The 57,671-nt window shown below is 70.4% G+C and carries 43 protein-coding genes, 3 rRNA genes and 1 pseudogene (2 of these 47 running past the window's edge); 18 read left to right on the top strand and 29 right to left on the bottom strand.

Translation table 11 applies throughout. The features are described 5' to 3' along the window. A protein-coding gene (locus tag VTA80_RS20345) for a glycosyltransferase (RefSeq protein ID WP_407342879.1) crosses the window boundary here: on the bottom strand, positions 1 to 39 show its 5' end (the start). Its footprint begins 2,142 nt before the window's first position; the window shows 39 of its 2,181 coding nt (coding positions 1–39); the start codon lies at positions 37 to 39; its stop codon lies beyond the left edge, outside the window. Positions 40 to 190: 151 nt separating this feature from the next. Continuing rightward, positions 191 to 1,981: an NAD(P)-binding domain-containing protein gene (locus VTA80_RS20340; RefSeq protein ID WP_407342878.1), complete on the bottom strand. Its 1,791-nt coding sequence runs from the start codon at positions 1,979 to 1,981 to the stop codon at positions 191 to 193. A 187-nt stretch (positions 1,982 to 2,168) separates the two neighbouring features. Here VTA80_RS20340 and VTA80_RS20335 point away from each other — a divergent pair, with 187 nt between their 5' ends. Then, positions 2,169 to 3,467 carry a GAF domain-containing protein gene (locus tag VTA80_RS20335; RefSeq protein ID WP_407345827.1) on the top strand — a complete coding sequence of 433 codons (1,299 nt, stop codon included), beginning with the start codon at positions 2,169 to 2,171 and terminating at the stop codon, positions 3,465 to 3,467. A gap of 492 nt (positions 3,468 to 3,959) precedes the next feature. Here the strand turns inward: VTA80_RS20335 and VTA80_RS20330 are convergent. The 10 genes and pseudogenes from VTA80_RS20330 to VTA80_RS20285 form a co-directional block, all read right to left on the bottom strand. Then, positions 3,960 to 4,934: pseudogene (locus tag VTA80_RS20330) on the bottom strand (DUF222 domain-containing protein); the annotation flags it as partial. 269 nt (positions 4,935 to 5,203) lie between these two features. Beyond that, complete coding sequence (locus VTA80_RS20325) at positions 5,204 to 8,617, bottom strand: GH36-type glycosyl hydrolase domain-containing protein (RefSeq protein ID WP_407342877.1); 3,414 nt, start codon at positions 8,615 to 8,617, stop codon at positions 5,204 to 5,206. Positions 8,618 to 8,705: 88 nt separating this feature from the next. Further along, positions 8,706 to 9,011, bottom strand: coding sequence for a hypothetical protein (locus tag VTA80_RS20320; protein WP_407342876.1), 306 nt, complete (start codon positions 9,009 to 9,011; stop codon positions 8,706 to 8,708). A 109-nt stretch (positions 9,012 to 9,120) separates the two neighbouring features. Then, positions 9,121 to 10,800, bottom strand: a complete 1,680-nt coding sequence (locus VTA80_RS20315; protein ID WP_407342875.1) for a phospholipase D family protein — start codon at positions 10,798 to 10,800, stop codon at positions 9,121 to 9,123. A 63-nt stretch (positions 10,801 to 10,863) separates the two neighbouring features. After that, positions 10,864 to 11,727 carry an HAD family hydrolase gene (locus VTA80_RS20310; RefSeq protein ID WP_407342874.1) on the bottom strand — a complete coding sequence of 288 codons (864 nt, stop codon included), beginning with the start codon at positions 11,725 to 11,727 and terminating at the stop codon, positions 10,864 to 10,866. Positions 11,728 to 12,178: 451 nt separating this feature from the next. Continuing rightward, positions 12,179 to 12,295 (bottom strand): 5S ribosomal RNA (rrf, locus tag VTA80_RS20305). Positions 12,296 to 12,376: 81 nt separating this feature from the next. Then, a 23S ribosomal RNA gene (locus tag VTA80_RS20300) occupies positions 12,377 to 15,482 on the bottom strand. 433 nt (positions 15,483 to 15,915) lie between these two features. Beyond that, positions 15,916 to 17,443: ribosomal RNA gene (locus VTA80_RS20295) — 16S ribosomal RNA — on the bottom strand. Together the 16S, 23S and 5S rRNA genes form the textbook arrangement of a ribosomal RNA operon. 582 nt (positions 17,444 to 18,025) lie before the next feature. Next, positions 18,026 to 20,167, bottom strand: a complete 2,142-nt coding sequence (locus VTA80_RS20290) for a glycosyltransferase family 39 protein (RefSeq protein WP_407342873.1) — start codon at positions 20,165 to 20,167, stop codon at positions 18,026 to 18,028. Further along, positions 20,164 to 21,513, bottom strand: a complete 1,350-nt coding sequence (locus tag VTA80_RS20285) for a glycosyltransferase (RefSeq protein WP_407342872.1) — start codon at positions 21,511 to 21,513, stop codon at positions 20,164 to 20,166. Before VTA80_RS20285 ends, VTA80_RS20290 begins: the two co-directional genes overlap by 4 nt. Before the next feature lie 141 nt (positions 21,514 to 21,654). Between VTA80_RS20285 and VTA80_RS20280 the strand changes: the two genes are divergently transcribed. From VTA80_RS20280 to VTA80_RS20230, 11 genes are all read left to right on the top strand, one after another. After that, the gene (locus tag VTA80_RS20280; RefSeq protein ID WP_407342871.1) at positions 21,655 to 21,888 is read left to right on the top strand and encodes a hypothetical protein; all 234 of its coding nucleotides are present in this window, start codon (positions 21,655 to 21,657) and stop codon (positions 21,886 to 21,888) included. 107 nt (positions 21,889 to 21,995) lie between these two features. Next, positions 21,996 to 22,901, top strand: a complete 906-nt coding sequence (locus tag VTA80_RS20275; protein WP_407342870.1) for an IclR family transcriptional regulator — start codon at positions 21,996 to 21,998, stop codon at positions 22,899 to 22,901. Between the two features lie 138 nt (positions 22,902 to 23,039). Beyond that, positions 23,040 to 24,365 (top strand): cytochrome P450, encoded by a 1,326-nt coding sequence (locus VTA80_RS20270; protein ID WP_407342869.1) that lies wholly within the window; start codon positions 23,040 to 23,042, stop codon positions 24,363 to 24,365. Position 24,366: 1 nt separating this feature from the next. Next, positions 24,367 to 25,428 (top strand): PEP/pyruvate-binding domain-containing protein, encoded by a 1,062-nt coding sequence (locus tag VTA80_RS20265; protein ID WP_407342868.1) that lies wholly within the window; start codon positions 24,367 to 24,369, stop codon positions 25,426 to 25,428. A 53-nt stretch (positions 25,429 to 25,481) separates the two neighbouring features. Beyond that, positions 25,482 to 27,311, top strand: coding sequence for a PEP-utilizing enzyme (locus tag VTA80_RS20260; RefSeq protein ID WP_407342867.1), 1,830 nt, complete (start codon positions 25,482 to 25,484; stop codon positions 27,309 to 27,311). A gap of 23 nt (positions 27,312 to 27,334) precedes the next feature. Beyond that, positions 27,335 to 28,096, top strand: a complete 762-nt coding sequence (locus VTA80_RS20255) for an HD domain-containing protein (RefSeq protein ID WP_407342866.1) — start codon at positions 27,335 to 27,337, stop codon at positions 28,094 to 28,096. Continuing rightward, positions 28,093 to 28,851, top strand: a complete 759-nt coding sequence (locus VTA80_RS20250; RefSeq protein ID WP_407342865.1) for an SDR family NAD(P)-dependent oxidoreductase — start codon at positions 28,093 to 28,095, stop codon at positions 28,849 to 28,851. Before VTA80_RS20255 ends, VTA80_RS20250 begins: the two co-directional genes overlap by 4 nt. Next, entirely contained in the window at positions 28,848 to 29,246 is a 399-nt protein-coding gene (locus VTA80_RS20245; protein ID WP_407342864.1) for a 2Fe-2S iron-sulfur cluster-binding protein, read from the top strand. The genes VTA80_RS20250 and VTA80_RS20245 overlap by 4 nt, the downstream gene beginning before the upstream one ends. 10 nt (positions 29,247 to 29,256) lie before the next feature. Next, positions 29,257 to 29,427: a hypothetical protein gene (locus tag VTA80_RS20240; protein ID WP_407342863.1), complete on the top strand. Its 171-nt coding sequence runs from the start codon at positions 29,257 to 29,259 to the stop codon at positions 29,425 to 29,427. Then, on the top strand, positions 29,424 to 30,089 hold the full coding sequence (locus tag VTA80_RS20235; RefSeq protein ID WP_407342862.1) for an HD domain-containing protein: 666 nt from the start codon (positions 29,424 to 29,426) through the stop codon (positions 30,087 to 30,089). Before VTA80_RS20240 ends, VTA80_RS20235 begins: the two co-directional genes overlap by 4 nt. Positions 30,090 to 30,106: 17 nt before the next feature. Beyond that, entirely contained in the window at positions 30,107 to 31,603 is a 1,497-nt protein-coding gene (locus tag VTA80_RS20230; RefSeq protein WP_407342861.1) for an aldehyde dehydrogenase, read from the top strand. Between the two features lie 30 nt (positions 31,604 to 31,633). On the opposite strand, the gene VTA80_RS20225 is transcribed toward VTA80_RS20230, so the two are convergent. Genes VTA80_RS20225 through VTA80_RS20215 form a run of 3 tightly spaced genes read right to left on the bottom strand, consistent with a single transcriptional unit; the run spans position 31,634 to position 35,049 of the window. After that, a complete protein-coding gene (locus VTA80_RS20225; protein ID WP_407342860.1) occupies positions 31,634 to 33,502 on the bottom strand; it encodes a putative bifunctional diguanylate cyclase/phosphodiesterase in 1,869 nt (622 codons plus the stop codon). 15 nt (positions 33,503 to 33,517) lie between these two features. After that, complete coding sequence (locus VTA80_RS20220) at positions 33,518 to 34,534, bottom strand: DMT family transporter (RefSeq protein WP_407342859.1); 1,017 nt, start codon at positions 34,532 to 34,534, stop codon at positions 33,518 to 33,520. Further along, on the bottom strand, positions 34,531 to 35,049 hold the full coding sequence (locus VTA80_RS20215; protein WP_407342858.1) for a hypothetical protein: 519 nt from the start codon (positions 35,047 to 35,049) through the stop codon (positions 34,531 to 34,533). Before VTA80_RS20215 ends, VTA80_RS20220 begins: the two co-directional genes overlap by 4 nt. A 262-nt stretch (positions 35,050 to 35,311) precedes the next feature. Between VTA80_RS20215 and VTA80_RS20210 the strand changes: the two genes are divergently transcribed. Then, positions 35,312 to 36,283 carry a diacylglycerol/lipid kinase family protein gene (locus VTA80_RS20210; RefSeq protein WP_407342857.1) on the top strand — a complete coding sequence of 324 codons (972 nt, stop codon included), beginning with the start codon at positions 35,312 to 35,314 and terminating at the stop codon, positions 36,281 to 36,283. Between the two features lie 29 nt (positions 36,284 to 36,312). Here VTA80_RS20210 and VTA80_RS20205 read toward each other — a convergent pair whose 3' ends face one another. From VTA80_RS20205 to VTA80_RS20185, 5 genes are all read right to left on the bottom strand, one after another. Continuing rightward, positions 36,313 to 36,903 (bottom strand): carboxymuconolactone decarboxylase family protein, encoded by a 591-nt coding sequence (locus VTA80_RS20205; protein ID WP_407342856.1) that lies wholly within the window; start codon positions 36,901 to 36,903, stop codon positions 36,313 to 36,315. 67 nt (positions 36,904 to 36,970) lie between these two features. Then, positions 36,971 to 38,482 carry an FGGY-family carbohydrate kinase gene (locus tag VTA80_RS20200; protein ID WP_407342855.1) on the bottom strand — a complete coding sequence of 504 codons (1,512 nt, stop codon included), beginning with the start codon at positions 38,480 to 38,482 and terminating at the stop codon, positions 36,971 to 36,973. Further along, complete coding sequence (locus VTA80_RS20195; protein WP_407342854.1) at positions 38,479 to 39,528, bottom strand: zinc-binding dehydrogenase; 1,050 nt, start codon at positions 39,526 to 39,528, stop codon at positions 38,479 to 38,481. Before VTA80_RS20195 ends, VTA80_RS20200 begins: the two co-directional genes overlap by 4 nt. Positions 39,529 to 39,600: 72 nt before the next feature. Then, positions 39,601 to 40,164 (bottom strand): hypothetical protein, encoded by a 564-nt coding sequence (locus tag VTA80_RS20190; protein WP_407342853.1) that lies wholly within the window; start codon positions 40,162 to 40,164, stop codon positions 39,601 to 39,603. Positions 40,165 to 40,255: 91 nt separating this feature from the next. Continuing rightward, positions 40,256 to 40,528: a DUF2277 domain-containing protein gene (locus VTA80_RS20185; RefSeq protein ID WP_407342852.1), complete on the bottom strand. Its 273-nt coding sequence runs from the start codon at positions 40,526 to 40,528 to the stop codon at positions 40,256 to 40,258. Between the two features lie 79 nt (positions 40,529 to 40,607). On the opposite strand from VTA80_RS20185, the gene VTA80_RS20180 reads away from it, so the two are divergent. Continuing rightward, entirely contained in the window at positions 40,608 to 41,276 is a 669-nt protein-coding gene (locus VTA80_RS20180) for a nitroreductase family protein (RefSeq protein WP_407342851.1), read from the top strand. 61 nt (positions 41,277 to 41,337) lie between these two features. Then, positions 41,338 to 43,449, top strand: coding sequence for a hypothetical protein (locus VTA80_RS20175; RefSeq protein ID WP_407342850.1), 2,112 nt, complete (start codon positions 41,338 to 41,340; stop codon positions 43,447 to 43,449). 41 nt (positions 43,450 to 43,490) lie between these two features. On the opposite strand, the gene VTA80_RS20170 is transcribed toward VTA80_RS20175, so the two are convergent. From VTA80_RS20170 to VTA80_RS20135, 8 genes are all read right to left on the bottom strand, one after another. Beyond that, entirely contained in the window at positions 43,491 to 44,390 is a 900-nt protein-coding gene (locus VTA80_RS20170) for a shikimate dehydrogenase (RefSeq protein ID WP_407342849.1), read from the bottom strand. Continuing rightward, positions 44,387 to 45,604, bottom strand: coding sequence for an endolytic transglycosylase MltG (gene mltG, locus VTA80_RS20165; protein WP_407342848.1), 1,218 nt, complete (start codon positions 45,602 to 45,604; stop codon positions 44,387 to 44,389). Before mltG ends, VTA80_RS20170 begins: the two co-directional genes overlap by 4 nt. Before the next feature lie 2 nt (positions 45,605 to 45,606). After that, positions 45,607 to 46,167: a Holliday junction resolvase RuvX gene (gene ruvX, locus VTA80_RS20160; RefSeq protein WP_407342847.1), complete on the bottom strand. Its 561-nt coding sequence runs from the start codon at positions 46,165 to 46,167 to the stop codon at positions 45,607 to 45,609. A 28-nt stretch (positions 46,168 to 46,195) separates the two neighbouring features. After that, positions 46,196 to 48,874 carry an alanine--tRNA ligase gene (alaS, locus tag VTA80_RS20155; protein WP_407342846.1) on the bottom strand — a complete coding sequence of 893 codons (2,679 nt, stop codon included), beginning with the start codon at positions 48,872 to 48,874 and terminating at the stop codon, positions 46,196 to 46,198. A 67-nt stretch (positions 48,875 to 48,941) separates the two neighbouring features. Further along, a complete protein-coding gene (locus tag VTA80_RS20150) occupies positions 48,942 to 49,385 on the bottom strand; it encodes a hypothetical protein (protein WP_407342845.1) in 444 nt (147 codons plus the stop codon). Then, complete coding sequence (locus tag VTA80_RS20145) at positions 49,382 to 49,750, bottom strand: DUF948 domain-containing protein (protein ID WP_407342844.1); 369 nt, start codon at positions 49,748 to 49,750, stop codon at positions 49,382 to 49,384. Before VTA80_RS20145 ends, VTA80_RS20150 begins: the two co-directional genes overlap by 4 nt. A gap of 131 nt (positions 49,751 to 49,881) precedes the next feature. Next, on the bottom strand, positions 49,882 to 50,508 hold the full coding sequence (gene rpsD, locus VTA80_RS20140; RefSeq protein ID WP_407342843.1) for a 30S ribosomal protein S4: 627 nt from the start codon (positions 50,506 to 50,508) through the stop codon (positions 49,882 to 49,884). A gap of 227 nt (positions 50,509 to 50,735) precedes the next feature. Beyond that, positions 50,736 to 52,160 carry a replication-associated recombination protein A gene (locus VTA80_RS20135; protein ID WP_407342842.1) on the bottom strand — a complete coding sequence of 475 codons (1,425 nt, stop codon included), beginning with the start codon at positions 52,158 to 52,160 and terminating at the stop codon, positions 50,736 to 50,738. A 91-nt stretch (positions 52,161 to 52,251) separates the two neighbouring features. Here VTA80_RS20135 and VTA80_RS20130 point away from each other — a divergent pair, with 91 nt between their 5' ends. From VTA80_RS20130 to VTA80_RS20120, 3 genes are all read left to right on the top strand, one after another. Next, positions 52,252 to 54,489 (top strand): MMPL family transporter, encoded by a 2,238-nt coding sequence (locus tag VTA80_RS20130; RefSeq protein WP_407342841.1) that lies wholly within the window; start codon positions 52,252 to 52,254, stop codon positions 54,487 to 54,489. Between the two features lie 90 nt (positions 54,490 to 54,579). After that, the gene (locus VTA80_RS20125; protein ID WP_407342840.1) at positions 54,580 to 55,767 is read left to right on the top strand and encodes an LLM class flavin-dependent oxidoreductase; all 1,188 of its coding nucleotides are present in this window, start codon (positions 54,580 to 54,582) and stop codon (positions 55,765 to 55,767) included. 56 nt (positions 55,768 to 55,823) lie between these two features. Further along, positions 55,824 to 56,477: an FMN reductase gene (locus VTA80_RS20120; protein WP_407342839.1), complete on the top strand. Its 654-nt coding sequence runs from the start codon at positions 55,824 to 55,826 to the stop codon at positions 56,475 to 56,477. A gap of 174 nt (positions 56,478 to 56,651) precedes the next feature. Here the strand turns inward: VTA80_RS20120 and aspS are convergent, their stop codons facing one another. Next, positions 56,652 to 57,671 carry the 3' portion of an aspartate--tRNA ligase gene (gene aspS, locus VTA80_RS20115; protein WP_407342838.1) on the bottom strand. It continues 780 nt past the right edge of the window, so 1,020 of the gene's 1,800 nt are visible here — the last part of the coding sequence; its start codon lies beyond the right edge, outside the window; the stop codon is at positions 56,652 to 56,654.

The following is a 57,671-nucleotide window of genomic DNA, read 5'->3' as shown; positions in this document are numbered from 1 at the left end:
GGCCTGCCGCACCGCGTCGAGCGCGCGCTGTGTTCCCACGGTGTGTCTCCCTCGGTTGCGGACGCCGCCGGTTCTGCGGTCCCGCTTCGTCAAGCCGTCCACCGATCGTTTCATTCCGCGCGGGCCCCCGCAGGAGGGGGCCGTCGCCCGCCGGGCCCGGTTCGAGCGACCCGGGCCCGGCGGCTGACGACTAGTGCGTGAAGTACGACGGCTGGAGCTCGTACACCGGCGTGTCCAGTCCCTCCATCCGCGCCTTGAGCTGCAGGGCCAGGTAGGCGGAGTAGTGCCGGCTCTGGTGGAGGTTGCCTCCGTGGATCCAGAGCTGGGGCACGTTGGTCGGCTTCCACATGTTGCGGAGCTCGCCCTCCCACGGTCCGGGGTCCTTGGGCGTGTCCGACCCGTAGCCCCAGCACTTGCCGACGGCGTCGGCCACCTCGGGCGAGATCAGGTCGGCCAACCAGTTGTTCATCGAGCCGTACCCGGTCGCGTACACGATCAGCTCCGCGGGCAGTTCGGTGCCGTCGTCGAGCACGACCGCGTCGCCCGTGATCTTGGCGATCTGGCCCGACGCGAGCGATACCCGGCCGTCGATGAGCAGCTGCGAGGCACCCACGTCGATGTAGTAGCCGGAGCCGCGCCGCAGGTACTTCACGAACAGCCCGGACCCGTCAACCCCGAAGTCGAGGTCGAACCCGGCGGCCGCGAGCTGCGCGTAGAACTCCGCATCCCGCTCGGCCATCTCCTGGTAGACCGGGATCTGCGCCGCCGGGAGGATCCGGTAGGGCAACGACGCGAAGAGCAGGTCCGCCTTGGCGGTGGTGACCCCTGCCGCCAGAGCCCTTTCGGAGTAGAGCCCGCCCAGGGCCAGGTCCATGAGCGAGTCGCTGCGCGCGATGTGCGTCGACGAGCGCTGGACCATCGTGACGTCGGCCCCGTGCTCCCACAGGTCCGCGCAGATGTCGTGCGCAGAGTTGTTCGACCCGATCACGACGGCGCGCTTGCCCGTCCAGTCCCCACCCCCCGCGTGCTTGGACGAGTGGTGCTGCTCCCCCAGGAACGTCTCGGCGCCCTCGAAGGCCGGCACGTTCGGGTAGCCCGAGACCCCCAGCGCAAACACGAGCTGCTTCGGGCGCAGCGTCACCTTCTCGCCCTCGCGCACGACGTCGACCACCCACTCGCCGCTGGCCTCGTCGAACTCCGCGTGGGTGCACTCGGTGCTCGTCCAGTAGTTGAGCTCCATGATCCGGGTGTAGTGCTCGAGCCAGTCGCCGATCTTGTCCTTCGCGGCGAACACCGGCCAGTCGTCCGGGAAGTCGAGGTACGGGAGGTGGTCGTACCAGACCGGGTCGTGCAGGTGCAGCGACGTGTAGCGGTTGCGCCAGGAGTCTCCCGGCCGCGGGTTCTTCTCGACCACGATCGTGGGCACTCCGAGCCGACGCAGCCGGGAGGCGAGTCCGATGCCGCCCTGTCCCCCGCCGACGATCACGCAGTACGGCTGCTCGTCGTATCCGAGCGCCGCCTCGCGGGCAGTCTTGGCTTCGAGCCAAGACTGCCGCCCCTTGGTGATCTCGTGCGAGACGCCCTGGTCGCGGCGGACCCCGGACCTCTCCTCGAAGCCCTTGAGCTCGCGCATCGTCGTCAGCAGCGTCCAGCACAGCCCGTTGCGCAGCCGCAGGTGCGCGTAGCCACGCGCCTGGGCGGTCTCGAAGGTCACCCAGGCCTCGGCCTCGTCGGCCGTGCCCGTCGCGTCCTCGGCAAGCGCCCACTTCTCGGGCCGGACGCCGTCCAGCGTCGCGGTGAGCATCCGGTGGATCTCGTCCTTGCCCTCGCACGTCTTGAGGTTCCAGGTGAACGCGACGAAGTCGCGCCAGAAGCATTCCTCATCGAAGAGCGCGACGGCGCCGTCGACGTCCCCGCCCTGCAGCCGCTCGTCAAGCGCGGTCAACCACGCCTGCACGATGTCGTTGGGTGTACCCGGCATGTCCACTCCTTCGTGTCCACGAGAATTCGCTGAGCCGGTCAGCGGCCGACGGCGGTGATCTCACCGCGGGCCGAGATGTGACCTGCGTCACCAGTACACGGCCCAGGCAGTTGCAGCAGCGTTACACCTCGGGGATCGGTCGCGGCCCCTACTGTGAGCACACACCGGACGTGCAAGGAGGCACCCGATGGCCCACGACGACCGACGGTTCTCCGCCCCGACCGAGTACTCGCGGTGGCTGCGCCGGGCCCATGAGCTGACCATCAGCGGGCAGCCCCAGCAGGCGATCGCCCCTGGGCTGATCGACTCCTGGCAGAGATCGCTCGCCGCCGGGGTCAATCCCGACGCGCACAGCCCGAGGCACGTGCACGAGGTCGCCGAGACCGTGGCGCTGCGACGGGACCACCGGCTCGGCGCCGTGATCCCGGCGCTCACCGCGCTGCTCGCGGACGAGACCACCTCGGGCGAGCACCTGCTGGTGGTCGCCGGTGCGACGGGCGAGGTCCTGTGGCGGGCCGGAAGCCGCGCCGTGCTGCGCGAGGCAGAGCGCCTGGAGTTCGTCGAGGGAGCTGACTGGTCCGAGTCGGGGGTCGGGACCAACGCCATCAGCGAGGTCGTCGTCAACGGCCGCCCAGCCCAGCTCTTCTCCGGCGAGCACCTCGTGCGGACCCACCATGCCTGGGCGTGCACCGCCGCCCCCATCCGTGACCCGCGGTCTGGCCGCGTCCTGGGCGTGCTGGACATCTCCGGACCGCTGCACACCCTGACCCCGGACAGCCTTCGGCTGATCACGTGCGGGGTCCGTCTCGCGGAGGAGCTGCTTCGCACGCACGACGGCGCCCGGACCGGCCCGGGGAGACGGACGGACCGGGAGCACGCCAACCATGCGGACCAGGGGTCCCGACCGCTGTCGCTGCGCCTGCTGGGCGAGGAGCCAGTTGCGGTCCTGCCCGACGGCGGTCGGATCGGGCTGACGCTGCGCCGCGCGGAGATCCTCGCGCTGCTGGACTCGCGGGACGGTGGCTGGAGCGCAGACGAGCTGGCGTACGAGCTGCACGGGGAGACGGGCAATCCCGCGACGATCCGAGTCGAGATGCATCGCATCCGGGCCGCGATCGGCGACGTCCTCAGTGCCCAGCCGTACCGGTTGGTGGACGAGGTGCGTGGCACGTCCGACGCGGCCCGGGTCCACCGGCTGCTGCGGGCCGGGCGCCTGCGCGACGCGTTCAGCCTGTACTCGGCGCCGTTGTTGGCGCGTTCCGCCACCCTCGCGATCGCGCTGCTGCGCGAGGAGCTCAACTCGGCTGTCGGGGCCGCGGTGCGCACCAGCGGGCAGGCCGACCTGATCCGACGCTGGTGCGCGACCGACATGGGCGCCGCCGACGGTGCGGCGGTTCTCGCCCTTGGCCACCTTGTCGGTCCGCGTGATCCAGGGTTCCTCGCAGCACGGTCGCGCGCGGGGCGAATCGGTCGAGCTCTCAGCTGACCTCCGGCGTCCGCTCGATATCCGCTCCGCTTTCGTTCTGGCCCCGTGCCGCCTCCAGCCCGCTTCCGCGTCAACTCCGCGCCGCCTCCAGCCTGCTTCCGCTCCCGCCACACGGCGGCGCACCTGAGGCGAGATGGAGGCGTCCTGATCAGAACGGCGGCTGCCGATCCCAGTCCTCGACGGGTTCGGATTCGGGAGGTTCGGGGTCCCAGTCCAGGGGTGGTTCGTGGCCGGGGGTGGTTCGGGTTGGTGGGTGTAGGTGTGCCCGGTCGGGGTGGTCCAGATGAAGGTGCCCGGATCGTCGGGTCGGGTGGTCAGGCGCCAGTGGGCGTGGGTTTTGATCAGGTGGTCGCGTTTGCACAGGTTGCCGAGGTTGTCGGCGGACGTGGCTCCGCCGGTGCCGTCGGGGTGGAACGGTTCGCGGTGGTCCAGCTCGCACCGGTGGGCGGGGATCGAGCAGATCGGGGACAGGCACTGCCGGTCGCGGGCGCGCACGATCCGGGCGAGGTCGGCCGGTGGGTGGTAGCGGGTCCGACCGACGTCCAGGACGGTGCCGGTGACCGGGTCGGTCACCAGCCGCCGCCACGTCCCGGCGGTGGCGAGCCGGCGGGCGGTCTGCGCGGTGATGGGCCCGTACCCGGCCAGCTCCCCGGGGTTGTCGTCCAGGCCGAGCAGGGTCGCCAGGGACACGGTCACGTCGACCCGCACCCCCGCGTCTGGCGTGCCCACGTCCGCCGTGGCCGGGTGGCCGAGCAGGGCGGTGGTGAACGCGTCGGCGCGCAGCTGGTCGGGGGTGCGAGGGTCGCCGGTGGTCTTGGTGGTGCGGGCGGCGGCGCTCAGGGCGGTGTCGATCTGGGTGGCGACCGCGCCGGGCAGGACGGCCCAGATGCCGGCCATGCCGTCGGGTAGGACCTTGGGGTGGCACACCCGGCGGCCCTGGACCGCGCGGATGGTGCGTTGTTCGGCGTCGGTGGGGTCCACCACGATCAACGCTTTGGCCAGGTCGCGGCGTAGCTGGGCGTGGGTGCGCCGGCCCGCGCCGGGCAGCACCCGGGCCTGCACGTCCACCGCGACCTGCACCGCGACGTCACCCAGGACGGCGGCGAAGATCTTCGCTTTGCCCCAGTCGATGTGACCGGCCTCCAACGCGACCCCGGTCAGGGTCAGCGGGCCGGCCAGCAGTCGGGCGGTGTCCACCAGGTTCCGTCCGGCCTGCCGGGAGGTCCCCAGGGCGGCGGCGACCTCTTCCCCGGCCACGTTCGGCTGAGAGACCTTCACGGGCCAGTACGGGTTCATCGACTCCCGCCGGGACAGCACCTCGATCGCGGCCAGCTGGTCGGCGCGGGCGGTGGACGCGTCGCGTTCCAGCCGGGCGATCAGCTCCACCAGGTGAAAGTCGTCCAACCGCTGAGCGGCGACCTGCGCGTAGTCCCGCGGATCGACCGGCTCACCCAGCGCGGCGTCCATCGCCGCCCACAGGGCTGCGATGTCCGCCGACGGCTCGACCCACGGCGCGGGTGCATCCCACGGAGTGGGTTCGCCGCCGCGCGCGAGCGTCTGCGCGGAGGGGTCCGGGGCGCACACAGGCCGCTGACCTGCCGCGATGCCCTGAGATCCACGTCGTTCGAACATGTGTATGACTCTAGAACGAGCCACCCACACGCACCCCCGACGCACGAAAACCGCCGTCAACACAACACGGCACCGCCCCGCCCGACGCGCGGGCGAGCAGGATGTCAGGCCGTGGTGACCTGCAGCGCGCCGCCGCCCGCGTCCAGCGCCGCGCGTACCGCGGCGAGATCGACCGACACCCCGTGCCGCCGGTACGGGTTCGCGAGCGCTGTGGTCGTCAGCGGTACCCCGTCGAGCAGGACCGAGACCGGCCCGCAGCCCGACGGACCCACGGTGTACGTGAGGTGCAGCGCTCGGCCGTCCAGCGGCACGGTCGCGGTGAGCCCGTCGAGGCTCGAGGGCAGAACCGGGTCGAGCTCGAGCGTCTCACCGCGACGACGCACCCCGAGCAGGGTCTCGACGACCAGCCGAAGGAACAGACCCGGACCGGACGAGTACACGCGCCAGCCGCCCTCCAGGGCGACCTCGCCGGTCCCGATCCGGTCGTAGTGCGCGGCGGCGTCGTACCGGTCGGTGAAGGCGGCGTCCGACGACGAGTAGTAGCACGTCGACTGCCGCGCCGCGGCCGTGGCGACGCGCCCGCCGATCCCGATCGGGTTGGCCAGCATGAGCGCCGGCAACAGCTTCTCCGCGTCGCCGTGCCTGGCGAGCGCCTCCGCGTACCGCAGGTGCGCGTGGGTGTACATGATGCCGATCTCGCGACCGAAGAACGTGCTCGCCTCGGCGCGCTTGAACACCTCCATCGGGCCACCCTGATAGCGCGCCGGGGCGTCGAACAACCGCGCCCCGTCCGGACCCAGCAGGTGCTGCTCGATCGCGTCGAGGTGGGTCCGGGCAGACTCCGGGCTGAGCAGGTCGCCCGTGATCGCGTTGATCATCGGCAGCACCGAGTAGCGCAGCCCGGTTCGCTCGTCGGAGGGGTGCACCAGGTGCTCGACGGTCCCGTCGTCATGGAACAGCCCGTACCCGCACAGCAGCCCGTCGCCCACGAGCAGCTCGTCCAGGGCGGCCGCGCTGCGATCGGCCTGCACGACGGCGTCGTCGGCCAGGTCGTCCGCCCCGTGCACCCCGCTCGGGTCGAGCCCGCGCAGGGCAGCCGCGAGGGTGCGCAGCGAGAAGACCTGCTGGGTCACTGTCCAGGTCGAGCACAGTCGCGCAGCGAGCGCGGGATCGGCCGGCTGCAGGGAGTCGTTCCAGTCGCCATTGCCGTACGCGGGCAGCGGGCTGTCGGGCACCGTGCTCGCCGAGATGTGCGCGAGCGCGCGCCGCAGGTGGTCGAGGACCGGGGCCGGGGCCGTCGGTCCGTCGTCACCCACGTAGGCGACCGATTCGTCGAGCAGGCTCCGGTCCCCGGTCGTCGCGAGGTACTCCCCGACCGCCAGCAGCGGCCAGTACACGACGTCACCGTGCGCGGCCGACTGCCCCTGGGCGGAGTCCAGGTCGAGGAACTCGAACCACTGCGGCCAGTCGCCCCGAGCGTTCTGGCCCCGGAGCACCCGCAGCACGAGGTCGCGCAGGGGCGCGGTCTGGCCGAGCGCCAGCAGCAGGCCGACCGGCCCCTGGCACACGTCACGGGTCCCCCACGCGCCACCGGTGTACTGCTCGAGCCCGCGCGGGGCGAGGTAGTGGATCAGGGCGTCGTGCGAGAACCACGGCAGGACGGCATTCAGCTCGTCGACCTCGGCGGACCACGGGGTCCCGACCGGGGCCTGCAGACCGACCGCGTCGGTGATCCCGGCCCAGAAGTCCGGCCAGGTCGGTTCGGCCGCGCCCTGCGCCGCGAGGCGGGCGGCCGGCACGACGTCGGCCGTGATCGTCACGTCGAGCTGCCGGGTCGGCGCGGTCGTCAGCGTGAGCCAGGGCGCCTCACGGGTCAGCCCATCGGCGAAGAGCGCCGCGTCTCGCGCCACGGTCTCGATCGCACCGTCGGCCCAGGCGAACCGGAACGACGCACCGGGCGACCGCGCGGTGATGGCGGAGCCCTCGGGGGCGCGCACGGTCACGCCCAACGGGTCGACCTCGAAGTTCGACAGCACGGCATCGGCGCCGTCGTCCCCGCCGAAGGCGATGTGCGCACACACGAGCGCCCGCACCGGCTCGCCGGTCACGACGCGCACGATCAGACGGACCTCGTGCGTGTCGGCCGCCACGAACGAGCGGACCTCGAGCAGGCCGCCGTCGTGCGCGTACCACCAGCGGCAGGAGTCGGGTGTGAGCGCCCACGCGCTCGGGACGTCGAGCAGCGACCAGGCACCGGCGGACTCGACGAAGACGCGCAGCCCGAACGCACGCCGTAGGCCGAGGTAGCCGCGCCGTGTCGACAGCAGCGAGTCACGGCTGACGTGCCCCTGCGTGAGCTGGGAGTGGAACACCCCGGCCATCCAGGCGGTCGTGGTCAGGCTCGACTCGTCGGGAACCAGACCGTCACCGGTCCGCATGATGTGGCCGTGCGGCCGGAGCACCGCGCGCTCCTTGGCCGCGGTGACGACGTGGGTGCCGTCGTCCGTGAAGAACGCGAGCATGTCGTCGCCCTCCCGCTCGGCGTGGTGCACCCCCGGACCGGCGAGCGCGGTCAGCGCGGGCTCGTCGAGGGGACGCGCGGCGAGGATCGGCGCGCTCGAGAAGAGCGATCCCACCACCTCGTACGCGGGCGGTGCGGCACCGGTGGGTGCCGCTGCCTCGGGCAGGCTCGCGGCGATCGCGGCGACGGCAGCGTCGGCGGGAGAGGTGGCCTCGGGATGGTCCGGCCGGTAGATCCCGTAGAACCCCGTGGTCAGGATCGCGCCCGGGGCCAGCTGCTCCGGACGGTCCTGGAGCATGGCGAGCGTGTGCTCGTGCTGCAGGCGGCTGCTCGGCAGACGGTCAGCGGTCAATCCCGGCGGCACGACGTCACGGAGGCCCGCGCGCCCGACGAGCTGGAGCGCGTCGGTGCCCCAGGCCACGGCCTCGCGCAGGCAGCCCAGCACCAGCCACGGCGCGCGGGCCGCCGGCATGTTCTGGCGGACGGCGATCGCTGTGCCGGCAGGTCCGGTCTGGATCGGGTTCAGGTCGAGGTACTGCGCGACGTAGTACTCGTTGACGCGCAGCTCTGTGTACGGCGCCAGCGCCACGTCCTGGGTGTGGACGACGTCGACCGTCACGGGCAGGGCGCCGCTGTTGGTGACCTCGACGTGCCAGAACCATGCGGTGTCCGTCGCGGCCAGCACGAAGCAGACCCGAAAGCTGAGGTCACGCCAGGTGCCGCGGATCTCGGGGCCGGCCTCGGTCCAGTCGACGGCGCCGGGGCTCGCGGGGCCCAGCAGCGGCGTGACCACGACGCCGTCGGGCCGGTGCAGCCGGAGAAACAGGTTCGCCGGTCCCGCCTCGATGTCGTCGGACGGGTACATCAGCACGCTGTGGTCGCCGACGTCGAGGCGGTGCAGTGCGGCACTCTCGGTGAACTGGGCCCAGACCCCCGAGGCGGAGCGGAAGGTTCGGTCAGGAGAGGGCCGACGCCCGCCATCGGGAGAAAAAGTCATGAAGTCTTGTTTACCACAGCCCTATAAAGCCTAGATGTTTCGATCAACCGGAGAGCCGGGCCATCTCACCGACGGTCGGCTCGCGCTGTCAACCAGGAACCGAGCTCCCGGGGACGTCCTCGGACTCGATCAGGCTGAGCAGGGCCTGGGCCGCCTGGGCGTCGTGCCAGTCCGGGGGATCTGCGGACGCCGGCTCCATCGCGAGGATCGCCACGCTCAGGCGCTCGCGCAGGATCGCCAGGACCGCCTCCCGGGACGTGGAGTCGCGAGAGAGCGCGCGCACGGCCGTGAGCTGGTCCGGGTCGAATCGCACGCGCTCACCGGCGGACGCCTCGAGGTCCACGATCGCGTCAGCGATCGCGTCCGTGACCGCCCGCTGCACTCGTTCGGTCATGCTGCGCTCCTCGCCGTCTCCCGCCCATCGTTGAGGCCCGACCGTACCTGGATCGTCGCGCCGGTGCCGCGCCCCGATCGGGCCCGTCGCCCGAACGCCACGGCAGCGGTCAGAAGCGGCGCGCGCGCCGCATCCGCAGGGTGCGCCCGTCAGGGTCGTACAGCACCCGGTACAACGGGCTGGCCCACAACCGCGTCGACCACGACAAGGGCTCCTGCGTGTAGCGACGCAGCTGTCCGGGGGGCCGGGGACCGCGACGGCCACCCGCATGCCAGGCGTCGAGGCGAGCAGCCGTCCGCGCGAACGCCTCGAACGCGAGGACGGGATCCAGCAGGTCGGGGGTGCCCGAGGCGTCGTCGTCCAGGTCGGGGACGCCCACGGCGTCGTCGTCCAGGCCGAGGTGCTCGCGGGAGAGCTCGAGGCGCAGGGCAACGGCGGTCGGCAGCGAACCGGCGGCGCCGGCGGCCGAGGCGTCGTCGAGCACGGCACAGCTCAGCTCGCTGTCGTGGGTCCAGGACCGGCGGTTCGCGTTGTCCGAGCCGGTGCACGACCACGTGTCATCGATCACGCAGATCTTCGCGTGCACGTAGATCGGTGTGCCGGCGTCGTTCTCGAGGCTGTAGATCGCGACCCGGTCGCCACCGGCGGCCCGCAGCAGCCGCATCGCCGGCTCACGCCCCCGCAGGCTCGGCGGGGCCGCGATACGCCCCGACTGCTCGGGCGCCGCGGGGATGACGACGATCAGGTGCAACGCCGGGTCGCGCGCGAGGGCGTCGGCGAACGCGCGCGCGACGTTGGCCGACCACAGGTACTGGTCCTCGACATAGATCAGCGAGTGCGCGTGGGCGAGCGCCTTGCGGTACCCGCGCGCGATGCTCATCTCGCCGGTCGGCGCGAACGGGTAGCCGGGATGACGCGCCGGGTACGTCCGGAGCAGCTGCACGGCCTGCGACCCGCGCGCGGTGGGGTCGGGCAGCTGGGCCGGGAGCGGCCGGCCGTGCTGCCGTTCACCGCGCAGGCGCGCCGCGACGACATTGATCGGGTTGCGGCTCAGCGCCGCCGGGTCGGCCCAGCGCTCCCGGAACACGGTCTCGGCATCACCGACAGCGGGTCCACGGACCGCCAGCTGGACGTCGTGCCACGGGGGGCGTGCACCGTAGGTCGTCGCCATCTGCTGGCTCTGCGGGTCGCCGAAGTGATGCCGGTCGTCCCGCCGCCCGTGGCACAGGTCGATCCCCCCGATGAAGGCCACGTCCCGCTCCGGACGGTCCGGGTGGCGCAGCACGACCAGCTTCTGGTGGTGCGATCCCAACCGACGCACCCGCATGTCGAGCAGCACCTCGCCACCGGCCGCCGTGATCTGCTCGCTCAGCTGGCGGTTGCCGGTCGCGCTGAACTGGAACCGGTCCGAGTGCGAGCGCCACACGAGCCCGCGCACGTCCACCCCACGGCGGGCAGCGGCGGCGAACACGGTGCCGACCTCAGTGCCCGGACCGGCGAGCAGCTGGTCGCGATCGCCGCGCCATACCGTGAACAGCAGCCGATCACCGGCTCGCATCGCCTCAACGGCGTCGAGCAGCTCGCGGAAGTAGGTCGCCCCGTGCACGAGCGCCTGCACGGCGTTCCCGGTCGACCAGGCCGCGCCATCGGCGTGCCGACGGTCCAACGCGCTCGACCGGTTGCCCCGCTCGGCAGCTGTGAGGAACCAGCGGCTGAGCTCGACGGCGTCACCGTCGTCCACAGGGCACGACTCAGGCGCGATCGCAGTCGCGACGTCTTTCTCGTTCACCCCTGACGTGCTCCTTCAGCCCCGACGAAGTGCTCACAACGTAAGCCCCGCGGCGTCCCCCTGTCAGGCGCGCCGCAACAGCTCCTCGAGAACCTGGGCGACGCCGTCGTCGGCCGCCGGCGGCGCGAGGTGGTCCGCGGCAGCGATCGCCTCGGCGTGCCCGCCGGACATGGCGTAGCCCGCACCGGCCCAGCGCAGCATCTCGATGTCGTTCGGCATGTCACCGAAAGTCACCACATCAGCCGCGTCGATCCCTCGCGCCCGCGCGAACTCTCCCAGGCTCGACGCCTTGGTCACGCCGAGCGGCCCCATCTCCAGCAGAGCGATGCCGGGACTCGAGTGCGTGGGCGCGACCAGGTCCGCCACCTGGAGTCGACCCGCGGCGAGCAACCCGTCCGGGGTCGAACCCGGGCTGATGGCAACGATCTTGATGATCGGATCACCGTCGAGCAGGTCGGCCAGCCTCGGCGCCTCGCGCCGGTTCTCGGCTGCTCCGCGCACCGGCGCGAGCCCTTCGGCCGGGCTCGGGCTCCGCGCCTCGTCGTACCCCGCCTCGACGCGCATCCCACGCGCGGTCTCGAGCGCGAACACGACATCGGGGACGACGGCGCGTAGCCTGCGCGCCACCTCGAGCACGGCGTCGTTCGAGATCGGGTGCACCGCGAAGACCGCGTCCGTCTCGAGGTCGAGCGTGATCGACCCGTTCGCACAGATCGCGAAGCGCGAGGCCGACGTCGCCGCGACCACGGGTGCCAACCACCGCGGTGGACGCCCGGTGACGTACACGACCACCACGCCCGCGGCCTCGCACGCCGTCAAGGCTGCGCGGGTGCGGTCCGAGATGGACCGGCCGTGCGGAATGATCGTGCCGTCGAGATCGGTCGCGACCATGCGCAGCGCGCGTGGGGCAGTGAACGGGTGGAGCACGAAGTCTCAGTTCTCCAGACTTTTCCGGCAGCACGACGCCGGGTACGAGAAGCGGTTGTGACCCCAGTATCTCCCGAACGCGCACCGGGGCGGTCGCCGGCGGTGGCGGTGCCCCCCCCCGAGCAAGCTGGCGCGTCCGAGCAAACCGACGCGTCCGAGCAAGCTGGCGCGTCCGAGCAAGCTGGCGCGTCCGAGCAAGCCGACGCGACTGTCCGAGCGGGCCGACGCCACCCGTTGCAACCGCAGTGACCAGGTCAGTTCGCTGTTTCGGTGCGAGTTCGCTGGTCTGGACCGGCGAACTCGAGCCGACTCAGCGAACTCGGCGGTAGCTGCCGTGTCGGCGGTGTGGGCGAGCCTCTGTTCCGCACGCGCAGTGTTGGTGGGCTTGTGGTTCTGGTTTTGGGCAAAAAGAAAGAGCCACCCGAGGGGTGGCTCTTTCTTTTCAATGGTTGTCCGGCGGCGACCTACTCTCCCACACAGTCTCCCGTGCAGTACCATCGGCGCAGAGGGGCTTAGCTTCCGGGTTCGGAATGGGACCGGGCGTTTCCCCCTCGCTATGACCGCCGTAACTCTATGGAGATATCAGGTTGCGGTGTTTTCCCGACCGTATCTCGGGAACCGCACAGTGGACGCGACAGCATTGTGTAAGTGTGTCAAGTTATCGGCTTATTAGTACCGGTCAGCTTCACGGGTCTTTAGTCCCCGCTTCCACATCCGGCCTATCTACCCAGTGGTCTAGCTGGGAGCCTCTCGGGATGAATCCCGTGGAAACCTCATCTTGAAGCAGGCTTCCCGCTTAGATGCTTTCAGCGGTTATCCCTTCCGAACGTAGCTAACCAGCCGTGCTCCTGGCGGAACAACTGGCACACCAGAGGTTCGTCCGTCCCGGTCCTCTCGTACTAGGGACAGCCCTTCTCAAGTTTCCTGCGCGCGCAGCGGATAGGGACCGAACTGTCTCACGACGTTCTAAACCCAGCTCGCGTACCGCTTTAATGGGCGAACAGCCCAACCCTTGGGACCTACTCCAGCCCCAGGATGCGACGAGCCGACATCGAGGTGCCAAACCATGCCGTCGATATGGACTCTTGGGCAAGATCAGCCTGTTATCCCCGGGGTACCTTTTATCCGTTGAGCGACGGCGCTTCCACAAGCCACCGCCGGATCACTAGTTCCGACTTTCGTCCCTGCTCGACCTGTCAGTCTCACAGTCAAGCTCCCTTGTGCACTTGCACTCGACACCTGATTGCCAACCAGGCTGAGGGAACCTTTGAGCGCCTCCGTTACATTTTAGGAGGCAACCGCCCCAGTTAAACTACCCATCAGGCACTGTCCCTGATCCGGATTACGGACCGAGGTTAGATATCCAGAGCGACCAGAGTGGTATTTCAACGTTGACTCCACCGACACTGGCGTGCCGGCTTCACAGTCTCCCACCTATCCTACACAAGCCGCACCGAACACCAATACCAAACTATAGTAAAGGTCCCGGGGTCTTTCCGTCCTGCTGCGCGTAACGAGCATCTTTACTCGTAGTGCAATTTCGCCGAGTTCACGGTTGAGACAGCGGAGAAGTCGTTACGCCATTCGTGCAGGTCGGAACTTACCCGACAAGGAATTTCGCTACCTTAGGATGGTTATAGTTACCACCGCCGTTTACTGGGGCTTAAATTCTGAGCTTCGCCTTGCGGCTGACCCGTCCTCTTAACCTTCCAGCACCGGGCAGGCGTCAGTCCGTATACATCGTCTTGCGACTTCGCACGGACCTGTGTTTTTAGTAAACAGTCGCTTCTCCCTGGTCTCTGCGGCCTTCGAACGCTTCCCCAGCTAGTGGGTTCACGCCTCAGGCCCCCCTTCTCCCGAAGTTACGGGGGCATTTTGCCGAGTTCCTTAACCATGATTCTCTCGATCGCCTTAGTATTCTCTACCTGATCACCTGAGTCGGTTTAGGGTACGGGCGGCTAGAATCTCGCGTCGAGGCTTTTCTTGGCAGCATAGGATCACTCAATCATCCCGCATAAGCGGTCACCATCAGTTCTCAGGCTTCACGAGAGGCGGATTTGCCTACCTCTCACCCTACGACCTTGGACGTGGACTACCATCGCCACGCTGAGCTACCTTCCTGCGTCACCCCTGTTAATACGCTTACCTAATGCCGGTTCGGTTCGCACGCTCCCCCGTCACGTCCCCGAAGGGATCTAGACGGCTTTAGGTGCTTAGCATCACCGGGCTCGGTATGGGCGATTCTTCGCCGGTACGGGAATATCAACCCGTTGTCCATCGACTACGCCTGTCGGCCTCGCCTTAGGTCCCGACTTACCCAGGGCGGATTAGCCTGGCCCTGGAACCCTTGATCATTCGGCGGACGGGTTTCTCACCCGTCTTTCGCTACTCATGCCTGCATTCTCACTCGTGTGGGCTCCACCACTGGGTTACCCCGCAGCTTCACTGCCCACACGACGCTCCCCTACCCATCCAGACACCTGGACCACGAAGGCCTGGTTATTATCTGAATGCCACAGCTTCGGCGGTATGCTTGAGCCCCGCTACATTGTCGGCGCGGAATCACTTGACCAGTGAGCTATTACGCACTCTTTCAAGGGTGGCTGCTTCTAAGCCAACCTCCTGGTTGTCTGTGCAACTCCACATCCTTTCCCACTTAGCATACGCTTGGGGGCCTTAGCTGGTGGTCTGGGCTGTTTCCCTCTCGACAACGGAGCTTATCCCCCGCAGTCTCACTGCCACGCTCTCACTTACCGGCATTCGGAGTTTGGCTAACATCAGTAACCTTGTAGGGCCCATCCGCTATCCAGTAGCTCTACCTCCGGCAAGAAACACGTGACGCTGCACCTAAATGCATTTCGGGGAGAACCAGCTATCACGGAGTTTGATTGGCCTTTCACCCCTAACCACAGGTCATCCCCTCGGTTTTCAACCCAAGTGGGTTCGGTCCTCCACGCGGTCTTACCCGCGCTTCAACCTGCCCATGGCTAGATCACTCCGCTTCGGGTCTAGAGCATGCGACTGAATCGCCCTGTTCGGACTCGCTTTCGCTACGGCTTCCCCACACGGGTTAACCTCGCCACATACCACTAACTCGCAGGCTCATTCTTCAAAAGGCACGCTGTCACCCCTGCTAGGGAGGCTCCAACGGATTGTAGGCACACGGTTTCAGGTACTATTTCACTCCCCTCCCGGGGTACTTTTCACCTTTCCCTCACGGTACTTGTCCGCTATCGGTCACTAGGTAGTATTTAGGCTTAGACAGTGGTCTGTCCAGATTCACACGGGATTTCTCGGGCCCCGTGCTACTTGGGATCCCCTTCGGGAGGCCACGCCATTTCGTCTACGGGGGTCACACCCTCTGTGCCGGGCCTTTCAATGCCCTTCGACTATGACGCGACTTTCTGACTCCCTGCTCATTGGGCAGAATGAACTGAAAGGTCCCACAACCCCGACTACGCAACGCCTGCCAGCTTTAACACGCAATCGGTTTGGCCTGTTCCGCTTTCGCTCGCCACTACTCACGGAATATCTCTTCCTGTCGGTACTGAGATGTTTCACTTCCCGACGTTCCCTCCACACACCCTATATATTCAGGTGCGGGTCACTGGACATGACTCCAGCGGGGTTTCCCCATTCGGAGATCCTCGGATCACGGTTCGTTTGCCAACTCCCCGAGGCTTATCGCAGGCTACAACGTCCTTCTTCGGCTCCTAGTGCCAAGGCATCCACCATGTGCCCTTAAAAACTTGACCACAATAATTCTTACAAAGATGCTCGCGTCCACTGTGCAGTTCTCAAGCTACGGGCGGTCCCACACATATCCCCGAACCGACTCATTGCGCTCCCACCGAAGTAGAAGAGGCGAGCCGGCCTTGACCGGGTTCCGTGTGATCCGCTAGCAGTCACCCTCCCCAGAACTCGAGGAGCACGTGACCTGACGAAACAAGCTTTCGCTCGTTCCCTCAGGACCCAGCAGCGTGCCAAGACCTCTCACCCCACTGGCGACCAGCAACTTTCCATCCCCCCGAACGAGCCGGCAGGAGTACTCGCCACCGATCACCGAAGCGATCAGCCATAGTCGATGTTCCACCCGTGAGCACTGCCCCCGACGCGTTCGGCCGAGGCACAGGCCTGGACAACCCCACCCACCCACTACAGGCGAGCAGCACTGCCAGAGCTCCTTAGAAAGGAGGTGATCCAGCCGCACCTTCCGGTACGGCTACCTTGTTACGACTTAGTCCCAATCGCCAGTCCCACCTTCGACAGCTCCCTCCCCACAAGTGAGGTTGGGCCACCGGCTTCGGGTGTTACCGACTTTCGTGACTTGACGGGCGGTGTGTACAAGGCCCGGGAACGTATTCACCGCAGCGTTGCTGATCTGCGATTACTAGCGACTCCGACTTCATGGGGTCGAGTTGCAGACCCCAATCCGAACTGAGACCGGCTTTTTGGGATTCGCTCCACCTTGCGGTATCGCAGCCCTTTGTACCGGCCATTGTAGCATGCGTGAAGCCCAAGACATAAGGGGCATGATGATTTGACGTCATCCCCACCTTCCTCCGAGTTGACCCCGGCAGTCTCCTATGAGTCCCCGGCATGACCCGCTGGCAACATAGGACGAGGGTTGCGCTCGTTGCGGGACTTAACCCAACATCTCACGACACGAGCTGACGACAACCATGCACCACCTGTATACCGACCTTGCGGGGAGCACATCTCTGCACTTTTCCGGTATATGTCAAGCCTTGGTAAGGTTCTTCGCGTTGCATCGAATTAATCCGCATGCTCCGCCGCTTGTGCGGGCCCCCGTCAATTTCTTTGAGTTTTAGCCTTGCGGCCGTACTCCCCAGGCGGGGCACTTAATGCGTTAGCTGCGGCACGGAACTCGTGGAATGAGCCCCACACCTAGTGCCCAACGTTTACGGCATGGACTACCAGGGTATCTAATCCTGTTCGCTCCCCATGCTTTCGCTCCTCAGCGTCAGTTGCGGCCCAGAGACCTGCCTTCGCCATCGGTGTTCCTCCTGATATCTGCGCATTCCACCGCTACACCAGGAATTCCAGTCTCCCCTACCGCACTCTAGTCTGCCCGTATCCACTGCAAGCCCGAGGTTGAGCCTCGAGTTTTCACAACAGACGCGACAGACCGCCTACGAGCTCTTTACGCCCAATAATTCCGGACAACGCTTGCGCCCTACGTATTACCGCGGCTGCTGGCACGTAGTTAGCCGGCGCTTCTTCTGCAGGTACCGTCACTTTCGCTTCTTCCCTGCTGAAAGAGGTTTACAACCCGAAGGCCTTCATCCCTCACGCGGCGTCGCTGCATCAGGCTTTCGCCCATTGTGCAATATTCCCCACTGCTGCCTCCCGTAGGAGTCTGGGCCGTATCTCAGTCCCAGTGTGGCCGGTCGCCCTCTCAGGCCGGCTACCCGTCGTCGCCTTGGTGAGCCATTACCTCACCAACTAGCTGATAGGCCGCGAGTCCATCCCAGACCGATAAATCTTTCCAGACGCTCCCCATGCGAGGACGTCTCATATCCGGTATTAGCTCCGATTTCCCGAAGTTATCCCAGAGTCTGGGGCAGGTTACTCACGTGTTACTCACCCGTTCGCCACTGATCAGCTGAAGCAAGCTCCAGCGTCACCGTTCGACTTGCATGTGTTAAGCACGCCGCCAGCGTTCGTCCTGAGCCAGAATCAAACTCTCCGTAAATGTCTATTAGCCCCTCACCACCGAAGCAGCAAGGAAACCGACAACACGAAATGACCCCCGAAGGGACCAGTTGAACTGACCAAAATAAAGACACCCACCACCGAAGCGGTGAACGCTCGCAATTTAGCCAATATAAATCCACCGAACCACCCCGACCAGATCAAAGACTCGGACGAAGCAACCGATGAACCAAATGGCATCGACTACTATATTTGGCACGCTGTTGAGTTCTCAAGGAACGACCGCGCATCGCTTTCGGCCTTTCAACCGGCTACGAGGCAACTGTTCTAACTTACCCGAACTTCCCCGTCCGACCAAATCCGCATTTCCAGCGAATCTTTCGAGACCAATGAGTTCGACTCCCGCAACAATACCCGACGCAAGAAGCGCCCGATAACAATTGACTTGGGGTGGTTACCTTCCGGGACCAGCCACCGTCTCGCGCTCCGTAGCGCTGCGGTGTCCGTTCCTCCCTGCTGGGCAACAACGTGAACACTACGCAACGGGCTTGTGAACCGTCAAATCCCTGCCGGGTGTCGGGCGTCACCCTGGCGCCCGTGTCGAGACCGCGTCCGGACGTGCTCACGAGGTCGAGGCGGCGGGCGCTGTCAGGTCGTACAGCGTCACCCCTGCGACGTCGTCGGCCGTGAACGTCGCAGCTACCCAGGCCGCGATCTCGCTCGAGGAGCCCGATCCCCCGGCGCCGGGACCCATCGAGCTCCCGCCGATGAAGTAGTGGATGAGGCCGGCCGCGACATCGGCCTGGAACTGTGCCAACGTCGGCGACGGGTCGGACCCGTTGAACCCGCCGATCGGCATCACCGACTCCTCGGTAGCGAGCTGGTAGCCCGCCGCGCTGTTCGCGCCCACGGTGGCCGCGACCCAGGTGTACGCATCAGCGTCCTCGAGCAGCAGCGCGGTGACCTCGGCCCCGACCTGCGATCCATTGAGCAGGGAACCCATACCGCCGTTGGCCCCGGCGGTAGCCCCACCCAGCGTCGTCGTGCCCCCGAGCGTCATCCCGCCTGTCCCAGCCGCGCCTCCGGGCGGGGTGCTCCCGGTGGGCGGTTGACCACCTGGACCGCCGCCGGCCCCCGCGGCTCGGCCGCCCGGGGCGCCGATGAATCCACCTGGCCCCCCGCCCATCCCACCCATCCCGCCCATCCCACCGGTCACGGTGGGACCAGCGGTGACGATCGAGCCGGTGTGCGCATCGAGCACCGTCTGCACCGTGTAGGCCGCGGGACCGGCGAGGCTCGCCACCAGCGCGAGCACGGCGGATACGCGCACCATCCGCGACCCGAGCCAGCGCCCGGACACCAGACCCAGCGCGCCGCCGAGGCCCGCGAGCAGCACGACCCAGCGCAGCCATGGCAGCCATTCGGCGCTCCGCCCGAGCAGGACGAACGCGAGGCCGGAGGTGAGGACCGTGACCGAAGCGAGCACCAGGAGCGCCCACAGCTCGCGCCGTCGCGCCCACACGAGCGAGGTGCCGATCCCGACGAGGGCGGCGATCGCCGGGGCGAGGGCCACGGTGTAGTACGCGTGGAAGATGCCCGCCATCATGGAGAACGTCACGGCCGTGACCACGAGCCACGACCCCCAGACGATCAGGGCTGCGCGCGGCGAGTCCGTCCGTGGTGCGCGCCGGCGCAGCCACAGGCCCACGACGGCGAACACGAGCGCAGCAGGGATGAGCCAGGCGATCTGCCCGCCGATCTCGCCGCCGAACAGCCTCCCGATCCCGGTGGAGCCCCACCCTCCGGTCTGCCCGGTCCCCCCGCCGACGGACCCCGTCTCGTCCCCGGTCAGGCGCCCCAACCCGTTGTAGCCGAAGGTCAGCTCGAGGAACGAGTTGGTCTGTGAACCACCGATGTAGGGCCGCGAGCTCTCGGGCCAGAGCTCGACGAGCGCCACCCACCAGCCCGCGGCCAGCACCATCGCGCCCATCGCCCCGAGCCCATCGCGAATCCGGCGGGCCAGCGGCACAGGCGCGGCGATCAGATAGGCGATCGCGAACCCGGGCAGGACGAGGAAGGCCTGCAGCTGTTTGGTGAGGAAGCCCAGCCCGACGAGCGCGCCGGCGAGCAGCATCCATCGCGTGCGGCCGTCCTCGACGGCGCGCAAGGTGGCCCAGGCGGCGAGCGTGAGCAGCAGCACGAGCAACGCATCGGGGTTGTTGAACCGGAACATCAGCGCCGCGACCGGCGTCAGCGCGAGCACCGCGCCGGCGAGCAGCGCGGCCTGGGGCGTGAACCGCCGTCGGACACTGGCGTAGAGCACCGCGACGGTCGCGACACCCATGAGCGCCTGCGGAACCAGGATCGACCACGAGGAGAGCCCGAAGATCCGGACCGAGAGTCCCATGACCCACAACGAGGCCGGCGGCTTGTCGACGGTGATCGACGCCGCCGCGTCGGACGCGCCGAACAAGAACGCGGTCCAGCTCTGAGAGCCAGCCTGGGCAGCGGCCGAGTAGAACGAGTTGGCCCACCCGGACGCCGACAGGTCCCAGAGGTACAGGGCCGCCGTCGCGACCAGCAGGGCGAGCAGGGCGGGACGCTCCCAGCGGGTCCGGGCCACGCAAGCCGGCGGCTCGTCCCGGCGCGCGACCGGCGCGAGAGGCCCGACTGGCGCGACCGGCGTTGACCCGCCCGCTGCCTGCGCCTGCGGTACGCCGGGCGTCTCGGGAAGTGCACGGGCGAGGGGCAACTGGGTCGTCATGAGAGCTCTCCTTGCGAGTTGGCGATCGGAGCGGTGCCGACAGCGCCGCGGGTCGACGCGGACCCACCGGGCCCGCGGGGCCGGAAGACCCAGCGGCGGAGCAGGACGAAGCGCACGAAGGTGGCAACGAGGTTGGCCACGACGAGCACCACGAGCTCGACGACGCGCGGCGCCCCCGGGGCCGCGCCGTGCAGGATCGCGAGGGTGCCGGCGGTCAGCGCCCAGCCGAGGGCGAAGACGACGAGCCCCTGACCCTGGTGGCGAACCGCGCCGTCGGCCCCGCGTAGCCCGAACGTGAGCCGGCGGTTGGCGGCCGTGTTCGCGATCGCCGTGAGCAGGAGCGCGGCGAAGTTCGCGCCCTGCGCGCCGAGCGGCCCGCGCAGGGCGAGGTACAGGAGCGCGTACGCGAGGGTCGAGGCGACCCCGACGAGCGCGAAGCGCACCAGCTGGTGCAGCAGCGTGGCACGTCCAGAGCCAGGCCCGACGGCGTCCGTCGCGTCGACCGCGCCGCGTGCGCTGTGCCCGACGAGCGGAAGGTGCTCACCGATCTCGCGCAGCGGCAGCCGACCCGCGACGAGGTCCCGGCCGAGGCGCGCCACGCCGCGGAGGTCCGCGAGCGCGGTCGCGACGATGTCGACCCGGGAGTCGGGGTCGTCGACCCAGTCGACCGGCACCTCGTGGATGCGCAGGCCGGCGCGCTCGGCGAGCACGAGCATCTCCGTGTCGAAGAACCACCCCGGGTCCTGGACCAGCGGCAGCAGCTCGCGCGCGACATCAGCCCGGATCGCCTTGAAGCCGCACTGCGCGTCGGAGAAGCGCGCGGCGAGCGTCCCGCGCAGCAGCAGGTTGTAGCCGCGCGAGATCAGCTCGCGCTTCGGCCCACGCACGACCCGGGAGGTCCGGCTGAGCCGGGTGCCGATCGCGAGGTGGGAGTGCCCGGTGACGAGCGGCGCGATCAGCGGCAGCAGCGCCGACAGGTCGGTCGACAGGTCGACGTCCATGTAGGCGAGCACCTCGGCGTCCGAGCCGAGCCAGACCGACCGCAGCGCGCGGCCCCGGCCCTTGGCACCGAGGTGGACGGCCCGCACCCCGCGCAGCTGAGCGGCGAGTCGCTGCGCCACCGCGAAGGTCCCGTCGGTGGAGGCGTTGTCCGCGATAGTCACCCGGGCGGAGTACGGGAACTCGCGGTCGAGGTAGGCCCGCACGGCGCGGACGGAGGCCTCGAGACCCGCGACCTCGTTGAAGACCGGGATGACCAGGTCCAGCACCGGCCGGGCCGGCCCTGCACCCGGCGCGGTCCCAGGCGGTGCGATCGGCTGTGGCGTGAAGACGGTTGTCGTGTCCATGACCTGACGTTCGCGCCTCGACCTAGGTCAGTGCTTTGGCTGCTCTTTGCCGACACTGTGAAACGGCGGCAGCCGCCGGCTCCCCCGAACGGGGGATCCCGACTGCTTGCCCGCAGGCACGCCCGGGTGGATCGTGGACAGATGGGTGAACTGGTCGCGTTGCCCGAGTGGGGTTCCACCGTTCTCCCCGATGCCCGGGGCGGTCGCCGGGCGCTCCAGGTGACCTGGCACGACGACGTCGTCGTCGTCAGCAGTTGGCGCGACGGCCGGTGCGCCGCCAGCATCCGCCTCAGCCCGCAGGACGCCGCGGCCCTGATCGCCGTGCTGGCCGAGGGGCTGGGCGAGGGTTTCGGCGAGGGTCTCGTCGGGCTCTGAACCGGCACCGACAGCCGCCTGACCGTCCCGCTCACCCCGTTCGCCTCCGGTCAGGCACACAAGAAAGTACGCTCGGCCCACGTCGCCAGGGGGGCGAGGCGAATCGAGTGACCGTGCCGTCGAATGCGATGCCGCTGGGCGAGACCGCGCCACCGGTCCGGACTGTGCCGCAGGAACAGACCGCGCAGCAGGAACAGACCGCGCCGCAGGAACAGACCGCGCCGCAGGAACAGACCGTGCGGCCGACCGCCGGCCCGGGTGGTACGGCCGGCGTGCCGGGACCGGTCGCACGCGCGCTCGCGATCCTCGTGACGTTCGAGCGAGCCCCCGGCCCGCTCAGCGTCGGCCGGATCGCCGAGGAGACCGGCCTGCCGGTGAGCACCGCCTACCGGCTGGTGCACGAGCTGACCGCGTGGGGCGCGCTCGAGCGCACGGTCGACGGGCGCTACGAGATCGGCATGCGCCTGTGGGAGCTCGGCCAGCAGGCCGGTCGCCGCCTGCGCGACCGGGCCCACCCGTTCCTGCAGGACCTGTTCGAGACGACGCACGAGAACGTGCACCTCGCGGTCCGCGAGGGCAACGAGGCCCTCTACGTCGACAAGCTGTACGGCAGCCGCCGCGTCCCGCTCGCGTCCCGGATCGGCAGCCGCCTCCCGCTGCACCCGACCGCCGTCGGCCGGGTGCTGCTCGCGCACGCGCCGCTCTGGTTCCGCGACGGGTACCTGGAGCGCGAGCTCGAACGCCCGACCGCGCGCACCATCACCCAGGCCGGCGACCTGGAGGCCGCCCTCGCCCGCGTTCGCGCGCAGGGGTACGCCGTGACGCTCGAGGAGATGCGCGTCGGGGCGAACTCGATCGCCGTCCCGATCTGGCACGACAGTCAGGTCGTGGCGGCGATGGGAATCGTCCTGGAATCGCGGCGGACCAAAGAGGTCCCGATGCTCGTCGATCTGCTCAAGGCGACCGGAAAGCAGATTGAACGCGCCCTGGACCGGCGCTTTCTCCCGCGCTGAGGTACACGCGCTCCGCAGCCCGGGCACCCGCGGAATCGGGTCACCGAAAACCGCTTCTCACTGGTTGGGAATTCGCCATGTACACGCGGATCCACGCCCCCCAACATGATCGAACCACGTTCAAGGAGGAACGCGCAGATGCCCGCTACGCCCGCAACAGCCCAGGCCACGTCGACCAGGTCGCCGTCCGCCGCCACGCCCGCCCGCGAGCTCGACCCGCGCGCCGAGGCCCGTTGCCCCGTGGATCACCACGGCTTCGAGCCCTTCGACCTCCAGGATCCGTTCGCGGCGTACGAGCGCCTGCGCACCGAGGAGCCCGTCATGTTCGACGAGCGCATCGGGTACTGGGTCGTCACGCGCTACGACGACGTCAAGGCCGCGTTCGAGGACTGGGAGACGTTCAGCTCCGCGAACGCCCAGACGCCGGTCCGGCCCACCGGCGCACCGGCGAAGCGGGTGCTCGCCGAGGGCGGGTTCACCGCCTACTCGGGCCTGTCGGCCCGGGTGCCGCCGGAGCACACGCGCATCCGCAAGGTCGCGACGAAGGCGTTCACCCCGCGCCGGTACCGCGTCCTGGAGCCCCTGATCCGGTCCAATGTGAACCGCCTGCTCGACACGATGACGACACGGATGGCGGCCACGGGAAAGCCCGGCGACCTGGTGGCCGAGCTCGCCTGGGACCTGCCCACGATCACGATCCTCACGCTGCTCGGTGTCACGACCGACCAGATCGGCCAGGTCAAGGAGTGGGCGACGAGTCGCGCCGCCATGACCTGGGGCGACCTGACCGACGAGGAACAGGTGCCGCACGCGCACAACCTCGTCAAGTACTGGCAGTTCTGCGAGTGGCTCGTGTCCCGCGGTCACGACGCGCCCCGCGACGACCTCGTCGGCGATCTCGTCGCACTGCAGGACGACGGCGCCGAGATCAGCGACCACGAGATCGCGTCGTTCTGCTACAGCCTGCTGTTCGCCGGCCACGAGACGACCACCACGCTGATCTCCAACGCGCTGCGCGTGCTGCTCGAGCACCCGGACCAGTGGCGGGCCCTCGCCGCGAACCCCCCGTCGATCCCCGCCGCGATCGACGAGGTCCTGCGGTTCAGCCCGAGCATCGTGGCGTGGCGCCGCCAGGCCGTGCGCGACGGCGTCGTCGGCGGCGTCCCGATCCCCGCGGGCGACCAGCTCCTGCTGGTCATGGGCTCCGCGAACCGCGACCCCGGCACGTTCGCCGAGCCGGACGTCTTCGACATCTCGCGGCCCGACGCGCGCAATCACCTGTCCTTCGGCTTCGGCATTCATTACTGCATCGGGAACCTGCTCGCGAAGCTCCAGACCAAGGTCGTGCTCGAGCAGATCACCTCCCGATTCCCGAATCTCGTGCTGGCACCCCAGCACATCGAATTCGGCTCGAACTTGTCGTTCCGCTCGCCTGCCCATGTGCTCGTCGAACTGGAGAACTGAGATGACCGCCTACACCTTTGCCTTCGACTCGACCGACGAGCCGCTGCACGACCGGCTCGGCGGGAAGTGCACGTCGCTGGTCAAGATGACTGCGGCCGGCTCCCCCGTCCCGCCCGGCTTCGCGGTCACCACGCTGGCGTTCGACGCCGTGCTCGGGGCCGGCCTCCGCGCCCACATCGCCGAGCAGCTCGCGGGCCTGGACACCCAGGACACCGTGGACGTCGCCCGACGCGCCGCGGTGATCCGGACCCTCATCATGGAGCAGCAGGTGCCCGACGACGTCCGCCACGCGACCATTGCGTCGTACGAGGCGCTCATGGCGACCTGCGGGGGCGAGGTCGCGGTCGCGGTCCGCTCGAGCGCCACCGCCGAGGACCTCCCGGACGCGAGCTTCGCCGGCCAGCAGGACACCTACCTGTGGGTGACCGGCCTGACCGACGTGCTGCACAAGATCCGCGAGTGCTGGGCGAGCCTGTACACGGACCGCGCGATCTCCTACCGCGCGGCCAACGACATCTCCGACGACGGCTTGTCCATGGCCGTCGGCGTGCAGAAGATGGTCAACGCGCGCACGTCCGGCGTCGCGATGACGATCGACCCGAGCAACGGCGACCGCTCGAAGATCGTGGTGGACGCGAGCTGGGGCCTCGGCGAGCTCGTGGTGTCCGGCGAGGTCACGCCGGACAACTTCGTGATCGACAAGGTCATGCTCAGCGTGGTGCGCCGCACGATCTCGGACAAGGCCGAAGAGCTCGTGGTCGACGGCGTCGCGGGCCTCCTGCGGCGCACGGTCGACGCCGAGCGCCGCACGACGCCGTGCCTGAGCGATGACGAGCTCGCCGCCGTGGCCCGGCTCGCCAAGGCCGCCGAGCGCTACTACGGCTCGCCCCAGGACATCGAGTGGGCGCTCGACGCCGACCTGCCCGCCGGCGCCAACGTGGTCCTGCTGCAGTCCCGGCCCGAGACCGTCTGGAGCCAGCGCGCGGCAACCCCGGCCGCCGCCCCCGGGTTCGGCATCGACAGCATCGCCCGCTCGCTGCTCGCCCAGATCGGTACGCGCTAACCCCTCCCCCGCCCGTCTCGCCCCCCGCACGTGACCCTTGGAAAGGCCCAGCAATGACGCTGACCACCGCACGCACGAGCTTCCCCAGCCCCTACGACCTGCACGCGCCCGACGCCGCCGAGGGCTGGAAGGCGCTGTACCCGTACAACCTCGTCTTCCAGGACAACCTCAAGGATGTCGAGAACGACAAGTTCTGGTTCTGCGACAGCCAGCACTGGCCGAACGTGTTCAAGCCGTTCGAGACCATCGGCGTCGAGTTCGCCGTCAAGTGCCTCGGCCAGTACAACACCCGCCACTACCTGATCCCGCCGGCCAACGGCATCGAGTTCCGCATCCACAACGGCTACTGCTACATGAGCCCGGTCGCCGTGGCGCCCGAGGACATCGCCGCGCGCGTCGCGCCCTTCACCGAGCGCGCCGGCCACTACTTCGCGAACTGGGACACGCTGCTCGAGCAGTGGCACGGCAAGGTCCTGGGCACCATCCGCGACCTCGAGTCGATCTCGTTCCCGGCCCTGCCCGACATCGTCCCGCTCGAGGACATCACGAGCGGCCGCGGGCTGGACCCGACGTTCGACCTGCTCGCGAGCTACGACCGCCTGATCCAGGACTGCTACCGCAACTGGCAGTACCACTTCGAGTTCCTCAACCTCGGCTACGTCGCCTACCTCGACTTCTTCGGGTTCTGCCAGGAGGTCTTCCCCGGCATCCCCGACCTCGCCGTGGCGAAGATGGTCCAGGGCGTCGACTCGGTGCTGTTCCGCCCGGACGACGAGCTCAAGAAGCTTGCAGGCCTCGCGGTTACGCTCGACCTCGTCGGGGCGTTCGTGCCCGACGCCGGCGCCGATGCGATCCTCGCGGCGCTCGCCGCCACCCCGCGCGGCGACGAGTGGATCGCCGCCTGGGAGGCGGCCAAGGACCCGTGGTTCAACTTCACCTCGGGCAACGGCTTCTACGCGAGCGACGAGTACTGGATCGACAACCTGTCCCTGCCCATGGGCTACGTCGTCGACTACGTGGAGCGCGCCGCCCGCGGCGAGGAGCTGCACCGCCCGGTCGCCGACCTGATCACCGAGCGCGACCGCATCACCGGTGAGTACGCCGAGCTGCTCGACCCGGCCGTGCGCGAGGCGTTCGAGGGCAAGCTCGGCCTCGCGCGCCAGGTCTACCCGTACGTCGAGGACCACAACTTCTACATCGAGCACTGGACCATGGGCGTCTTCTGGCGCAAGGCCCGCGAGCTCTCGCACATGCTGTTCGACGCCGGCTTCTGGAACCGCCCCGACGACATGTTCTACCTGACCCGCGAAGAGGTCCGGCAGGCATTGTTCGACCTGAGCACCGGGTGGGGCGTCGGCGCCAAGGCGATCGGCCCGAGCTACTGGCCGCAGGAGATCGAGCGGCGTCGCGCCATCGTCGAGGCGCTCGAGAGCGAGCGTCCCCAGCCCGTGCTCAACACGCCGCCGGCCGTCATCACCGAACCCTTCACGGTCATGCTCTACGGCATCACGACCGAGCAGGTCGCGCGCTGGTTGGGGGCCGACGAGGAGGACGGCGACGGCATCCGGGGCATGGCCGCCTCCCCCGGCGTCGTCGAGGGGCTCGCGCGCGTCATCACCGGCGCCGACCAGCTGCACGACATCCAGCAGGGCGAGATCCTCGTCGCGCCGGTGACCGCCCCGAGCTGGGGTCCGATCTTCGGCAAGATCAGCGCGATCGTGACCGACATCGGCGGCATGATGTCGCACGCCGCGATCGTCTGCCGCGAGTACGGGCTGCCCGCGGTGACCGGCACCGGCAGTGCCTCGACGCGGATCACGACCGGCATGCGGCTGCGGGTCGACGGGGCCAACGGCACCGTGACGATCCTCGACGGCGAATAGCGCCGGGCTGCGAGGGAGTGCGCATGTCGTCCCCGGTCAGCAGGCTCACGCCCGCCGCGAGCCAGCCCGGGTTCCCCGTGATCGTGGAGAACCAGCTCGGCCGCGACATCAGCGGCTCGATCCCCGCCTGGTCGGACGTGCCCGGCCTGGTCGCCCTCGGCGACCGGGACGCCGCCGTCTGGTCGCGCGCGGTGGCGTTCCTGGCGATCCGGGACAACGACGCGCACTCCCTGTTCGCCTGGGGGCTGGCGAGCGCTCTGCTCAGCCAGCTCCCGGGCGCCCGCCCGGAGATCGTGCTGCCGGCCATCCTGCTGCACGACACCGGCTGGTCGACCGTCACCCCGGCTGACGCCCTGGAGGCGATCGCGCCCGGCGGGAGCCGCAAGGACCTCGTGCGCCACCACGAGATCGAGGGCGCGAGGATCGCCAGCTCGATCCTCGTCGACCTCGACTTCCCCCCGGCCGACGTCGCCGAGATCGTCGCCATCATCGACGGCCACGACTCGCGGCCCGAGGCGATCAGTGCGAACGACGCGATCGTCAAGGACGCCGACAAGCTCTGGCGGATCACGCCGCACGGCCTCGACACGGTCCGCCGCTGGTTCGGGCTCAGCTACGCCGAGGCGTTGCGGCTGTGCTCGCTGCGGGTCCAGGGGCACCTGCTCACGGAGCCCGGGCGCGCGATCGGGCGCGCGCTCGCCGCCGTCGCATCCGTGACCGCGAGCGCTGAGCTCGACGCCCTGTTCGCCACCCCCACCGACCCTCGAGGAGCCGACCGCCCATGACGATCCAGCAACCCAGGGCCCGCACCGTGATCGTCACGGGCGCCGCGCGCGGTCTCGGTCGGGCGTTCGCGCTCGGGTTCGCCGCCCAGGGCGCCAACGTCGTGGTCGCCGACATCGACGAGGACGGCGCCACGAAGACCGCCCTCCTGGTCGAGGACGCGGGCGGGTGTGCCCTGGCGGTGCGCGTGGACGTCACCTCGCCCGAGTCGACCGCCGCACTCGTCGCGCAGGCGCAGCGCGCCTTCGGCCCGATCCATGTGCTCGTCAACAACGCCGCCATCTACTCGACGCTGACGCGCACGCCGTTCACCGAGATCGACCCGGCCGAGTGGGACCGCGTCATGGCCGTCAACGTCAAGGGCACCTGGCTGATGACGGCCGCCGTCGTCCCCGCGCTGAGCGCGTCCGACGCGAGGATCCTCAACATCTCGTCGGCGACCGTGCTGTCGGGGTCGCCGCTGTGGATGCACTACGTCGCGTCGAAGGCCGCCGTGATCGGCATGACCCGGGTCCTGGCACGCGAGCTCGGGGACCGCGGGGTCACGGTCAACACCATCGCCCCCGGCTTCACCCTGACCGAGGCGAGCCTGGGGCTGATGGACGACGCGAGCACCTACGGCGTCGACCGGGGCGCGATCAAGCGGGCCTGCCAGCCCGAGGACATCGTCGGCGCCGCGCTCTTCCTGGCCAGCCCCGCGGCCAGCTACGTCACCGGACAGACGCTCGTCGTCGATGGAGGGAAGCAGTTCCTATGACTCAGACCACCTCGGGACCCACGGGACCGGCCACCGCGCTCGACCTCGAGCTCCCCGTCTCGGCCACCTCGACCCCGACGATCCGCTACGTCTCCCCCGACGGCGCTGTGCACGAGATCACCGGCCGGGTCGGCGACTCGGTCATGGAGACCGCGGTGAAGAACGGGGTCCCCGGCATCGTGGCCGAGTGCGGCGGCGCGTGCGCATGCGCGACGTGCCACGTCTACGTCGACGCCGCCTCGTGCGACCGGGCCGGCGCCTGCGAGGACCTCGAGGACGACATGCTCGACGGCACGGCCTCGGAGCGTCTGCCCTCCAGCCGCCTGTCCTGCCAGGTACGCATCCGCGCCGACTTCGACGGATTCACGGTGCGCATCGCGCCGGAACAGGTCTGAGGGGCCAGCCATGACCACCGAACCCGCTGCACCCGGCACGCTCATCGTCGGGGCGAGCCAGGCCGGCGTCCAGGTCGCCGGCCAGGGCCGGCACATCCCGGCCGGGCCCGCCGCCGACAGCCACGTCCCCCTCACAGCGCTCGTCGTCGACGGGCCGGTACCGGCAGGAGCCACCCCATGACCCCCGACCGTCTCGAGCTGAGTGATCCGGCCGACGTCGGCCAGAGCGTCGCGTCCGGGGTGTCGGCGAAGTTCGCCTACCCCGACCTCGACGAGGTCTGGCAGGCGGTGGCCCCGTTCCTGCGCACGCGCAAGAACGACGTCCACACGCCGCTGTCGTTCTTCTTCGCGGAGCTGTTGCTCGACGCCCACCCCCAGGCCGACCCGCTCGTCGTCCGGCTGGCGATCCTGCTGCACGACTCCGGCTGGTCCGCGATCGACGAGACCCGGATCCTGTCCGAGGGGTTCGCCGCCAACTGGAAGACCTCCGACGTGCGCTACCTGCACGAGCTCGAGGGCTGCCGGATCGCGCGCGAGCTGCTGCCTCCGCTGGGTTACCCGGCCGACGTCGTCGACAGGGTGACGGCGATCATCGACGGCCACGACACGCGACCCGAGGCACTCAGCCTCGAGGACGAGCTCGTGCGCGACGCCGATCGCCTGTGGCGATTCACGCCCACCGGGATCGGCATCGCCTCCGGCTGGTTCAAGAAGACGCCCGCCGCGTACTACCGGCAGCTGTGCGAGCGCACCTTCCACGAGCTGATCACCGCCGAGGGCCGTCGGATGGCCACCGCAGAGCTCGAGCGCTCGCGGGAGCTGCTCAAGCTCGACGTCCTGTGACCACAAGGAGCAACCCGATGAGCAGCACGACGAGCACAACCCTCGAGGCCGCGAGCGCACGCCCGGCCGGCCACGTCCACGACGACCTGTTCATCGACGGGCAGTGGCTGCAGGCCCGGTCCGCCGAGCGCACCGCGATGGTCGACCCCGCTACCGAGGAGATCTGGGGCGAGGTGCCCGACGCCGGCGAGGCCGACGTCGACGACGCGGTGCGCGCCGCCCACGCCGCGTTCCGCCGCCCGGGCTGGGCCGACCTCACCGCGGGCGAACGGGCCGCCCACCTGCTCCGGTTCGCCGACGAGCTCCAGTCCTGCGGCGCGGCGATGGCGGAGCTCATCACGGCCGAGAACGGCACCCCGATCGCCGAGACGTCCTCGGCCGCCGCCCATGCGGCAGGGATCCTGCGGTACTTCGCGGGGCTCGCGGGGTGGATCGACGGCGAGGACCGGCGACCGTTCCCGGGCGGCTCGGGCAGCTTCACCCTGGTGCGCCGCCAACCGGTCGGAGTCTGCGCGCTCATCGCACCGTGGAACTTCCCGCTCACGCTCGTCATGGTCAAGCTCGCTCCCGCCCTGATCGCGGGGTGCACGGTCGTGATCAAGCCGGCGTCCGAGACCCCGGTGGACCTGCGGGTGCTGATCGAGGCCGCCGTCGCGGCCGGCCTGCCGGCGGGCGTGCTCAACGTGATCACGGGCAGCCGGGTCGCGGGCGGGCACCTCGTGCGGCACCCGCTCGTCAGCAAGGTGGCGTTCACCGGGTCCACGGACGCGGGGCGCATCATCGCGGCGCAGTGCGGCACCCTGCTGCGGCCGGTGACCCTCGAGCTGGGCGGCAAGTCGGCGGCGATCGTGCTGCCCGATGCCGACCTCGACCACTTCTCGTCGATGGTGCTGCGCACGTGCCTGCGCAACACCGGGCAGACCTGCTACAACGCGACGCGGATCCTCGCGCCGGCCGACCGCTACGACGACATCGTCGACCTGGTGGCGCGCCGCGTCGCGGGCGCGAAGCAGGGCGATCCCCGCGAGCTCGACACGGTGTTCGGGCCCGTCGTCTCAGCGACGCAGCGCGACCGGGTGCGGGGGTACATCGAGATCGGCCTGGGCGAGGGCGCGCGGCTCGCGGCCGGCGGGACGTCGACGCCGTTCGAGCGGGGCTTCTACGTCACGCCCACGGTGTTCCGCGACGTCACCCGGTCGATGCGGATCGCCCAGGAGGAGATCTTCGGGCCGGTGCTCGCCGTGATCGCCTACCAGGACGAGGAGGACGCCGTCGCGATCGCGAACGACTCCGGCTTCGGGCTGGGCGGGTCGATCTTCTCGGCCGACGAGGATCGCGCGACCCGCCTCGCGGACCGGATCGACACCGGCAGCATCGGGATCAACTTCTTCGGCTCGAACCTCGCGGCACCGTTCGGCGGCTGGAAGGACAGCGGGCTGGGCACGGAGTACGGCCCCGAGGGGGTCGCGGCGTACCTCGCGCTCAAGTCGGTCCACCGGCTGTCGACCACCTGAGGCGGTGGGCCGAGCTGCGGCCGCCCAGGGTCAGGCGAGCTGTGCGGCGAGGTCGCGCGCGTTCATCGGGTGCGCGAAGTAGAAGCCCTGCGCGAGCTCGCACCCCACGCTGACCACCTCGTCTCGCTGGGCCGCGGTCTCGACGCCCTCGGCCGTGACCAGCTTGCCCAGGTCGTGGGCGAGGTGGGTCACCGCGGCCACGGTCGTGGACGCGGCCGGGTCCCGGCCCATGTCGGCCACAAAGCTCTGGTCGATCTTGACGATGTCGACCGGGAACCGTCGCAGGTAGCTCAGCGAGCTGTACCCCGTCCCGAAGTCGTCCAGGGCGAGCCGGATCCCGAGGTTCTTGAGCTCGCCCAGCACGGACATCGCCCGGTCGCCGTCCTCGACGAAGATGCCCTCGGTCATCTCCAGGACCACCGCGCCGGGGTCCATGCCCGTGCGCTCGATCACGTCCGCAACGGAGCCCACGAACCCCGGCATCATCAGCTGCCGGGCGGAGACGTTGACCGACAGGTCCAGCGGGTGCCCCGGGTGCCCGGCGAGCCACACGCCCCAGTCACGACAGCTCTGCTCCAGCACCCACGCGCCGACGCCGGCGATGAGACCGCTCTGCTCGGCGATCGTGATGGCGGTCGTGGCCGCCACGGCGCCGCGCCCCGGGTGGGTCCAGCGCAGCAGGGCCTCGACGCCGGTCACGAACCCGTCCGTGCTGCGCACGATCGGCTGGTAGGCGACCCCCAGCTCGGCATGGGACAGCGCCTCGCGCAGGTCGCGCTCGAGCTGGTTGCGGTCGTGCGCCTCCTCGGCCAGGCGCAGGTCGATCACCTGGTGGGTCGCCCCACCGCGCCGCTTGGCCTGGTACATCGCGATGTCCGCGTCGAGGACCAGGTTGTCGGTCACCGCTTCCCCCGGCCCCGAGTAGGCGATGCCCACGCTCGCGGTGGCGGCGATCTCGACGCCGGTCAGCCCGAACGGCTGCGAGAAGGCTTCATCGATGCGGGCGACGAGCAGGTCGACGTCGGACGGGTCACCGAGGTCCTCGCACAGGAAGACGAACTCGTCGCCGGACACCCGGGCCAGGGTGTCCCCGGGACGCACGAGCCCGGCCAGTCGCTGCCCGACGGCGACCAGCAGCTCGTCGCCGACCAGGTGACCGTAGGCGTCGTTGACGCGTTTGAAGTGGTCGAGGTCCACGAAGAGCACGGCGACCGCACGGTGCGTGCGCCGGCTCCGGGCCGAGGCGTGCTCGATCCGCTCCTGCAGCAGCACCCGGTTGGGCAGCCCCGTCAAAGCGTCGTGCAGCGACCGCTCCCGGAACCAGTCGGCGGCCTGGACGGACTGCTCGCGCGCCTGCGCGTTGATGAGGTACGCCGCGGCGACGTCGGCCAGGGTCTGCGCGGCCTCGCGAGCCTCGTACGTCAGGGGGCCCCGGGTGTCCCGGTACAGGTCCAGCGCACCGATGCGGGCCGTCCCGTGCCACAGCGGGAAGGTGAACACGGCCGCCATCCCCGCGTCGAGCGCCGCCGGTCCGAACCGGGGGAACCGCGTGTCGACGGTCAGATCCGGGATCGAGACCGCCTCACCGGTCCGGAACGCCCAGAGGCACGGCCCCTCGCCCAGCTCGGTCTGCAACCGCTCGTACCTCAGCGCGTCCTCGTTGGACGCCGCGATGTACTGCGGTGCGAGCCCGGTGGAGATCAGGGTGATCCCGGCCCCCGTGATCGGCAGGACCTCGGGGATCCGCTCGACCAGCTGGTCGAGGATGCCCTGCAGGGGGAAGTCGGTGAGCAGGGTCCGGGCGAAGTCGCTGAGCACCGACGCCATGCTTTCCTCGTGGACCACGGCGCCTCCCCCCGCATTGCGCACCTCACCCGCCGGGTCCGAGCGGGCGGACATGCTTGTCTTGCGACGCTATCGACGCGCTGGTTCGGCCGCATCCGGCCGATCGACCCCGGCAGGTGCCGCCGTCGTCGTCGGTCGATCCTGTAGGTCCTGCAGGTGCGCCAAGCCCACCTCCCCCAGCCGCAGCTCCCGGAAGCGCCGCTCGGTCCGTCGCCCCCACTGGGTCCCGACGACGATCGCGGCCGCACCGACGAGCCCGACCCAGCCGATCCGGTCCCCGGCGAGCGTCAGCCCGAGCACGAGGGCCCAGATCGGCTCGGTGCCGAGCAGGAGACTGACCCGGGACGGGGACGTCGACCGGATCGCCCAGGTCTGGACGACGAAGGCGAAGATCGTGCAGACCAGCACGAGGTACACCAGCTCGGCCCACTGACCGGCGGACAAGCGCGGCACCACCTGGACCAGCGTGTCCCCCGCGAACGGGCTGAGGCCGCAGAACACGACGGCGCACACGCACAGCTGGACGAACGTGAGCGTGACGGAGTCCTGGCGCCGGCCCGCTGAGAGCCGGTGGGTGGCCGCGACGTGCACGGCCCGGACGGTGGCGGCGATCAGCACGAGACCATCGCCCCAGGTCGGCGCCCCGAACGAGGAGCCGGAGGCCAGCAGCGCAACCCCGACCACCGAGACCACCCCGGCGACGAAGAAGCGCCGGGGCAGCCACGCACGCGTCAGCAGGCTCTCCATCACGGGCGTCAGGACGATCGCCAGGCTGATGATGAGGCCGGCGTTCGTGGCCGAGGTGCCGGCGATGCCGAACGTCTCCAGCGCGAACTCGACCGCGAGGATGCCGCCGAGGATCGCCCCGGTGCGCAGCTCGTGCCGCGAGGTGCCGCGCAGACGCTGGACGCAGAACGGAGCCATCACGACCGCGGTGAGCACGAACCGCAGCGCGAGAACGGCGACCACGGTGGCGGGCTCCACGAGATCCTTGGCCGTCAGGTAGGTCGAGCCCCACACGAGCGCGACGACGAGCAGCGACGCGTCGATCAGGCCGGGTCGCGCAGGCCGGGCCGCATGGCTCACGCGGGCAGGCCGCTCACCAGCGCCGCGGCCACCACAGCACACCGGGACGGGTCGGCCGGGCCGGTGACCTGGGCGAGCACCGCTCCGTCGCGAGTCAGGACGAACGCCGTCACCGTGGCCGTCGTCGCGATCCGGGCCGCCCGGCAGAACGCGGACACGTCGGTGTACGCGGTCAGGGTGCGCGCGAGCACCACGGGCACGCGGATGCTGGACGCCATCCCACCGTCGATGAAGCCGCGGGCCGGCCGGAAGGCTCGGCTCAGCACGGGCACCTCGAGCACGACGGACGACGACGCCGGGTCGAGGTCGAGCGGCGACGGCGCCACTCCCGCCTCGGTCGTCGCCCACGTGATCCAGTCGTCCACGAGCTGCTGGTGCCACTGACGGAACGCGCAGATCAGCAGGGCCCGCGGCGCCATCAGGTCACGCGGCAGCACGAGGTCGTCACCCGCGAGCGACCGGACGGCCAGGTCCGGGAACCGGGCGGTGCGGGCATCGGGCTGCGCTGAGGTCATGCAGATGATCTTCCCCCGCAAAAGCCAGATCGTGGCGCGCGTCGCGAGGCACGCTCGCCGGGCGCTCGCCTACGGCTTCCTGGCCTACACCGCCGTGACGTTGTTGGACTGATCGTGTTCGGGGTCTACGGACTGTTCGAGGCCCGATACCGACGTGCCTGAAGCCGATCGGCGAGGACAATCACTGTGACCGCGTCGGCCCGCGCCGCGGTCCCGACACCCGTTCGATCGCCTGCTGTCACCCTCCGCCGAAGGATTGTCCATGACGTCGAACTCATCCGCTTCGACTGAACACCCGCAGTCGCCGCGCGGCCCGCTCCGCTCGGCGGTGGTCTTCAACCCCGTGCGCGTCGTAGACATGCCGGTACGGCGCACGCTCATCGAGTCCGTCCTCACGGATGCCGGCTGGCCGCTGCCCAGCTGGCTCGAGACGACCGAGCACGACCCCGGCGCGGGCCAGGCCCGCCACGCGATCGACCACGGCGCTCAGCTCGTGTTCGTGTGCGGCGGCGACGGAACCGTCCGCTCGTGCATCGAGGGGCTCGCCGATACGGGCGTCGCGCTGGCGATCCTGCCCGCCGGGACCGGGAACCTGCTCGCGACCAATCTCGGCATACCGAAGGATCCGGCAGCGGCGGTTCGCCTGGCGACCGTGGGCGCCCGCCGCCGGATCGATGTTGGCGACGTGGCCGGGCACGCGTTCGCAGTCATGGCGGGGATCGGCTTCGACGCCGCCCTGCTCGGGGACGCCTCCACGACCCTCAAAGCCCGCATCGGCGCACCGGCGTACGTCCTGTCCGCACTGCGCCACCTGCGCGACCGCCGGATGAGCATCGACATCCGCATCGACGACGGGCCCACGATGAACCGTCGGGCGCGCACGGTCGTCATCGGCAACGTCGGACGACTCCAGGGCGGGGTCGAGCTCCTTCCGGACGCCTCGCCCGGCGGCGGCCAGTTCGACGTGGCGATCCTCACGCCCCGCACCCTCGGACACTGGGCTGCGCTGACCTGGGGCGTGGTGCGTCGCAGCCGCCGGGTCCACCACCGGGAGGTCCTGCGTGGTTCCCGCATCACGGTGACCAGCGACCGGGACGAACCCCGCCAGCTCGACGGCGACGTCATCGACCCCGGACGCACCCTCGCTGTCGCTGTACGGCCGGGTGCCATCGAGATCTGCGTGCCGACCGGATCCGAACCGACGATCCCGGCGGCGACGGACGCGGCGTCCTGACACCTCGTGTGATCCGCGCCGGCGAGCGCCTATCCGCCCGCGACCGGCCTGCCCACGATCATCGACTCGAGCAGACCGGGTGCAAAGGTCTCGGCTGTCTGGCGGTCCAGCTGCGCCCCGAGACCGTCCAGGACAGCGGTAAAGAAGCAGCGGGCGGAGGCGGCGAAGACGACGTCGGCGATGTCGGCGTCGGACAGCCCGACCTCGCGCAACCGGTCCACGTCCTGCTGCTCGATCGAGGCCGCGTCGACGGCGACCTTGGCGGCGAACGTGTACACCGCGCGGTCTGCGGGATCGAGCGCAGCGCCGTCGGGCTGTTCGGCGATCGAGGTCATCGCGGTCTCGTCCCCGCACACGTCCCGGAGGAACTTCGAGTGTGCCGCGGTGCAGTACGTGGACCGACGACCTCGGGCTGCCGCGATCGTGGCGATCTCGAAGCGCCGCCGATCCATCGCGTCGCGGATGGTCGCGTTGAGGACGTTCCACGCCTGCGCCACGTCCGGGCGGGTGGAGAACGCAGCGGCATAGTTCGGCAGGAACCCCCACGCCGCACGTTGGGTCCGGAAGTACTCGGCGAGGTCGCCCTCAGCAACGTCCTCGCCCGCGCTGGCAATGAACATCGCAACATTGTGACCCTGACCCGGGTTCAGGAGAAGACCCGGAACCTCCGAGATCTACACCCGCGAATCACTCGATCCCGGACCCCGCCGCCGCGAGGCCACCGAACAGCCCACAGAGGGCCGGGTACAGCTGGACGTAGACACGGTAGAGCGCCGTGTAGCCGGCGGCTGTCGACGGATCGGGCTGGACGTCGCGCCCGGCGGGCACCGGCCCGAGCGCGGCCGGCCGCCGCGCCGCACGATCGAGGTAGTCCCACGCGAGCAGGGCCGCGCCGGCAGCACTGACCTCGGCCTGCGCACACACGCGCACCGGCCGGCCGGTGATGTTCGCCAGGATCTGGACCCACAGCGCGCTGCGCGCGCCGCCGCCGACCGCGCGGATCGACTCGATGGGCTGGCCGGTGACGGCCTCGAGCCGTTCGACGTGCTGTCGCAGCTCGAAACCGACCCCCTCGAGGATCGAGCGGTACAGGTGCGCGCGCGTGTGCCGCCCGTGCCACCCGATCGTCGCGCCGCGCGCGAGCGCGTCCCAGTGCGGGGTCTGAGCGGCGTTCCAGTACGGCAGCGTGAGCAGGCCCTCCGCACCGATCGGGATCAGGGCGGCCGCGGCCTCGAGCTCCGCGCCGGCCGGCCCCCCGGCCGCGTCGGGCTCGCCGAACTGCTCGCGGCACCAGGTCGCGACGTACGCGGCGGCGTTGAGGACGGTCTCGAGCGTGTAGGCCCCGGGACGGATCCCGGCCAGGGTCCGGAACGCCGGATCCCACCGGTAGGTGTCGGACTGGACGCCCAGCACCATCGACGTGCCCAGGTTCAGGTACGCGATCCCCGGGGTGGTCGCCCCCAGGCCCAGACCGGCGGCCTGACCGTCGCCGATCCCCGCGACCAGTGGCACGGGACCGGGCAGCCCGAGCGCCCGGGCGGCGGCGGCGGTCAGCGGCGCGATCAGGTCGCCCGCGGCGACCAGCTCAGGCAGCTGGTCCTGGCGCACCCCGGCCAGCTCGCACAGCTCGGGCGAGTAGTCCATGGCCTGCAGGTCGAACAGCCCGAGGGTGTCAGCAGACCCGGAGCCGGTCGCCCATCGCCCGGTCAGGCGCCAGGCGAGGTAGGCCTGCACATCGCCGACGCGCACCGCACCGGTGAGCACCGCCGGCTCGTGCCGGGCCAACCACGCCAGCTTGTAGATCGCCGGGGTCGTGTCCGGCGGCTTGCCGGACAGCTCGTGCACCCGTGCCGTGCCGAGCGCGGCGATCTCCTCGTGGGCGCGGCCGTCGAGCCACAGGATCGCGGGGCGCAGCGGACGCCCGTCCGCCCCCAGGCAGACGAACGACTCGCGCTGGTGCGTGAGGCACATCGCCCGTATCAGGCCGGGGTCGGGCAGCATCGCAACGGCCTGCCCGACGGCGATCCGCGTCGCCACCCACCACGCCTCGGCATCCTGCTCGTGCCAGGCCGGGCGCGGCTGCGCCGTGGCCAACGGGCTGGACGCCTGCGCGACGACGACGCCCGCGGCGTCGTGGATGACCGCCTTGGCCGCCGTCGTCGAGCAGTCGACGGCGAGGACAAACCCGGCGTCGCTCACACGCTCGGGGTGACGATGATCTTCAGGCCGACCCGCTCGCTCGCGAGCCGGAAGGCCTCGCTCGCCTGATCGAGCCCGAAGGTGTGGGACACGATCGAGGCGACGTCCACGACGCCGTCGTCCACCAGCCGGGTCGTGCGGGGGTACATCTCCTTCATGCGTCGCACCAGCTTGATCGTCAGGCCCTTGCGGCGCGCGATCGAGGCGGGGAACGTGGTCGAGTCCTCCCCGGGGATCCCGGCCAGGATGACGCGGCCGCCGGCCTTGGCCGCGTGCACCGCGAGCGCGACGCCACTGTCGGTGCCCGCCGCCTCGAACGCGACGTCGACGCCCCGGCCACCGGTAGCACCGGCCAGCTCGGCGAGGATGTCCTGAGCGCCGGGGTCGAGCACCACGTCCGCGCCGTGCGCGGCCGCCGCCGCACGGCGGTGCGCCAACGGCTCCACGGCCACGATCCGGCTCGCGCCAGCGGCCCGCGCCAGCTGGATGAGGCACAGCCCGATCGGTCCGCAGCCCACGACCGCGACGACCGCACCGATGCGCGGCTTGCCCAGGTCGTGCGCGTGCAGCGCCACCCCGAGGGGCTCGAGCATCGCGGCGTCGGCGTCGCTGAGCGCGTCGGGCACGCGGTGCAGCAGCGCGGCCGGCCACGCGACGAGCTCGCGCAGGCCGCCGTCGACCCCGTGCCCCGCGAACAGGAGCGTCGAGCACAGGTTGCGGTTGCCCTCCAGGCAGTCCACGCACGCGCCGCAGGGCTGCGCGGGATCCACCGCGACGCGGCGACCGTCGTCGGGCCCGCCCACGACCACGCCGGCGAACTCGTGCCCGAGGACCAGGGGGTGCGTGAGCTGGGCGTCGCCGATGCCGCCGTCGGTGAACCAATGCAGGTCGGAGCCGCACAGGCCGACGGCACTCACCCGCACGAGCTGCTCACCGGGCCCCGCGACGGGCGGTGCCTCGTCGCCGACACGGACATCGCCGACCCCGTGCAGCCGGGCGACCCTCATGCGCTCAGGGCCGTCCGTGAGACCGCTTGCGCCGAACATGACCACGAGATTGCATCGCCGTTGCACATGGTCGACGACTGTAGACCGTGCGCCGGTCCGCCGATCGCGCGATCAGGCCATCAGCGCGGCGAGCACCACGATCGAGCCGAGCACCGCCAGCGGGATCGCGGCGAGCGTGCCGATCAGCGCGCCCAGGGTGACGCGCAGGTCGTCGCGCAGGTAGGGGGCGTTGACCGGTCCACCGGCGGCGCGCAGGCCAGCCCGCTGCGCGGCCTCGATCCGCGGGAAGAACCGCGCCGTGCGCACGGCGTTCTCGGCCATCGCCGCCGAGATCACCTCGAGCTCGTCCTGGACGGGGTCTCGCGGCGAGGCGGCGTCGTAGGTGACGAGCGACGTGTCTCCCGTGATGGTGGTGTGCAGGTGCAGCCCCTGTGTCTGGACCTGGAGCCGCTCCCGCCGGACGGCCAGCACCACGACCGGCACGGCCAGGAGAGCTGCGAGCGCGCACGGGATCCACCCGGTCCAGCTGCCACCGCGCGCGCCGTAGCCGAGCCCGAGGAGCATGAATACCCCGATCGTCGCGGCAGCGGCTCGCAGCAGCCACCCGCCGGGGCGGTGCGCGACCCGGACGAGGGTCGGCACGACCTGGTTGAGGACGTCACTGGTCGCGGTCATGAGCCCAGGCTCGCACGCGCTCGCGCCCGACACCGTCCTGCTCGCTCTGGGCGAACAGGTTGGTCGGCCCCCGGGCGGACCGAACTCGCCGTCAGGTCGTGGCGAAGCGCTTGGCAGCTCGCGCACGACGTGCGGCGGCCTCGGCCTCGCGGTCCTTGGCCGGCGCGGTCGTCACGAGCGCCGCCAGGAGGTGCCCCGTGGCATGCGCGATCTCGTCGACCGCCCGGTCGAACGCCTCGCGGTTGGCCTGGGACGGCTTCGTGGCGCCGCTGATCTTGCGGACGTACTGCAGCGCGGCCGCCCGGACCTCGTCGTCGGTCGCGGCCGGCTCGAAGTTGTGGAGGGTGTGGATGTTTCGGCACATGCTCTCGAGGCTAGCTCGCAGCCGTCCGCAACGGCTGCCCCGTTTGGTGCCGGCGGGCCGACGCGACATGATCGGCGCCATGGACTTCCAGGACGTCGTGCGCCGGCGCCACATGGTGCGCAGCTACTCGGCCAAACCGGTCGCGCCGGGCGTCGTGGACCGGATGCTGCGCAACGCCGTGCGCGCACCGAGCGCCGGGTTCAGCCAGGGGTGGTCGTTCCTCGTGCTCGACACCGCGGCCGACGTCGACCGCTTCTGGAGCGCTACGACCCCGGCGGGCACAGGAGGCGCATCAGTCGCAGCAGGCGCAGCAGCAACGCCCGACCGTTGGCTCCGGGGCATGCGGACCGCGCCCGTCATCATCGTGCCGCTGTCGTGCAAGGCGGCGTACCTCGGCCGGTACGCCGAGCCGGACAAGGGCTGGACCGATCGCGACGAGGCGCGCTGGCCGGTGCCCTACTGGCACGTCGACACAGGCATGGCCGCCCTGCTCATCCTCCAGACCGCCGTGGACGAGCGGCTCGGCGCCTGCTTCTTCGGCATCCCGCCCGACCGGACCGCCGAGTTCCGCGCGGAGTTCGGGGTGCCCGAGCAGTTCACCCCGATCGGCGCGATCACCGTGGGTCATCCGGCGCCGACGTCCGCCGTCCGCGGATCGCCGGCAACGCGCCCGCGCAAGGCCGTGAACGACGTCGTGCATCGAGGAAACTGGCAACAAACTGCGGTCAGGGTCCCCGATCTCGCCTAGCGTGACTCCTGGCGCGGGCACCTCCCGCGGCCCACGAGGTGGCGAGTCGAGGTGGTGGACGGTGCGTCGCTGGATCGCCCGAGGGATCTTCGCCCTGGCCGCCGTGCTGGTGGCGCTCGCCGGGGTGGCCGGGCTCATCAACCGCGAGGTGCTCGACGGGCCGCGGTTCGTCGCCAACGTCGATCAGGTCCGCCAGGATCCCTTCGTCTCGCGAGCGGTCGGGGACGAGATCGCCGACGCGGCGGTGGCGAGCCGCCCGGACCTCGTGGCGGTGAAGCCGCTGATCGCACAGGTGGCCGCGGGCGTGGTCGCGAGCGACGCCGTGAGCCCGATCGTCCGGGTCGCCGCGAGCCAGGCCCACGCAGCGCTGACCACGCCCGACTCGGCCCAGATCGTGCTGCGGATGGCGGACCTCGGCGCGGTGGTCGCCGCGCTGCTGCGCACATCCTCCCCCGAGGCCGCCGCGGCCATCCCCGCGAATCTCCCGGTCACGCTGTCCACCGTGGGCGGGCAAGGGGGCGTCGTGGGCGTCGCGGTCGCGGCCGCACGCGTCGCGGCCACGCTGGCCTGGCTCCTCCCGCTGCTCGCGATCGCGTGCCTGGCCCTCGCCACGGCCGTCCACCCGCGCCGGCGGGAGGCGATCCACGGTGCGGGCGTCGCGGTGGCCGTCGGCGGGGCGCTGCTGCTGCTGGGCGCCGTCGGCCAGCAGGTGTGGGCCGCCTCGCTCGACCGCTCGACCCTGGCCGGCGCGGTGGAATCGGCGCTGTGGACCGCGTTCGGCCAGCCGCTCTTCGGTATCGCGACCCTCACGCTGCTGCTCGGCGGCCTCGTCGCGCTGGTCACCTCGGCGGCGATCCCCACGGCCGACGTCGATCGCCGGGTGCGCACGCTCCTGGCGCGGGCCGCGCAGCGACCGGCCTCGACGATGGCGGCCGTCGGGCGGGGGGTGGTGATCGGCGCGATCGGGCTCGGCCTCGTGCTCTGGCCGGACGCGATGCTCCGAGGTGTCGCAGTGCTGGTCGGCGTCCTCGTCGTGCTCTACGCCCTGGACGAGCTGACCTGGGCGACCCGCCGCGCGCGGGCCCGCGAGGGCCGGGTCACCCGTGCCCCCGCGCGGTGGACCTCGTCCCGGTGGCTCGTGCCGGTGGCGGCGGCGTCGGTGGGGATCCTGCTCGTCGGCGCGCTGGTCGCCGTCAACGCCCGGCCACCGCGCGCGGTCGCCGCCACGAGCGCGACCGCCCGGACGGGCTGCAACGGCCACGCGGCCCTGTGCGACCGCCGGTACGACGACGTCGCCTACCCTGCCGCCCACAACGCGATGTCCGCCGAGGACGCAGGCTTCTACCTGGCCGAGCAGGCCACGGGACTGGTCGGGCTGCTCGATCAGGGGGTCCGCGTGCTGCTCATCGACACCTGGTACGGCCAGCCGCTGGCGGGCGGCGGGGTCATCACGGCCCCGAGCAACTTCGCCGACGCCGCCGCGGAGGCGAAGCTCACCTTCGGCCCCGAGGTGCTGGACTCCGTCTCGCGGATCGTCACCCAGATCCAGGCCGGTGGCGGTCCTCCGTCCGGCCCGGTCGCGCCCTACCTGTGCCACACGTTCTGCGAGCTCGGCGGCACGCCACTGCTCAGCGAGCTCGAGGGCGTCCGGGCGTGGCTCGACGCCCACCCGAGCGAGGTCGTGACGCTCTTCATCCAGGACGCCGTCACGCCGGCCGACACCGCGTCGGCGATCGACGCGGCCGGGCTGAGCCGCACGGTGTACCGGCCCACGGCGTCGGACCCGGCCTGGCCGACGCTCCGGACGATGATCGACAGCGGGCAGCGCCTCGTCGTCCTGATGGAGAACGAGGGCGGCGGCACCCGGTACCCGTGGCTGCTCCAGGGCTTCGACCACGTGCAGGACACCGGGTACGACTACCCGACGGCAGCGTCGTTCGACTGCGCGCCGAACCGCGGCGTGCCCGACGCGCCGCTCCTGCTCGTCAACCACTGGTTGAGCGGGTTCACGCGGCTCTACACCGACGCCCAGGAGGTCAACGCCGCGGAGGTTCTCGGGGCCCGGGTCGAGCAGTGCCGGACCGAGCGCGCCATGCTGCCCAACTTCATCGCCGTGAACTGGACCGACGTCGGGGACCTGCTGCCGGTCGTGGACCGGCTCAACGGCTTCTAGCCGGCCGGACGGCCGGACGGCCGCGCCGGCCCGCGCCGGGCCTACGCGCTGAGCGCGTCCTTGAGGGCCTGCTCCATCGCCTCGACCGGAGCGACCCGTGCGGTCATGAGCCGGACCTGCTCGACGGCCTGGTGCAGCAGCATCCGCTCCCCGCCGACCGCCACGCCGTCCGCCCGGCGCCAGGCCACCGTCAGCGCCGTCGGCCGCGGCTCGTAGACCACGTCCAGGAGCACCCCCGGGACGCCGGCCCGGGCGTCGAGCTCGCGTGCGAGGTCGTCGGCCGCGTGCGCGGGCAGCGTCGACACGACGAGGTCGACCGCCGCGAGCTCGGCGGCGGCCGTCGACAGCAGCGCGAACCGCGGCTCGACCCCCATCCGGTGGGCGGCCCGCATGAGCCCCCCGATCCGGCCCAGCGAGCGCACGTAGACGACCGGCGTCGGGCAGCCGAGCTGCGCGAGGGCGGCGAGGGTCGAGGCGGCGGTCGCACCGGCACCGAGCACGGCCGCGATCGGGGCCACGGGGGCACCACGGGTGACGTCCGCCGGGTGCTCCCCCGCCGGGGCCCGAGCCAGTCCCTCCCGCAGCGCCTCGACCAGGCCATACACGTCGGTGTTCGCCCCGACCAGCACGCGCCCCGCGCCTGCGCCCTGGATCAGCACGGTGTTGACCGCGCCGACCACGCCGGCGAGCGGCTCGATGTGGTCGAGCAGGGGCAGGACGGTCTGCTTGAGCGGCATCGTCAGGCTGAGCCCGGCCCACGTCTCGTCCAGACCGGTCACGAACTGCGCCAGCTGCTCCGACGTCACGTCGACGGCGTCATACCGCCAGTCCGCGAGCCCGAGCGCTGCGTAGGCCGCCCGGTGGAGCGTCGGCGAGAGCGAGTGGGCCACGGGGTGACCCAGCACAGCCGCGCGGTGAACGACCCCCTGAACGTCGCTCACCCGGCGTTCGCGGCCTGCCACTCGCGCAGCTTCTGCACGTTCGCGTCGTGGTCGGCGAGGTTGTTCGCGAACAGCGTCTCCCCGGTGTCGAGGTTGACCGCGACCCAGAACAGCCAGTCCCCCGGCGTCGGGTTGAGCACCGCGTTGATGGACTCCTCACCCGGCGAGGCGATCGGCCCCGGCGGCAGGCCCGTGACCTTGTACAGGTTGTACGGGCTGTCGCTCTCCTTGTCCGCGTTCGTCAGGCCGGTCCCGGGCTTGCCGAGCCCGTAGGCGAGCGACGCGTCGATGTCGAGCTTCATCTCACGCCCGAGCCGGTTTTCGATCGCCTGCGCGATCTTGGCGCGGTCCTCGGCCGAGCGACCCTCGCGCTCGACGAGGGACGCCTTGATCAGCACCGTCTGCCGCTGCTCGGGCGGCACCCCCGCCTTGTCGAACACGGCGACGGTCTGCGCGACCATCTGCGTCAGGATGCTCGTCGCCGTCGACCCGGGCTCGAACGAGTACGTCGCTGGGAACAGCCACCCCTCGATCTTGCCGCCCGCCTCGGCCGGCAGACCGATCGCCGGGTCCGCGGACGCGGCCGCCAGGTCGGCCACCGGGATCGTCGTGACCGCCGACACCCGTTCGTAGATCTGCGCAGCGGTGAGGCCCTCCGGGACAGTGACCTTGTACGAGACCCGGCGAGCGGGGTCGAGCAGCGCCACGACGGCGTCGTCCCCGGTCATCTCGAGCATCAGGTCATACGAACCGGGCTGGATCGACGCCGCGTCGGGGTTCGCGCGGTAGGCCGTGGTGAACGCCTTCTGGGTCGCCACGACGCCGGCGTCGGCCAGCGTCGCGCCGATCGCGGTGCCGGTGTCCCCCGGGTTCACGATCACCTGGACCGAGCCGTGGCCCGGACCGGGAAAGTCCGACACGGCGTCCTTGGACGAGCCGTTGAACATCGGCGAGACGAAGTCGAACACCACATAGCCGCCCGCGACCACCAGCAGCGTCGCGAGAACGAACAGCACCGTGGTGCGACGACGACGGCGCCGCTTGGCCGCCTTGCCGGCGGTGCGGCGGCGGGACCGGGTCGCCGGTGCCGGGGCAGCGGCAGGCTGGGGGGATTCGTCGTCGGCGAAGATCTCGCTCACCGCGCTCTTCCCTCCGTTCTGCACGGCCGGCCACTGCATGCCGCCCGTCTGCTCGCCCGGTTCGTCGCTACGCACTCTCACCGCTCCGTTGCCTTGCCGTTGTCCGATGGACCGTGCCCAACCGTCCGGGACCGGTCTCCTTCGACCAGCTCCCCGGCGCGTGACCCCGTGACGCGTTCCTTCTCCAGAGCGGATTGCAGGATCACCACGGCGGCCGCCTGATCGACGACCTGCCGGTGACTGCGACCCGATCTTCCCGACTCATGCAACGCCCGATGCGCGGAAACCGTGCTCATCCGCTCATCCACCATGCGCACCACGACGGGTGCGATAGCCGTTGCCAGCGCCCCAGCGTAGTTCCGCGCGGCCTCAGACGCCGAACCCTCTGCTCCGGACAGGTGCACCGGCAGCCCCACGTAGACGATGACGGCGCCCCGTTCGCCCACCTCGCGCACGATCCGGGCCAGCGAGGTGGCGCGCGGCAGCGTGTCGATCGGGGTCGCGATCAGACCGTCCGGGTCGCTCGTGGCGAACCCGACCCGGACCGACCCGACGTCGACCCCGAGGCGTACCCCGCGGGCGACCCGACGGTGCGCCTCGCCCGCCGGGGCGCGGACGCCTCCGGCTGCGGCGGGCACGTGGTGACGGTCTGCGTCGTCCGCCAACTCAGGCCCCGACCTCGGCCGAGATCCCCGCGAGAGCCGCCCCGAGCGCGGCCGCGTCGGTGCCACCGCCCTGCGCCATGTCGTCCTTGCCGCCGCCGCCACCGCCGAGCACCTTCGAGGCGGTCCGCACGAGCGCACCGGCCCGGATCCCGGCGGCCCGAGCGGCCGCGTTGGTCACGACGATCACGAGCGGGCGCTCCTTGCTCACCCCGCCGATCGCGACGACGGTCGCCGCCGACTCGCCGAGCCGGCTACGCAGGTCGAGCGCGAGCGCCCGCAGGTCGTCGGCGGAGGCGACCTCGCCGGCGTCGTGCACGACGACGCGCGTGCCGTCGCCCGACGTCGTGGCCCCGGCCACGAGCTTCTCCGCGGACAGGAGCAGGTTGGCCTGGTTGAGCTGGGCGAGCTGCTTCTCGGCATCCCGCAGCCGGTTCACGAGCGCGCTCACGCGGTCCGGGAGCTCGTCCGTGCGCACGTTGAGCAGGCCCGTGAGCTGGCCGACGAGCGCGTGCTCCTTGGCCTGGAACCCGTAGGCACCATCACCGACGAGCGCGTCGACGCGGCGCACGCCCGAGCCGATCGACCCCTCGCCGAGCAGCGTGACCAGCCCGAGCTGGCCCGACCGGGCGACGTGCGTGCCGGCGCACAGCTCGCGCGACCAGGCGCCGCCGATCGACACGACGCGGACGCGGTCGCCGTACTTCTCCCCGAACAGCGCCATGGCGCCCGTGGCGCGCGCGGCGTCGAGCGACATGATCTCTTCGGTGACCTCGAGGTCCTCGGCGAGCTGGGAGTTGACACGCTCCTCGATCTCGGCCAGGGCGCCGGCGGGCAGGCCGGTGCCGTGCCGGAAGTCGAACCGGATGCGGCTCGGCGCGTTCTCGGAACCGGCCTGCGTGGCCGTGTCGCCGAGCGTCTCGCGCAGGGCCTTGTGGACCATGTGGGTCGCGGAGTGCGCGCGGCTGATCGCCTTGCGCCGCGCGAGGTCGATCTCGCCGAAGCCCTTGTCGCCGACCGTGACCGTGCCCTCGATCAGGCGGCCGCGGTGCACGGACATGCCCTTGATGGGCGCCTGCACGTCGGCGACCTCGATGGTCGCGCCCGAGTCGAGCAGGATCGTGCCCTGATCGGCGAGCTGGCCGCCGGCTTCCGCGTAGAACGGCGTGCGGTCGAGCACGAGCTCGACGTCGGCCGGGGCCGACGCGGTGAGCGCCGGGACGCCGTCGACCAGGAGGGCCTGCACCTGCACGCGGGCGGAGGTCTGCGTGTAGCCGAGGAACTCCACCGGCGCGGCGAGCTCGCTCTGGAGCTGTTGATACGCGGCGGTGCCGGCGATGCCGGTCTTCTTGGCCATCGCGTCGGCGCGGGCGCGCTGGCGCTGCTCCTGCATGAGCGCCCGGAAGGCCTTCTCGTCGACGGCGACGCCCTGCTCGGCCGCCATCTCGAGGGTGAGGTCGATCGGGAAGCCGTAGGTGTCGTGCAGCGTGAACGCCGCCTCGCCCGACAGGGTGGGCGCCGTCGGGGACTCGGCCTTGACCCCGGCCACCGCCGTGTCGAGGATCGTCGTGCCGGACGCGAGCGTGCGGCGGAACGCCTCTTCCTCGGCGTACGCGATCCGGCTGATGCGCGCGAAGTCGGTACCGACCTCGGGGTAGGAGCTCTGCATCGCGTCCCGCGAGACGGGGAACAGCTCGCCGAACGTGCGGGCCTCGACGCCGAGCAGGCGCATGGACCGCACCGTGCGTCGCAGCAGCCGGCGCAGCACGTAGCCGCGGCCCTCGTTCGAGGGCACGACGCCGTCGCTGATGAGCATGAGCGCCGAACGCACGTGGTCGGCCACGACGCGCATGCGGACGTCGTCGTCGTGGTTGGCACCGTAGGTGCGGCCCGAGATCTTCTGCGCAGCGAGGATCACCGGGAAGATCTCGTCGATCTCGTACATGTTGTCGACGCCCTGGAGCAGCAGCGCGACGCGCTCAAGGCCCATGCCGGTGTCGATGTTCTTGTGCTCGAGCTCGCGGACGACCCGGAAGTCCTCCTTGCTGCGCACGTCGTCGATGACGTACTGCATGAAGACCAGGTTCCAGATCTCGAGGTACCGGTCCTCGTCGGCCACCGGGCCGCCGTCGGCGCCGAACTCGGGACCGCGGTCGACGTAGATCTCCGAGCAGGGACCCGCCGGGCCGGCCGCACCCGTGTGCCAGTAGTTGTCCTTCTTGCCGCGGCGCTGGATGCGCTCGGTGGGCAGGCCCGCGATCTCCTGCCAGAGCGCGATCGACTCGTCGTCGTCCTGGTAGACGGTGACCCAGATGACCTCGGGGTCGAACCCGTAGCCGCCCTGATCCTGCGGGGTGGTGATGAGCTCCCACGCGAACCGGATGGCGCCGGCCTTGAAGTAGTCACCGAAGGAGAAGTTGCCGTTCATCTGGAAGAACGTGCCGTGCCGGGTGGTCTTGCCGACCTCCTCGATGTCGAGGGTGCGCACGCACTTCTGCACGCTGGTCGCGCGCTTCCACGGCGGGGTGCGTTCGCCGACCATGTACGGGATGAACGGCACCATCCCGGCGACCGTGAACAGCAGGGACGGGTCCTCGGAGATGAGGGAGGCGGAAGGCACGACGGCATGGCCTCGGCTCGAGAAGAAGTCGAGCCAACGCTGGCGGATCTCGGCGGTGCGCATTTATACCTCAAGGTCGGTCGAGTGCTACGTGTTCCGGGGCAGAGCCCCGGGGCGAAGGGTCTGGGGGCTAGAAGAACGAGTAGCCGAGCTCGCCGTCACCGGGGTCCTGGGCGATCTCGCCGGCGGGAGCGGTGCGGGTCGGCAGCTCGCCGGTGGGGGTCGGGTCGGTATGCCGTCCCGGCCGGGTCTTGGCGTCCGACGACGCGGGCCAGGACCGGCCGTGGCCGGTCCCGCGCTGCTGGTGACGGTCGGCACGCCAGGAGTCGGCCCGCTCGCGTGCCTCGTCGAGGTCGACGTCGCCAAGCAGCTCGTGGCGCAGCTCGGCCTCGCGCTCGGCGAGCCCGGCCGAGAACTCGCTGCGCGCCGAGCGCAGCGCACCGCCCAGCCCGCTCACGACACCTGCGGCCTGCGCGACGCCGGGTGGTGTGTGTGCGTCGATGAGACCGCGCACCTTGCGGATCACGACGACGGTCACCACGGACCCGACACCGATCCAGAACAACCGCTTCATCGTGGCGACCGTCCCTGGCCGGTCAGGCCACCGAACGCGCGGCGCACCGCGTAGGAGAAGGCAGCGACCTTGACCATCGGGCCGCCGACGGTCGCGGCGAACAGCGACGTCAGGGCGGAGACGTTCTCGCTGACCGACACGGCCGCGGTGGTGATCGAGTCGACCCGGGTGAGCTGGACGTTGGTCGAGGCCACGGTCGCCGCGGTCTCGTCGAGGATCGGCACCGAGTGGTCGGTGAGCTCCTTGACCGACAGCCGGGCCTCGTCGAGCACCCGGCCGAGCTTGACGAGGGGCACTGCGAGCACGCCCACGAGCAGGACGAACGCGATCGCCGCGATCAGTCCAGCGATGTCTCCGACGGACATGTTCTGCTCCTCCACACCGTTGCGCTCCGGACCGCACCGACACCGAGGCGGACCGCCTGAAACCTTACCTGGATACGCAAACACCCCGTTCGCGGCCGGTAAGGGCTGCGAACGGGGTGCTCAGCGGGAGATCAGCGTGCGTAGTACTCGACGACCAGCTGGACCTCGCAGGTCACGGGAACCTCGACGCGCTTCGGGCGACGCGAGAGCACGGCGGTCAGCTTCTCGAGCTGAACCTCCAAGTACCCCGGCACGGCCGGAAGGACATCGCGGTGCGCACCGGCGGCGGCGACCTGGAACGGAACCATGCCCTGGCTCTTCGCCTTGACCTGGATCGTCTGGCCGGGCTTCACGCGGAAGGACGGCCGGTCCACGATCTCGCCATCGACGAGGATGTGACGGTGCACGACGTCCTGGCGGGCCTGGAGGATCGTGCGGGCGAAGCCGGCGCGAAGGACGAGCGCGTCGAGACGCATCTCGAGCAGCTCGACCAGCGACTCACCGGTCAGGCCCTTCTCCTTGCGAGCGTCTTCGAACGCACGGGCCATCTGCTTCTCGCGGATGCCGTACTGGGCGCGCAGACGCTGCTTCTCCCGAAGGCGGACGGCGTAGTCCGACTCGGTGCGGCGACGGGCGCGGCCGTGCTCGCCGGGCGGGTAGGGGCGCTTCTCGAAGTGCTTGACGGCCTTCGGCGTGAGGGCAAGCCCCAGCGCACGGGAAAGCCGCACCTGACGGCGCGAACGGGTCACACTGCTCACTTGCGTTACATCCTGTCGTTGTAGACGTCACACCCGAGTCGGAGTGGTTCCGGCGGGCGTGGGGCCGACCTGTGTGCGCGATCGCTCGCGCGGCTAAGGCCCCAGGGGTGCCATGGGACCGCACGCAAACGCGCAGCCCACCAGACAACCCGAGAATCCTACCGCACCCCGGTCCCCCACCCCACCCACCACTCCCCCAGCGGATGGTCGGAAGAGCGATCGGCGGGCTAGTTCGAGTCGAGGATCGCGCGGATCTTGGCCAGACGGTCCGCGACCTGACGTTCGAAGCCGCGGTCGCTCGGCGTGTAGTACCGCGTACCCACCAAGGGGTCCGGGAGGTACTGCTGCGCGGCGACGGCGGCCGGCTCGTCGTGCGCGTACTTGTACGCCTGCCCGTGCCCCAGACCCTTCGCGCCGGCGTAGTGCGCGTCGCGCAGGTGCGGCGGGACCGTGCCGATCTTCCCCGCCCGCACGTCCGCGATCGCGGCGTCGATCCCGCGATAGGACGCGTTCGACTTCGGCGCCGTCGCGATGTGCACGACCGCCTCCGCGAGGATGATCCGCGCCTCCGGCATCCCGATCAGCGCGACCGCCTGGGCCGCCGCGACCGCCGTCTGCAGCGCGCTCGGGTCGGCCATCCCGACCTCCTCGGCGGCCGCGATCACGATCCGCCGGGCGATGAACCGCGGGTCCTCCCCCGCCGAGATCATGCGCGCCAGGTAGTGCAGCGACGCGTCGACGTCCGACCCGCGCATCGACTTGATGAACGCGCTGATCACGTCGTAGTGCTGGTCCCCGTCGCGGTCGTAGCGCACGGCGGCGACGTCGATCGCCCGCTCCATCGTCGCCAGCCCGACGACGACGGCGTGCCCCGGCTCGCTCGAGCCGTCCCCGCCGGCCGCACCACCGTCGACCTCGGTGCCGACCGGCTCGGGCACGCCGTCGGACAGCGCTGCCCCGGCCGCCGCCTCGAGGATCGTCAGGGCCTTGCGCGCGTCGCCCCCGGCGAGCCGCAGGAGGTGCTCCTCGGCGGCGTCGTCGAGCACGATCGCCCCGCCCAGGCCCCGCTCGTCGGTGAGCGCGCGGTGCACGAGCACCCGGACGTCGTCCGTCTCGAGCGGGCGCAGCGTGAGGAGCAGCGATCGGGACAGCAGCGGCGAGATGACCGAGAAGCTCGGGTTCTCGGTCGTGGCGGCCACGAGGGTGACCCACCGATTCTCCACGCTCGGCAGGAGCGCGTCCTGCTGCGCCTTGGTGAAGCGGTGGACCTCGTCGATGAACAGCACGGTCTCGCCGCCGCCGGTCGCGAGTCGCCGTCGGGCATCCTCGATCACGATGCGCAGGTCCTTGACGCCCGCGGTCACCGCCGAGAGCTCGACGAACCGGCGGCCCGACGTCGCCGCGATCAGGTAGGCCAGCGTCGTCTTGCCCGTTCCCGGGGGACCCCAGAGCACGATCGAGGTGGGTGCCGCGCGTCGCGAGCCGTCGTCGGGCTCGACCAGACGGCGCAGCGGGGCGCCCGCGACCAGGAGGTGATCCTGGCCTGCGACCTCGGCCAGGGTGGCGGGTCGCATCCGGACGGCGAGCGGGGCGTTGAGGGCCACGGACGGCAGTCCGTCCGCGGTGGTGGTGGCGGCGTCGAACAGATCCATGCGCCGAGCGTACGCACGCTGGGGAGTCTCACCCGACCTGCCGCGGCGCTTCGATGGCACCCGGAGCCGTGCACCTGAGATGATCGTCCGCGTGTTCGAAAGCCTCGGTCGTCGCATAGCCCGCCATCCCCGCCGCACGATCGGTGTGTGGATCTTGTTGACCACGCTCGGCTTCGGCCTCGCGATCTTCGGGGTCACGGGGCAGAACCTGTTCGACCGTCTGACCACAGGCGAGCCCAACGTGCCCGGCTCCGACAGCCAGGTCGCGAGCCAGCTCGTGAGCGACGCGTCGATCAAGGGTGCTCAGCTCACCCTCGTGCTCGACGGCGTGCCGCCAGGTGCGACCGGCGTCACCGAGGCGATGGCCCCGGCGCACAAGGACCTCGCCGCGATCCCCGGCGTCACGACGGTGATCGACCCGCTCGTGCTCCCTGATGGCCCGGCCAACCCCGCCGCCGCACCCCTGATCGCGACCGACGGCAACGGGTTCCTGGTCATCGTCGAGCTCGACCCCACCCTCGAGAAGGACGCGCAGGCGACCGCGCTGGCCGAGGTCGAGCAGCGCCTGGGCGAGATCCCCGCGGACCTTGCCACGGTGGCGCCCGACGCGACCGGGATCGTCGGTGGCGAGTCGCTGATCGTGGACACCATCACCGGCCAGGTCGAGAAGGACCTCACGACCGGTGAGGCGATCGCGCTGCCGATCGCGCTGCTCGTGATGGTGTTCGTCTTCGGCGGCTTCCTCGCCGCGTCGATCCCGATGGTGGGCGCGATCGCGTCGATCGGAGGCGGGCTGGGCGTGCTGCTCGGGTTCTCGTACTTCATGGACCTCGAGTCCTCGGTCGTCAACATCGTCACGATCCTCGGGCTGGGCCTGTCGATCGACTACGGGCTGCTGATCGTCTCGAGGTTCCGCGAGGAGCTGCACAAGCTGGTCGACGGCGATGTCGTGGTCCACGAGCGCGCTCGGCGCCGCGGCGACCGCGAGGTCACCGAGGCCCTGATGCGCACGATGGGAACCGCGGGGCGGACCGTCGCGTTCTCCGCGCTGACCGTCGCGATCGCCATCTCCGGGCTGCTGGTGTTCGAGCCCCAGATCCTGCGCTCGTTCGGCCTGGCGAGCGTCGCGGTGATCCTCATCGCCATCGGCACCGCGCTCACGCTCGTGCCCGCCATGCTCGCGGTGTTCGGCCGCCGGCTCATCCAGCCCGGGATCATCAGCCGGATCCCCGGGCTGCGGACGGTCCTGGCACGGACCGCCGACGTCCAGAGCGAGGAGGGCATCTTCTCCGCGCTCGCCGCCCGGGTCCAGCGCCGACCGTGGTGGGTGCTGGGCGGGGTGCTCGTCGTGCTCGGGGTGCTCGCCGTGCCGCTCACGCACATGGAGCTGCGCAACTCCACGGTCGAGCTGCTGCCGGCCGGCAGCGTCCAGCGCGACTACATCGGTGAGCTCGCAAGGAACTACCCCGCGGCGACCTCGCCCGCGGTCGTCGTGGTCGCGCAGACGTCGCTCGAGAAGGCGACCGCCTGGTCCAAGGAGCTCGCCGGGCTCGACAACGTCGCGTCGGTCGAGACACCGATCCCACTCGGGTCCGACGTGCTGATCGGCGTGCGCCCGGACACGAAGGACGCCGGGAGCAAGGTGGCGCGCGACGTCGTCCTCGACGTGCGTTCGCTCGACCCGGGGTTCCCGACGCTCGTCGGCGGACAGGCCGCCGGTCAGATCGACTTCACCAATGCGCTCGTCGACCGCGCGCCGTGGGCCGCCGGGATCGTGATCCTGGCGACGTTCGTGCTGCTGTTCCTCATGACCGGATCGGTCATCATCCCGATCAAGGCGCTGATCACGAACGTGCTCTCGCTCGCCGCGTCGCTGGGTGTGCTGGTCTGGGTGTTCCAGGACGCCCACCTGTCCGGGTTCCTCGGGTTCATCTCGACCGGCGGGATCGAGACCTACGTCGTGGCGCTCGTGATCGCGTTCGCGTTCGGGCTCGCGATGGACTACGAGGTGTTCCTGCTCTCGCGGATCAAGGAGCTGCACGACGCCGGCTACTCGAACAACGACTCGGTGCGCCTCGGTCTGCAGCGGTCCGGCCGGATCATCACGTCGGCAGCGGCGATCATCGTCGTGGTCTTCACCGGGTTCGTGTTCGGCAAGCTGCTCGTGATCAAGGAGGTCGGGTTCTCGCTCGCCGTCGCCGTCCTCATCGATGCCACCCTCGTGCGGCTCCTGCTCGTGCCCGCGACGATGACGCTGCTCGGCAAGTGGAACTGGTGGGCGCCCGCCTTCATGAAGCGCATCTACGCCCGGCTCGCGATCACGCACTGATACGCGCGCAGCCGGGCGGAATACTCGCCCGGCCCCGACCGTTCTTCTCGATGTACATGCAGATGCATGGATCTATCGAAGGAGCGCGACATGCAGTTCGGCATCTTCTCCGTCGGGGACGTGACCACCGATCCCACCACCGGCCGCACTCCCACCGAGGTCGAGCGCATCAAGGCCATGGTGACGATCGCACGCAAGGCCGAGGAGGTCGGGCTCGACGTCTTCGCGTCCGGCGAGCACCACAACCCGCCGTTCGTGCCGTCATCCCCCACGACCCTGCTCGGCTACATCGCCGCCAAGACGGACCGCATCCTGCTGTCGACCGCGACCACCCTGATCACGACCAACGACCCGGTCAAGATCGCCGAGGACTACGCGATGCTCCAGGTGCTGGCCGACGGCCGCGTCGACCTGATGATGGGCCGGGGCAACACCGGCCCGGTGTACCCGTGGTTCGGCAAGGACATCCGCACCGGGCTCCCGCTCGCCATCGAGAACTACGCGCTGCTGCGCCAGCTGTGGGACCACGAGGTCGTGAACTGGCACGGCAAGTTCCGTACGCCGCTCGAGGGCTTCACCTCCACGCCGCGCCCGCTCGACGGCGTCGCACCGTTCGTCTGGCACGGCTCGATCCGCAGCCCCGAGATCGCCGAGCAGGCCGCCTACTACGGCGACGGGTTCTTCCACAACAACATCTTCTGGCCGATCGAGCACACGAAGAAGATGGTCCAGTACTACCGCCGCCGGTTCGAGCACTACGGCCACGGCAGCGCTGACCAGGCGATCGTGGGCCTCGGTGGCCAGGTCTTCATCCGCCCCAGCTCGCAGGCCGCGGTGAAGGAGTTCCGCCCCTACTTCGACAACGCGCCGGTCTACGGGCACGGCCCCTCCCTCGAGGAGTTCACCGCGCAGACACCGCTCACGGTCGGCAGCCCGCAGGAGATCATCGACCGGTACGCGTCCATGCGCGACGAGGTCGGCGACTACCAGCGCCAGATCTTCCTCATGGACCACGCGGGGCTCCCGCTCAAGACCGTCCTGGAGCAGCTCGACCTGCTCGGCGGCGAGGTGGTACCCGTCCTGCGCAAGGAGATGGCGGCCCGACGGCCCGCGCACGTGCCCGACGCTCCCACCCACGCCTCGATGGTGGCCGCGCAGCGCGCCGCCGGTATCGCCGCACCGGACCCGCTGCACGCGGGCGGGGACCGTTGGACAGGTCGCGCCGCCGAGGACGACGACGCCGCCCGGCGTGCCCCCGCCGCACCCGGACGACCCTGACCGACGAACCGCATCAAACCTCCGATGGACCGATCGACCGAGCGCGAAGGAACCCCATGAGTAACCGCACGATCGCCGTGATCTCCGCCGGCCTGAACCAGCCGTCGTCGACCAGGATGCTGGCCGACCGGCTGGCCGAGGCCACCGTCGCCGAGCTCGCAGCGCGCGGCCTGAGCGCGAGCGTCGAGACGTTCGAGCTGCGGGACGTCGCCCACGAGCTCATCAACAACCTGCTGACCGGCTTCCCGAGCGGTGACCTGCGTACCGTGCTGGCCGCGGTGACCGGTGCGGACGGCCTCATCGCCGTCTCCCCCGTGTTCGCGACCACGTACTCGGGCTTGTTCAAGACCTTCGTCGACATCCTCGACCGGGAGGCGCTCACCGGGATGCCCGTGCTGCTCGGGGCCACCGGTGGGACCCCGCGCCACTCGCTCGCGCTCGAGTACTCGATGCGGCCGCTGTTCACGTACCTGCATGCGGACGTCGCCCGCACCTCGGTGTTCGCCTCGACCGACGACTGGGCCGGCCCGCCTGGGGGTCCGGCCCCGGACCGTGGCGGCAGCGCGGCAGCCGAACGCAACGCGCTGCACAGCCGGATCCTGCGGGCCGGCCGCGAGCTGGCCGAGATGGCGGCGGCCCAGCCGCACGCCACCCCGCCGGACCCGTTTGCCGACGCACCGTCCTTCACCGACCTGCTGGGCCAGGCCTGACCCCTCGCGGCGCGCCCAGAGGGGCATGCGCCGTCCCGCCTGCGCGGAGCAGGTGCACAGAGGGGCCCGTATGACGCGCAACAGCGCCATCCGAGCCCCTCACGCACCACTGGTCACCTGCTCCGCGCCGACGGATCGGCACGGAGCAAAACGCGACCGCGAAGATCCGCCGGGTCAGGCCTCCGGGACGACCGCAGCAGCAGGCGCCGCGGCGACCTTGACCTTCGGCACGAAGTCGACGCCGGCCTCGCGGCGCTGCTCGATCGTGATCGGCGCCGGCGCCCCGGTCAACGGGTCGAACCCGCCGCCCGACTTCGGGAACGCGATGACGTCGCGGATCGACTCCGAGCCGGTCAGCAGCGTGAGGATCCGGTCCCAGCCGAGCGCGATCCCGCCGTGCGGCGGCGCGCCGAACCCGAACGCGTCGAGCAGGAAGCCGAACTTCTCCTGCGCCTCCGCCTCACCGATCCCCATGACCTCGAACACCCGCTGCTGGACGTCGCGGCGGTGGATACGGATCGACCCGCCACCGATCTCGTTGCCGTTGCACACGATGTCGTAGGCGTACGCGAGCGCGTTGCCCGGGTCCTGCTCGAACGTCTCGAGCCACTCGGGCGTCGGCGACGTGAACGCGTGGTGCACGGCGGTCCAGGACCCGTGGCCGAGGTCGACGTCGTCGTCCTCACCGGTGGGCTTGAACAGCGGCGCGTCGACGATCCACACGAACGCCCACTGGCTGGAGTCGATCAGCCCGCAGCGCTTGCCGATCTCCAGCCGGGCGGCGCCGAGCAGCGCGCGCGCCTCGGAGATCTTGCCGGCGGCGAAGAACACGCAGTCGCCGGGCTGCGCACCCACGGCCGCGACCAGGCCGGCGCGCTCGGCGTCGGACAGGTTCTTGGCGACCGGGCCGCCGAGCTCGCCGTCCTCGGCGATCGTCACGTATGCCAGGCCGCGCGCGCCACGCTGCTTGGCCCAGTCCTGCCACGCGTCGAACGTGCGGCGCGGCTGCGAGGCCCCGCCAGGCATGACGACGGCGCCCACGTACGGGGCCTGGAACACGCGGAACGGCGTGCTCGCGAAGAACTTGGTGAGCTCGGTGAGCTCGTGGCCGAACCGCAGGTCGGGCTTGTCCGAGCCGAACCGCGCCATCGCGTCCGCGAACGTCATCCGCGGGATCGGCGTCGGGATCGTGTA

The sequence above is a fragment of the Pengzhenrongella phosphoraccumulans genome, assembly GCF_045689905.1.
Taxonomy (GTDB): Bacteria; Actinomycetota; Actinomycetes; order Actinomycetales; family Cellulomonadaceae; genus Pengzhenrongella; species Pengzhenrongella phosphoraccumulans.
The sequence above is the reverse complement of the archived record's forward strand: the minus strand, read 5'-3'. Positions and strand labels throughout refer to the sequence as shown.

Coding starts and splice junctions, on each gene's coding strand:
- VTA80_RS20255 (WP_407342866.1), top strand. CDS start 27,335: ATGTCGTCCCCGGTCAGCAGGCTCACGCCCGCCGCGAGCCAGCCCGGG.
- VTA80_RS20280 (WP_407342871.1), top strand. CDS start 21,655: ATGGGTGAACTGGTCGCGTTGCCCGAGTGGGGTTCCACCGTTCTCCCC.
- VTA80_RS20120 (WP_407342839.1), top strand. CDS start 55,824: ATGAGTAACCGCACGATCGCCGTGATCTCCGCCGGCCTGAACCAGCCG.
- VTA80_RS20145 (WP_407342844.1), bottom strand. CDS start 49,750: ATGTCCGTCGGAGACATCGCTGGACTGATCGCGGCGATCGCGTTCGTC.
- VTA80_RS20125 (WP_407342840.1), top strand. CDS start 54,580: ATGCAGTTCGGCATCTTCTCCGTCGGGGACGTGACCACCGATCCCACC.
- VTA80_RS20250 (WP_407342865.1), top strand. CDS start 28,093: ATGACGATCCAGCAACCCAGGGCCCGCACCGTGATCGTCACGGGCGCC.
- VTA80_RS20285 (WP_407342872.1), bottom strand. CDS start 21,513: ATGGACACGACAACCGTCTTCACGCCACAGCCGATCGCACCGCCTGGG.
- VTA80_RS20150 (WP_407342845.1), bottom strand. CDS start 49,385: ATGAAGCGGTTGTTCTGGATCGGTGTCGGGTCCGTGGTGACCGTCGTC.
- VTA80_RS20325 (WP_407342877.1), bottom strand. CDS start 8,617: ATGACTTTTTCTCCCGATGGCGGGCGTCGGCCCTCTCCTGACCGAACC.
- VTA80_RS20190 (WP_407342853.1), bottom strand. CDS start 40,164: ATGACCGCGACCAGTGACGTCCTCAACCAGGTCGTGCCGACCCTCGTC.
- VTA80_RS20235 (WP_407342862.1), top strand. CDS start 29,424: ATGACCCCCGACCGTCTCGAGCTGAGTGATCCGGCCGACGTCGGCCAG.
- VTA80_RS20270 (WP_407342869.1), top strand. CDS start 23,040: ATGCCCGCTACGCCCGCAACAGCCCAGGCCACGTCGACCAGGTCGCCG.
- VTA80_RS20340 (WP_407342878.1), bottom strand. CDS start 1,981: ATGCCGGGTACACCCAACGACATCGTGCAGGCGTGGTTGACCGCGCTT.
- VTA80_RS20195 (WP_407342854.1), bottom strand. CDS start 39,528: ATGTTCGGCGCAAGCGGTCTCACGGACGGCCCTGAGCGCATGAGGGTC.
- VTA80_RS20215 (WP_407342858.1), bottom strand. CDS start 35,049: ATGACCTCAGCGCAGCCCGATGCCCGCACCGCCCGGTTCCCGGACCTG.
- VTA80_RS20225 (WP_407342860.1), bottom strand. CDS start 33,502: ATGTCCGCCCGCTCGGACCCGGCGGGTGAGGTGCGCAATGCGGGGGGA.
- VTA80_RS20185 (WP_407342852.1), bottom strand. CDS start 40,528: ATGTGCCGAAACATCCACACCCTCCACAACTTCGAGCCGGCCGCGACC.
- VTA80_RS20335 (WP_407345827.1), top strand. CDS start 2,169: ATGGCCCACGACGACCGACGGTTCTCCGCCCCGACCGAGTACTCGCGG.
- VTA80_RS20265 (WP_407342868.1), top strand. CDS start 24,367: ATGACCGCCTACACCTTTGCCTTCGACTCGACCGACGAGCCGCTGCAC.
- VTA80_RS20320 (WP_407342876.1), bottom strand. CDS start 9,011: ATGACCGAACGAGTGCAGCGGGCGGTCACGGACGCGATCGCTGACGCG.
- VTA80_RS20205 (WP_407342856.1), bottom strand. CDS start 36,903: ATGTTCATTGCCAGCGCGGGCGAGGACGTTGCTGAGGGCGACCTCGCC.
- alaS (WP_407342846.1), bottom strand. CDS start 48,874: ATGCGCACCGCCGAGATCCGCCAGCGTTGGCTCGACTTCTTCTCGAGC.
- VTA80_RS20240 (WP_407342863.1), top strand. CDS start 29,257: ATGACCACCGAACCCGCTGCACCCGGCACGCTCATCGTCGGGGCGAGC.
- VTA80_RS20180 (WP_407342851.1), top strand. CDS start 40,608: ATGGACTTCCAGGACGTCGTGCGCCGGCGCCACATGGTGCGCAGCTAC.
- VTA80_RS20260 (WP_407342867.1), top strand. CDS start 25,482: ATGACGCTGACCACCGCACGCACGAGCTTCCCCAGCCCCTACGACCTG.
- VTA80_RS20135 (WP_407342842.1), bottom strand. CDS start 52,160: ATGGATCTGTTCGACGCCGCCACCACCACCGCGGACGGACTGCCGTCC.
- VTA80_RS20230 (WP_407342861.1), top strand. CDS start 30,107: ATGAGCAGCACGACGAGCACAACCCTCGAGGCCGCGAGCGCACGCCCG.
- VTA80_RS20245 (WP_407342864.1), top strand. CDS start 28,848: ATGACTCAGACCACCTCGGGACCCACGGGACCGGCCACCGCGCTCGAC.
- VTA80_RS20290 (WP_407342873.1), bottom strand. CDS start 20,167: ATGACGACCCAGTTGCCCCTCGCCCGTGCACTTCCCGAGACGCCCGGC.
- VTA80_RS20210 (WP_407342857.1), top strand. CDS start 35,312: ATGACGTCGAACTCATCCGCTTCGACTGAACACCCGCAGTCGCCGCGC.